Raw genomic sequence first — 55,986 nt, 5'->3', positions numbered from 1 at the left:
CGTTGTGCGCGGGTCAGACAGACTCAGGCCAGCATCGCGCGCAGCATCCACGCGGTCTTTTCGTGCGTCTGCATGCGCTGGGTCAGCAGGTCAGCCGAGGGCTCGTCGCCCGCCGCATCGATGGCCGGGAACAGCGAGCGCGCAGTGCGCACCACGGCTTCCTGGCCTTCCACCAGCTTGCGGATCATCTCGGTCGCGTCGGGCACGCCTTCTTCCTCGGCGATCGACGACAGCTTCGCGTACTCCTTGTACGTGCCCGGTGCCGGGTAGCCCAGCGCGCGGATCCGCTCGGCGATGGCGTCCACGGCCAGTGCCAGCTCGGTGTACTGCGTCTCGAACATCGTATGCAGCGTGTTGAACATCGGCCCCGTCACATTCCAGTGGAAGTTGTGGGTCTTGAGGTAGAGGGTGTAGGTGTCCGCCAGCAACTTGGACAGGCCTTCCGCGATCTTCTTGCGGTCCTTGTCGGACATGCCGATGTTCACGCTCATCTCATTTTTCTTTGCCATGGTCGTTCAGCTCCGTTTGTCGCCACGAGGAATCCAAGCCCACACCATTTGCACGGTTGGGGGCAGTCGGCGGTCATTATCGCATCAGGTTTATGTGCCGAGGAAGGCAAAACCCTGTGCCGCGTGGAAGAACATCGCCATCGCGCCCAGCGCCACGATGGCCATGCCGATCTCCTTGCGCACCAGCTTGCGGCGCAGGCGGCTGCCTTCCTCGTTGCGCGGACCCTCGTCGGCAGCCGCGCGCAGTTGCCGGAATTCGGTCACGAACAGGTCGAGCATCGTCATGGTGGTTCTCCGCTTCAGTCGGTGGATACCCCGCAGGCGGGGTGTCGATGGCTGAAGTATAGGAAAATCTATCGAACTTCACATTCGATAATTTCAACCTATGAAATAGCGAACGGCTATGTGGATGCGGCGCGAACAAAAACGGCAGGGATCGCCCCTGCCGTTTTTTGTCGATATCGATGTCGATGTCGTGAGAATCCGCTCAGGCGGCGACTGCTTCCACGGACGCCGCGTCGCCAATCCGGCTCACGCCGGCCAAGTCGCACGCCGCCACGGCATTGGCCAGCGCCTCCATGGCGGGCAGGCGCGTGAAGCTCTTGCGCCACGCCAGCACCACGCGGCGATCCGGCACCGGATCGGCGAACGGCACGTAGGCCAGCATGTCGTTGCGCGGCTTCAGGTCCGGCACCGAGGTGCGCGGCAGCACGGTAATGCCCACGCCGCTGGCCACCATATGGCGAATCGTCTCAAGCGACGACCCTTCGAAGGTCTTCTGGATGCCGTCGGCCGCCTGCGAGAAGCGCGACAGCTCCGGGCACACACCCAGCACGTGGTCGCGGAAGCAGTGCCCGCTGCCCAGCAGCAGCATGGTCTGCTGCTTGAGTTCGTCCGGATCGACGCTGCGCTGCTCGGCCAGCTGATGACCGCGCGGCACGGCCACCACGAAGGGCTCGTCGTACAGCGGACGCACGGTCAGGCCCGAATCCGGGAACGGCTCGGCCATGATCGCGCAGTCGATCTCGCCCTGCTTGAGCAGCTCGATCAGCTTGTTCGTATAGTTTTCCTGCAGCATCAGCGGCATCTGCGGCACCGTGCCGATCATCTGCTTGACCAGCATCGGCAACAGGTACGGCCCGATCGTATAGATCACGCCCACGCGCAGCGGCCCGGCCAGCGGGTCCTTGCCCTGCTTGGCGATCTCGCGGATGGCCATGGTCTGCTCCAGCACGCGCTGGGCCTGGGCCACGATCTGCTCGCCAATGGCCGTCACCGACACCTCGGAGGTGCCGCGCTCGAAGATTTGCACGGTCAGCTCGTCTTCCAGCTTCTTGATGGCCACCGACAGCGTCGGCTGCGAAACGAAGCACGCCTCGGCCGCCCGGCCGAAATGGCGCTCGCGCGCCACGGCGACGATGTACTTGAGTTCGGTGAGCGTCATGACTTATCAGGTTCGGTTAGGCGATAGATTTTAACTTCGATTGCGCCGTCTGTCAGATCGGCAAAGCAATGTATCGTCTTAGGCACATATAAGACCTGTCTCACGCGCCGTCACGCCTTCAAAAAGTGCTCCCGGCCACCCAGCCAGCGCAAAAGATGCGCCTCCACGGCTTCGGGAAAGCGCGCCAGCATCAGTTCGGCGGCTTCCTGGGCATAGTCCACCAGCCAGGCATCGGTGTTGAGGTCGGCAAAGCGCAGCATGGCTTCGCCGGACTGGCGCGCGCCCAGGAATTCGCCGGGACCGCGGATCTGGAGGTCGCGCCGGGCGATTTCGAAGCCATCGGTGGTCTCGCGCATCGTGGCCAGCCGCTCGCGCGCCGTGGGCGAGAGCGGCGCCTGGTACATCAGCAGGCACACCGATTCCGCGCTGCCCCGCCCCACGCGCCCGCGCAACTGGTGCAGCTGGGCCAGGCCGAAGCGCTCGGCATGCTCGATCACCATCAGCGAGGCGTTCGGCACGTCCACCCCTACCTCGATCACCGTGGTGGCCACCAGCACCTGGAGCCGGTTGGCGCTGAAATCGCCCATGACCGCGGCCTTCTCGGCGGGCGGCAGGCGGCCGTGGACCAGCCCCACGCGCAGGTCCGGCAGCGCGGCGACCAGCGTTTCATAGGTCTCGACCGCGGTCTGGAGCTGGAGCGCCTCCGATTCCTCGATCAGCGGGCAAACCCAGTAGGCCTGGCGGCCTTCGGCGGCGGCGTGGTGCACGCGCTCGATCACCTCGTCGCGCCGCGCGTCGTTGACGAGCCGGGTCACGATCGGCGTGCGGCCCGGCGGCAGTTCGTCGATCACGGACACGTCGAGGTCGGCGTAGTAGGTCATGGCCAGCGTGCGCGGGATCGGCGTGGCCGACATCATCAGTTGATGCGGAACCTTGTCCGGCGCGGCTTTCGTCTCCGCCTCCCCGGCCTTGCCGCGCAGCGCCAGCCGCTGCGCCACGCCGAAGCGGTGCTGTTCATCGACCACGGACAGCCCGAGCCGCGCAAAGCGCACGGTGTCCTGGATCAGCGCATGGGTGCCGATGACCAGCTGCGCCTCGCCCGATTCCACACGGGCGGCGGCCTCGCGCTTCTCCTTCGCCTTGAGGCTGCCGGCCAACCAGACCACGGGCACGCCCAGCGGCTCCAGCCACGCGGAAAGCTTGCGGAAGTGTTGCTCGGCGAGGATTTCGGTGGGTGCCATCAGCGCGGCCTGGTAGCCGGCGTCGATGGCCTGGCAGGCCGCCAGCGCGGCCACGATGGTCTTGCCGCTGCCGACGTCGCCCTGGAGCAGCCGGTGCATCGGGTGGGGGCGCGTCATGTCGGCGGCGATCTCCTCCACCACGCGCTGCTGCGCCCCGGTCAGCCGGAACGGCAGCGCTGCCAGGAATCTGGTGAGCAGGCCGTCCGCGCGACGCGGCATCGACGGCGCGTTCTTCTCGCGCCGCGCGGCCTGCGAGCGCCGCAGCGAAATCTGCTGGGCCAGCAATTCGTCGAACTTGATCCGCTGCCAGGCCGGGTGCGAACGGTCCGCCAGCGCGGCCTCGCTTTCCTGTGGCGGCGGGTTGTGCAGCAGGCGCAGGCAATCGGCCAGCGGCGCCAGCTTCAGTTGGGCGAGCGGGCCCTGGAGCACGGCCTGCGGCAGGGTCTCCGGCATCGGCGTGCGGGACATCGCCCCGCCAATCGCCTTGCGCAGATAGGCTTGCGAGATGCCGGCCGTGGCCGGGTAGACCGGCGTCAGGCGGTCTGGGAGCGCCTCGCCGGGCACCACGGGGCGCACCTGCGGGTGGACCATCTCGGCGCCGAAGAAGCCCCCTCGGACCTCGCCGCGCACGCGCAGACGCACGCCTTCGGCCATCTGCTTGGTCTGGCTGCCATAGAAATTGAGAAAACGGAGCGTCAGCTCGCCGGTGTCGTCGGCGATCTTGACCACCAGCTGGCGGCGCGGCCGGAAGGTAACCTCGTTCGAGATGACCTCGCCCTCCACCTGCGCGGCCAGGCCCATGCCGGCGCGGCGGATGGCCTCGCCGATGGTTTCCAGCGCGGTCTCGTCCTCGTAGCGCATGGGCAGGTGCAGCACGAGGTCCACCGGACGGCGCAGACCCAGCTTGGCCAGGCGGGCCACGGCGGACGACGGCTTGGCCGGCGCGGCCGGCTTGCCCTTGGGGGCGCGCCCGAGAGACGTGTCGTTGGAGCCGCTGGGTTCGCTGGGTTCGCTATCGTCGCGACGGTCGAGGGAGTCGGTGGCGGTGCCTGGCATCAGCGCGGGAATATGGGCGGTAAACGGGGGACTGGCCGATGCGCGGACGTCCCAAGCCTTACAATGTCGGATTCGCCGATTGTACCCATGCCTGTGACGACGCCCTAACCCGGTGCCGCCACCCGCTTGCCGTGCCCGCTATTCTGAAGCAATGTTGACGCTATCCGACTTCGATTTTCCCCTGCCGCCCGAGCTGATCGCGCAGTCCGCCCTGCCCGACCGCAGCGCCAGCCGCCTGCTCGTGGTGGAGCGGACCGCGCCGGAAGACCGTGCCGACGCCGTGCGCTTGGTCGACCGCGCGTTCTGCGACATCCTGGACTACCTAGGCCCCAATGACCTGCTGGTCTTCAACGACACCCGCGTGATCAAGGCGCGCTTCTTCGGCCAGAAGCCGAGCGGCGGCCGGGTGGAGGTGCTGGTGGAGCGCGTGGTCGATAGCCACACGGTGCTGGCGCAGGTGCGCGCCTCGAAGACGCCCGCCGAGGGCAGTCAACTGCACTTGGCCGACAATGCCTTCGCCGTAACGGTGGGGCCGCGCGTCGACCAGTTCTTCACGCTGCGCTTTCCCGAGCCGGCGCTGGACCTGATCGAGCAATATGGCCGGCTGCCGTTGCCGCCCTACATCACGCACGATCCCGACGCCTACGACGAGACCCGCTACCAGACCGTGTATGCCCGCAACCCGGGCGCCGTGGCCGCGCCAACGGCCGGGCTCCATTTCGACGACGCGCTGTTCGCGCGGCTCGATGCAAAGGGCGTGCGCCGCGCGTTCCTGACGCTGCACGTGGGCGCCGGCACGTTCCAGCCGGTGCGGACGGAGAACCTCGCCGAGCACAAGATGCACGCGGAGTGGTATGCCATCTCGCCCGAACTGGCCGATGCCGTGCGCGAGACCCGCGCGCGCGGCGGCCGGGTGATTGCGGTGGGCACCACTTCGCTGCGCGCGCTCGAATCCGCCGCGGCGGCGGACGGCACGCTGGCCGCCCACAGCGGCGACACCGACATCTTCATCACGCCGGGGTATCGCTTCCGGCTGGTGGATGCCCTGATCACCAACTTCCACCTGCCCAAGTCCACGCTGCTGATGCTGGTCTCGGCGCTGGCCGGCGTGGAGGCCATCCGCGCCACCTACCGCCACGCCGTGGAGCAACGCTATCGCTTCTTCAGCTACGGCGACGCCATGCTGCTAACCCGCCTGGACTGACCTGAGACCCGCCAAATGCTCGATTTCGAACTGCTGACCACCGATGGCAACGCCCGCCGCGGCCGCGTCACCCTGAACCATGGCGTCGTGGAGACGCCCATCTTCATGCCCGTGGGCACCTATGGCTCGGTCAAGGCCATGTCGCCGCTCGAACTGAACGAGATCGGCGCGCAGATCATCCTCGGCAACACCTTCCACCTGTGGCTGCGCCCCGGGCTGGACGTGGTGGAGGCGCACGAGGGCCTGCACCGCTTTGTCGGCTGGGACAAGCCGATCCTGACCGATTCGGGCGGCTTTCAGGTCTTTTCGCTCGGAGAACTGCGCAAGATCACCGAAGATGGCGTCACGTTCGCGTCGCCGGTGAATGGCGACAAGCTGTTCCTGTCGCCCGAGATCTCGATGCAGATCCAACGCACGCTGAACTCGGACATCGTCATGCAGTTCGACGAGTGCACGCCTTATGAGATCGATGGCCGCCCCGCCACGCACGACGAGGCCGCCCGCTCGATGCGCATGAGCCTGCGCTGGGCCAAGCGCTCGCGCGACGAATTCGAGCGCCTGACCAACCCGAACGCGCTGTTCGGCATCGTCCAGGGCGGCATGTTCGAAGACCTGCGCGACGAGTCGCTGGCCGGGCTGTCCGAACTGGACTTCCACGGCTACGCCATCGGCGGGCTGTCCGTGGGCGAGCCCAAGGAAGACATGATGCGCGTGCTGGAGCACGTGGGCCCGCGCCTGCCGGCCAACAAGCCGCACTACCTGATGGGCGTGGGCACGCCGGAAGACCTGGTGGCCGGCGTGGCCTCGGGCGTGGACATGTTCGATTGCGTGATGCCGACCCGCAACGCCCGCAACGGCTGGCTGTTCACGCGCTTTGGCGATGTGAAGATCCGCAACGCGGCCCACCGCAACGATCCCCGCCCGCTGGACGAGACCTGCGGCTGCTACACCTGCCGCAACTTCTCGCGCGCCTATCTGCACCACCTGCACCGCGTGGGCGAAATCCTCGGTGCGCGCCTGAACACCATCCACAACCTCTATTACTACCTGGAACTGATGCGCGAGATGCGCACGGCCATCGAGGAGCATCGCTTCGAGCCGTTCCGGCGCCAGTTCGCCGAGCACCGCGCGCGCGGAACCAAGTAGGCACCGCTTGAGAATGTTCTGAAAACCAGACAACCGAATGAACTTCGGGCGATGGAATGGTCGAATGCTGGCGGGTGTCTGCAACGTCTGAAAAAGGACCTGCAAATCACCCCGAACAAACCCGCAATTCGAACCTAGAATGCTCTGGCGGGACAAACACGGGTGATAGAATGCCCGATTCCCTGATAGACCTTTGTGACGGAGAAGTAACGTGCTGATTTCGAACGCTTTTGCCCAGACTGCCAGCGCCGGTGGCGCGGCGAGTGGCCTGATGAGCTTCCTGCCCATCATCCTGATGTTTGCGGTACTGTGGTTCATCATGATCCGCCCGCAAATGAAGCGCCAGAAGGAAGCGAAGGCGATGATGGAAGCGCTGGCCAAGAATGACGAAGTCGTCACCGCCGGCGGCATCCTGGGCCGCGTAGTCAAGGTCAACGAGCAATACGTGGTGCTGGAAATCTCCGAAGGCACCGAAGTCACCGTGCAGAAGAATGCAGTGACCACGGTGCTGCCGAAGGGCTCGCTGAAGTCGCTCTGACCGGGCCCGCCGGGCGCCACGCATGCGGCGCCTGAACCCGCCTGATTTTCCCGGCATGTTCGTCAGTACGGCTGTTCATCTTGCCGTGCGCATGCCCCAGCAGCCGCCTGCACCAGCCCGCGGGTCCGCACCGGACCCGGCCAGGGCTGCCAGGCGGCTGTTTGCCAACCGGTCCGGCCGGATCGGCGCGCCCCCAGCGCGCCCGTCGGCCACGCCAACCGCAATGACTGGCCAGAGATGAATCGTTATCCGCTTTGGAAGTACATCGTGATCCTGGTGGCCCTGGCCATCGGCATCATCTACACCCTGCCGAACTTCTTCGGCGAGGCCCCGGCCGTGCAGGTCTCGTCCGCCAAGGCCACCGTCAAGGTCGACCTGTCCATGCAGAAGCGCGTGGAAGAGGTGCTGGCGCAGAGCCAGCTCCAGCCTGACGGCGTGTTCTTCGACGTGTCCGGCCAGTCCGGCTCGGTCAAGGCGCGCTTCCGCACCACCGACGACCAGCTCAAGGCCAAGGATGCGCTGAGCCGGGCGCTGAACCCGGACGCAGCCGACCCCACCTACGTGGTGGCGCTGAATCTGCTGTCCGGTTCGCCGCGCTGGCTGACCGCGATGCATGCGCTGCCGATGTACCTGGGCCTGGATTTGCGCGGTGGCGTGCACTTCCTGCTCCAGGTAGACATGAAGGGCGCGGTGGACAAGAAGCTGGACAGCCTGTCCGGCGACGCCCGCACCCTGCTCCGTGACAAGAACATCCGCCATGGCGGCATCGACCGCGACGGCGACCGCCTGATCGTGCGCTTGGGCAGTGCCGCCGACGGCGACCGCGCGCGCAGCGTGCTGGTCGAAAGCCTGCGCGAACTGTCGTTCACGATGGACGGTAACAACGTGGTCGGCACGTTCACGGACGCGGCCCGCAAGGCCGTGCAGGACGCCGCCGTCAAGCAGAACATCACCACGCTGCACAACCGCGTGAACGAACTCGGCGTGGCCGAGCCGGTGATCCAGCAACAGGGCGCGGACCGCATCGTGGTGCAGTTGCCCGGCGTGCAGGACACCGCCAAGGCCAAGGACATCATCGGCCGCACGGCCACGCTGGAGGCCCGCCTGGCCGACAACGACGCGCCGCGCAACCCGCGTGCGGGCGACCCGGTGCCGTTCGGCAGCGAGCTGTTCACCCAGGGCAACGGCGCGCCGGTGATTCTCAAGAAGCAGGTGATCTTCACCGGCGACCGCATCGAGTCCGCCTCGGCCGGCTTCGACCAGAACCAGCGCCCGTCCGTCAACATCAAGCTCGACGCCCAGGGCGGCCGCGTGCTGCGCGACGTGTCGCGCGAGAACATCGGCAAGCCGATGGGCATCGTGCTGTTCGAGAAGGGCAAGGGTGAAGTACTGACCGTGGCGACGATCCAGTCGGAACTGGGTTCGAGCTTCCAGATCACCGGCTCGTACTCGACCGAGGCAGCCAATGACCTGGCGCTGCTGCTACGCGCCGGCTCGCTGGCGGCTCCGATGGAAATCATCGAGGAACGCACGATCGGCCCGTCGCTGGGCGCGGACAACATCCAGAAGGGCTTCGACTCGGTGGCCTACGGCTTCGGCGCCATCGCCGTGTTCATGGTGCTGTACTACATGCTGTTCGGCGTGTTCTCGGTGGCCGCACTGGGCGTGAACCTGCTGCTGCTGATTGCCGTGCTGTCGATGCTGCAGGCCACGCTGACGCTGCCGGGCATCGCGGCTATCGCACTGGTGCTGGGCATGGCCATCGACGCCAACGTGCTGATCAACGAGCGTATCCGCGAGGAACTGCGCTCGGGGGCCTCGCCGCAAATGGCCATCGCGGTCGGTTTCGACCGCGCGTGGGCCACCATCCTGGACTCCAACGTGACCACCCTGATCGCCGGCCTCGCGCTGCTGGCCTTCGGTTCGGGCCCGGTGCGCGGCTTTGCGGTGGTGCACTGCCTGGGCATCCTGACCTCGATGTTCTCGGCGGTGTTCTTCAACCGCGGCCTGGTCAACCTCTGGTACGGCCGCAAGAAGAAGCTCCAGAGCGTGGCCATCGGCCAGATCTGGAAGCCGGACACCGAAACGCCGGTCGCCAAGTAAGCACGGACACATCAGGACAACATCATGGAATTTTTCCGCATCAAGCGCGACATTCCGTTCATGAAGCACGCGTTGGTCTTCAACGTGATTTCCTTCCTGACGTTTGCCGCAGCTGTCTTCTTCCTCTGGCAGAAGGGCCTGCACCTGTCGATCGAGTTCACCGGCGGCACGGTGATGGAGGTGACCTACTCGCAGGCGGCCGACCTTGAGAAGATTCGCGGCCAGGTCGGCAAGCTTGGCTACACCGACGTGCAGGTGCAGAACTTCGGCACCTCGCGCGACATCATGATCCGCCTGCCGCTGCAGAAGGGTCCGGATGGCAAGACGGTGACCTCGGCCCAGCAGAGCGAGCAGGTAATGGGCGCGCTGCAGGCTGCCACGCCGGACGTGAAGCTCCAGCGCGTGGAGTTCGTCGGTCCGCAGGTGGGCAAGGAACTGGCAACGGACGGCCTGCTGGCGCTGCTGTGCGTGGTGGCCGGCATCGTGATCTACCTGTCGTTCCGCTTCGAGTGGAAGTTCGCGGTGGCGGGCATCATCGCCAACCTGCACGACATCGTGATCATCCTGGGCTTCTTCGCGTTCTTCCAGTGGGAATTCTCGCTGTCGGTGCTCGCGGCGGTGCTGGCGGTGCTCGGCTACTCGGTCAACGAGTCGGTCGTGATCTTCGACCGGATTCGCGAGAATTTCCGCAAATACCGCAAGATGAGCACGCACGAGGTCATCGACAACGCGATTACCAGCACGATGTCGCGGACCATCATCACGCACGGCTCGACCGAAATGATGGTGCTGTCGATGTTCTTCTTCGGCGGCCCGACGCTCCATTACTTCGCGCTGGCCCTGACGGTGGGTATCCTGTTCGGTATCTATTCGTCGGTATTCGTGGCTGCGGCGCTGGCGATGTGGCTGGGCGTGAAGCGCGAGGACCTGATCAAGGGCGAGAAGAAGCCCGGCGATACCAACGACCGCAACGACCCGAACTTCGGCGCGCAGGCCTGACGGCTGGCACGCTGGAAACGAAAAAGGCGCCCTCGGGCGCCTTTTTCTTTGCCATGGCGGGACTCAGTCCGACAGCTGCTCGATCCACACCGCGAGGCGGTCCGAGGCGAAGGTCTCGGTCCGCACGCCGGCACGTGCCGAGATGGCATCGCCCTCGCGTTGCAGCCGCAGCGCGCCACCCGCCTCCTCGATCCATAGCAGAACGGCCAGCCAGTCGGCGTGCCCGGCCGAAACCGCCTCGCCCACCGGGTTGCCGACGAACTCGCCGAGCGCCGCCGGGGCGAGCCAGGTCACGGTATCGCCGTCGCGTCGCACGGCGCCGTCGCCCAGCGTTTCGGCGAGGACGGCCACTGCGTCGGCGGCGCCCTTCCCGGTCAGTCGGCCTCGCAATTCGGCGAGCCGCGTGCCCACAGCGTGGCCGAACGTGCCGCTGCGCTGGCTTTCCGCGCCAACCAGGTCGGCGTAGTCCAGCCGCTGCCAGTCAGGCTCCGCGTTGCGCGCGCCAGCCAGCGAGGTGCCGGCCAGGTAGGTTTCCACCGGCTGGAAGCGGCCGGGGCCAATCAGGCTCGCGCACAGCGCCTGCACCATGCCGACGCGCGTGGCCACGGTCTGCTTTTGCAGCACTGACAGCTTCTCGCGCAGCAACTGGTCACGCTCCTTGCGCAGCCCGGCCAGCTCCAGCGCCTGCTTCAGTTCCATGCGCAGCGCGGTGATATCCCACGGCTTCTTGATATAGCGGTGGATCTGGCCCTGGTTCACCGCTTCCACGGTCTGGTCCAGCTCCGAATAGGCCGTGGTCAGGATGCGCACGATATGCGGGTAGCGCTCGCGCGCGTAGCGCAGCAGTTCATTGCCATACTCGCCCGGCATGCGCTGGTCCGAGACCAGCACGGCGAGGCTGCCGGCATGGGCGTCGAGCAGGGCCTTGCCCTCCTCCACCGAGCCGCCGGTCACCACCGGGGCCAGCTGGCCAATGGCGCGCTGGAAGTACTTGACGGCCGTGGCCTCGTCATCGACGAACAGAATCGCCGGGGGTGCCTGCGTAGTATTCAGTTCGCTCATCGATCACTCCTGTGCATACGATTCTTGAAATTTGGGAAGTCGAGGGTAACGGTGGTGCCGGCCCCGGTTGCCGACGCAATGCGGATGCCGCCGCCGAATGACTGCATCACGCGGTTGCAGAAGATCATGCCCATGCCGCTGCCGCCGGCCGCCGCGTGCGTCGTGACCGGGTCCACGAGCAGCCGGTCCATCACTTCCGGGGGAATGCCCGGGCCATTGTCGGCAATACGGATCTCGGGGCGCTCGCCGGCCACCACCACGAAGCGCAGCGCCGGCGTGGGCACGTCGCCCAGCGCCCGCAGCGCGTTGCTCATGACAGACGACAGCACCAGCGCCACGCAATTTGGCAGCGTTGGCACCGGGAAATCGCCATGCAGCTCAACTTGCACCCAGTCACGTTGGTTATCGGCAAAAGGATAGGTATCCAGTAGCGACGCCACCAGCGCGCCCGCGCTGACCTCCTGCCCGACACCGGGCTTGGGCGCCACCGTGCCCGCGCTACTGCGCACGGACTGCAGGAACGACGACAGCACCGCCAGGCAATACTGGGCGTTGTCATGCATCGCGCCGGCCGCATGGCCGATCTCGGCGTTGCGCTGCGGGCTGTACTCGCCTGCCACGCGCGAGCCAATGCCACGCGCGAAGTTGGCGATGGCCGCCAGCGGGGTGTTTAGTTCGTGGGCCAGGAACGCCAGCGTCTCGTCGATGGCCATCAGGCGCTGCTGACGGACCGCACGCTCCCGGTGCCGCTCGCCAGCCAGCCGCAGCACGTCGCGAATCTCGGCCACAGCCAGCGGCTTTTCCAGGATGCGGAAGACCTCGCCGCTGTTCACGGTCTTCAGCAGCATGTCCTTGTCGGCGTAGGCCGTCACGAGCAGGCGCACGATATGCGGGTATTCCTGCGACACTTGGCGCAGCAAATCGCCGCCATCGCGCCCCGGCATGCGGAAATCGGTCACCAGAATCGAAATCTGTGCATGATGCGCGTGCAGCACCGCCATGGCGCCATCGGCGCTCGTGGCCGACAGCACCTCGTATTCGTTGCCGACCGCCCGCGCGAAGTACTTGCACGCCATCTCCTCGTCATCGACGTAGAGGACGGTCGGGCGCGGCTGGCTGGTATCGCTCATCGCCCCCTCACTCCGCACGCGGCAGGTCGAAGCTGAACGCGGCCCACTGGCCCAGTTCGCTCTCGGCAAACAGCACGCCGCCGTGGCGCTCGATGACCGCGTAGCTGATCGACAGCCCGAGGCCCAAACCCTGGCCCACCTCGCGCGTGGTGAAGAATGGCTCGAACACCCGCGCAAGGTGCTCCGGCGCAATGCCAGGCCCGTTGTCGCGCACATTCACGTGCAGGCGGCCGTCGGCCCACTTCACCGTGGTGTGGATGGCCGGCTGCTGCGTGCCGGCCTTGCGCATGGCCAGCGCGGCGTTCGAGAACAGGTTGATCAGCACGCCGATAATGGCCGCTTCGTCGCCCATCACGAGCGTATCGTCGGGCAATTCGCGCGTTACCTTCACGCCGCGCAGCTCGTGCGCGGTCAGCCGGACCGATGAGTCCAGTGCCTTCTCGAACAGGAACGGGGTGCCCTCTACCTCGGCCCCCGGCTTGCGGTAAGCGAATGTCTTCAGGTCGGAGACGATATGCTGGATGCGCTGCATGCCCTGCTTGGCATCGACCAGGCACTCCTGGAGCCCCGGCTCGTTCTTGGTGACCGGTTCCTCCATGGCCACCTCGATTGCCATCAGGCAGAAGTTCACAGGATTGTTGACTTCGTGCAGCAAGCCCGCCGCCAGCGTACCGATGGCGGCCATCTTCTCCTGCTGGAGCATCTGGCCCTTGATATCGACCAGCTTGCGGTTGATGACCTCGAGTTCGGTGTTCTTGTCCGCCACTTCGGCCTTCAGGCGGAACAGCATGAAGCGCGCCCGTTCATTAAAGAACGTGTACACGCCACTGGCCGCCGCGGCAAACAGCAGGAACAGCGAATTGACGATGAAGGTGCCCATCGGCTCGACACCGCCCGAGTGCAGCAGGCAGGCTGCCGCATAGAGCAGGTACGAGAGCACGCCGAAGACAAGGTTCTGCCAGAGCCCGAACGGCAGCGCGATACCGGACGCGAAGATCGCCAGGTTCAGGCCCACGTAGTACGGCGACTCCACGCCCTCGGTCTGCGAGATCATCCACGCAATCATGATCTGCGGCAGCAGCAGCCACGACATCGTCAGCCACGGCGCGAAGCGGCGGCCGGCGTTGCTGTAGAGCGCCACGATCACCCCGGCGATCAGCAGCGACACCACGATCCGCGCCACGGCGAACGGCAGTTGCTTGTCCGGATACTGGCCGTAATCGAGCCCTACGCCCAGCAGCACCAGCACGATGGCCGTGTAGGCGCCGCCCCGGCTGAACGCCAGGCGAAAGTCGGCCAACTCGGACTGGTAGCCGGCGTACAGCTCGTTGCCACGCGCCGCCGGGGCAGACGGCGCCACCTCGGCGTCACTGGATAGCGGCTTCGGCGAAGACATTGACGCCGGTTTCATCGACATAGAGTCGGTGGGCATTCGAGTTCTCCGGCAGCAGCGAGGCCATGCCGGCCTCGTCGCGATAGATCAGGTACCACTCCAGCAGGTGCTCCATCCCGAACTTCTCGGGGTTGTCGGAGTGGACGTTGGTAACCAGCAGATGGCCGCCCGGGCGCGTGCGCGAGGCGAAATAGGTCAGCAGCCGCGAGCAGACCTTGTCCGACAGGTAGTCGAACAGCCCGGCGCAGTACACGGCGTCGAATGTGCGCGTGGTGGGGTCGTCGGGCGAGATCCGGCGCTTGAGCAGGTCATGCACCGACTGGTGGACCATTTCGACGGACACCTTGTGCCCGGCCGAAGCCGCCGAGCGCTCGATGGAATTGCGCGTGTACGCGAGTGTTTCCTCGCTGAAATCCACGAGCTGGAACGACAGCAATTCCGGATTCGGGTACTCGCGCACGAAGCGCTGGATCTCGAACGCCGGCCCGCAGCCCACGTTCAGCACGCGGAACGGCCGGCCTTCGGCACGCGCGCGCTCGGCCTGGCGAGTCAGGTAATCGACCAGCAGGTCGATCCGGTTGCGGTGCGCGGTGGCCACCGCCGCCTTCAGGAACGCCGTGTTGACGATCTGGAAGTACGTGGTCGGCCCCTGCTGCGGGTCGCTCAGGATCTGGTTGACCATCTCGTAGTCGCCGGCATAGCCAAGCGGCTTCGTAAACGTCCGATAGACGAACGGCGCACGCAGCAGCAGCGGGTGCAGGGCCGCCTGGGCATAGGTACGGTGCACGGGGGCGATCTCGGGGTCCACCTGCTGGGCCTCGCCCTCGAGCCAGTCCAGGTACACCTTGACCTTGCCCATCAGCGGCGAGGCCAGTTCGTAGAACACGTCCTCGCGCAGCCGCCCCTCGGTCTTGGGCAGCGACTCGGTCAGGTCCACCTGCTCGACCCAGCGCGACACCTCCGAGAGGTACGCGCGCATCTCGTTGACCACGATCTGGTAGTCGCGGCGGATATTGAAACGGGTGTCCCAGTCCTGCACGAACAGCTCGGCCTCCCGCGCGACCGATTTCGGTGCGTCGTTGACGTCGGTCAGCTCGCGCCATTCGTCGATCAATGTCAGGGAGACCACGGCGGTCAGGCCGGTATTCACCAGGCTCATGACCACGGCCTTGCCGAGGTAGGCGTTCTTCGCCCCCATCCGCACGCTCAGCTCACTGAGCACCTCGCTGACCTGAACGATCGAATAGGGATTGTAGATTTCCATCACCAGCGACTTGCGCTGGAGATTGATGATCGTGCCCCGCACCTGCTCGCCCTGCGAGTTGCGGAAGCTAACTACCGGATCGATTTGCGTTTTGGAGTACACGGTATCGCGCCAGGGAAATCCAGGGAACGCTGTGGGCCGGGGCGCCCAAAGGGGCCGGCCGGGTACAGCTCAGGCAAGAAGCTTGCGGCGGGGGTACCGGAATCAGGGAATGCAGCCAATACTCATAACGATGCGCGTGACCGGTTATGGGGCAGACGCACGCCGGGAGTGGCAGGCGCGGCGCCCCCGAGGGTGGGACTGCGGCGAGCCATTGTACTGTGGCTGCCGGAAACCATACAACAATGCTTCCGCGCCATGAAGAGGGGTATCGGCAGGAACGAAAAAAGGGCCGGCGTGTTGCCGGCCCTTCCCGTTTTGTAACAAACGCCTGACTTAGTCGGCCTTGACGGCTTCCACCTGGATCGCCAGCTTGACGTCCTGCTTGAAACCGTACTTCGCGCCGTAGTCGATGCCGAAGTCCGCGCGATTGAACTGGCCCACGGCATCGGCACCGCATGCCTCGCGCTTGAGCATCGGGTGCTCCATGCACTTGAACTGGCGAATTTCCAGCTTTACCGGCTTCGACACGCCGCGCAGCGTCAGCACGCCATCCACCTCGGTCGGCACGTCGCCCTTGAACTTCGAGAACTTGCCCTTGTAGGTGGCTTCCGGGAAGGCCTGCACGTCGAACATGTCCGGGCCCTTGGCGTGCTCGTTCAGCTTGGCGTTGCCGAAGTCGATCGACGACGGGTCGATCTTGATCTCGACCGTGCCGGCCTTGGCCGCGCGGTCCAGCGTGACCACGCCGGTCGACTTGTCGAACTTGCCGCGCCAGTTGGACAGGCCGCCCATGTGGTCGGCCTCGAAGCTCGGGTAGGTGTGGGTCGGGTCCACGTTGTAGGTCACGGCGTTGGCCATGGCGGCGCCGGCGGCCAACGTGGCGGAGGCAGCGGCAACGGCCGCGAACAGGGTGCGCATCTTCATGTCTGGGTCTCCCGTCAAAAGGTTGGAGAGGAAAGTCGAAATTCAGCGAAAAATCGGTGGGCGGGCACGCGGCCTGCTTCAGCCCTTCTTCGCCGGGGTCACGATATGGAACTTGATCTGCACGTCGTCGGCCACCACGGAAGTGTCCTTCCATTCGCCGTCGCCGATATTGAACACGGTGCGCTTGATCGGCAGCACACCGTCGAACACCTGCCCTGCCGCGTCCTGCTTGTAGGTGGCAGGCACCACCACGTCCAGGGTCTTGCCCTTGATGGTCAGCTTGCCGGCCACATCGTACTTCCCGGCTGCACCGGCCTTGATGGCGGTGGACTGGAACACGGCCTTGGGAAATTTTGCGGCGTCGAACCAATCCTTGCCCTTGACCTCCTTGGTGGTCTCGGCATCGCCGATCTCGAAGCTCGACACGTCGATTTCCACCTTGGCGGACGACGTGGCCAGCTTGGCCGGGTCGAAATCGACCGTGGCGTCGAACTTCTTGAACTTGCCTTCCATCGGCACGCCGATCTGCCGCGCCGTGGCGGTGACGGTGCTCTTGGCCGTGTCGATCTGCGCCCAGGCCAGGTTGGCGGCCAGGCCGGCCGTGGCCAGCGCGGCGGCTACGACGATGGCGCCGGGACGGGTCATGCGTTTCATCGGTGCACTCCTCTCAGGAAAATACGATGTCATTCAGCGCAGGAACGGAATCATCCGGGCAAGCGTGCCGTCGCGGTCGATCACCTGGTGCTTGATGGCGGCGGCTGCGTGCAGCAGCACGATGCCCGCCATCAGGTAGTTGAGCCAGGCGTGGACGGCCTGCAGGATCGGCTTGAGCGTGGTATTGGCCTCGATCAGCACCGGCATCTTCCAGAGGCCCAGGTAGACCACGGGCACGCCGGCAGAGAGGCTGTAGAAATAGCCGGTCAGCGGCACCACGAGGATCAGCAGGTAGAGCAGATGGTGCGCCGCGGCGGCGGCGCGGGCCTGCCAGGCCGGCGTGCCGGCTGCCACAGGCGGCGCGGCGTGGGTGGCGCGCCACAGCACGCGCAGCACGGCCACGGCAAAGATCGTCACGCCGAGCCATTTGTGCCACGAGAAAAGCTTGAGCTTGGTTGGCGTCAGGCCAGGAATGCCGGTCATGTACAGGCCCAGCCCGAACGCCGCGAAAATGCCGAACGCGATCAGCCAGTGCAGGCCGATGGCGGTCGCCGTGTAGCCATTGGCACCCTTGCCGCCGCGACTGTGCGCGACGCTGTGCACCCCGTATGAAGTCATGTTTGTGAATCCCTTCGATTTTTCTTTTTGCGATCGTCCGGGCCGGGCGATTCGCCAGCGGGGGCTTGTGTCGCCCTATCCTGCTGGCAGGAATTCTCGCATTATTGGCATTCGTCCAGGTGCTGTGAGATGCGGAACTTCATGAAGTCGTTCAAATGATTTGATGTGACGCATTGTCGCAGGGGCAAAAAAAGGGCCGGCGCAATGCCAGCCCTTCTTCCACATCGCTCCAGACCCTTACGGGTCCCCGGCGTCGTCAGATCTTGTTCGCCAGTTCCACGGCCTTGCCGATGTAGCTGGCCGGCGTCATGTCCAGCAGCAATTGCTTGGCATCGTCCGGAATCGCCAGGCCCGACACGAAGGTCTGCAGCGCCTCGCGCGAGATGCCCTTGCCGCGCGTCAGCTCCTTGAGCTGCTCGTACGGGTTCGGCACGCCAAAGCGGCGCATCACGGTCTGCACCGGCTCGGCCAGCACTTCCCAGCAGTTGTCGAGGTCTTCGTTCAGGCGTTCCGGATTGGTTTCCAGCTTGCCCAGGCCGCGCAGGCAGGCCTCGTAGGCCAGCAGGCTGTAGCCGAAGGCCACGCCCATGTTGCGCAGCACGGTGGAGTCCGTCAGGTCACGCTGCCAGCGCGAAACCGGCAGTTTTTCCGAGAGGTGGCGCAGCACCGCGTTGGCCAGGCCGAGGTTGCCTTCCGAGTTCTCGAAGTCGATCGGGTTGACCTTGTGCGGCATCGTCGACGAGCCGATCTCGCCAGCCTTGGTCCGCTGCTTGAAGTAGCCCAGCGAGATATAGCCCCACACGTCGCGGTTCAGGTCCAGCAGGATCGTGTTGGCGCGCGCGATAGCGTCGAACAGCTCGGCCATGTAGTCGTGCGGCTCGATCTGGATGGTATACGGGTTGAAACTCAGGCCCAGGCGCGACTCGATCACCTGCTTCGAGAACGCTTCCCAGTCGAACGTCGGGTAGGCCGACAGGTGGGCGTTGTAGTTACCCACCGCGCCATTCATCTTGCCGAGCAGTTCCACGCGCTGGATGCGCTCGATGGCGCGCGCCAGGCGGGCGGCCACGTTGGCCATTTCCTTGCCCAGCGTGGTCGGGCTGGCCGGCTGGCCGTGCGTGCGCGACAGCATCGGCTGGGTGGCATTGGCGCGTGCCAGTTCCACCAGGCGGGCCTGCACGCGCTGGAGCGTGGGCACCAGCACGCCGTCACGGGCGCCCTTGAGCATCATGCCGTGCGAGGTGTTGTTGATGTCTTCCGAGGTGCAGGCGAAATGGATGAACTCGCTCGCGGCCTCCAGCTCGGCGTTGCCCTTGACCTGCTCCTTGAGCCAGTACTCCACGGCCTTGACGTCGTGGTTGGTCACAGCCTCGATGTCCTTGATGCGGGCGGCGTCGGCTTCGGTGAAGTTCTCCACCAGCGCCTGCAGCTTCGCCTCGGAATCGGCCGAGAACTTCGGCACGTCGGGCAGGCCGGCCTGGGCCAGGGCGATCAGCCAGTTGACCTCGACCTTCACGCGGTTGCGCATGAAGGCCGCCTCGGAGAGCCACTCGCGCAGCGCGTCGGCCTTGGCGGCATAACGGCCATCGATGGGAGACAGTGCGGTGAGCGGCGAAAGGGATGGGGTGGACATGCTGGCAACCGGGAGAAAGAGGGGAAGACGGGGTTCCGCGGGGGCGCGGTAACCATGCGAAGACTGGCGAGGCGGGCGGCTTCAAGCGACCGATGCGCCGCACGGGGCGAGCCGCCGGGCGCGCCATCGGACCTGCCGCCGGCACGCCACAAAGGGCTGGCCGGCATCGCGCAACGCGGGATTTTACCATCGCCCACCGCACCTGTGCGGTGCGCCATGGGTCAGGCGACACGGAGCGTGCGAAGCGCCGCATTGACACGGCATGCGCGGGCCGGCGCGGGTATACTCGCGCTCGCCATTCCAGTAGCCTGTTATGAAGTCCATCGACATGCCGCCCGCCAGGGCGCCATGGCAGCCACAGAGCGCCGATGCACTTCATAACAAGCTCAAGGGGAGAACATGAAGCTGTATGCGTCCCACACCAGCCCGTACGCGCGCAAGGTGCGCGTGGTGCTGGCGGAAAAGAAGGTCGACTACCAGATGATCGAGGAGAACGTCTGGTCGCCCGAAACCACCATCGGCCAGTTCAACCCGCTCGGCAAGGTGCCCTGCCTGGTCATGGAGGACGGTGGCGCGGTCTTCGATTCGCGCGTGATCGCCGAATACGCCGATACGCTGTCGCCGGTTGGCCGCCTGATTCCGCAGGGCAGCCGCGAGCGGCTCGAGGTGCGCTGCTGGGAAGCCCTGGCCGATGGCCTGCTCGACGCCGCGCTGCTGGTACGCCTGGAAACCACCCAGCGCGAGGCAGGCCAGCGCAGCGAGTCATGGGTCCAGCGCCAGCGGACCAAGATCGACGCCGCACTGGCCGCGATGGCCTCGGGCCTGGGCGAGCGCCCGTGGTGCACCGGCATCCATTTCACCCTGGCCGACGTGGCCGTGGGCTGCGCCCTGGCCTACCTGGACTTCCGTTTCCCGAACATCGGCTGGCGCGAGCAATACCCGAACCTCGTCGCGTTCCAGGAAAAGATCGAGAAGCGCCAGTCGTTCATCGACACCGCCCTGCCCTCGGCAGGTTGAGCGCAGGCTCAGCGGGCTGGCGCCAGAGCGCCAGCCGTCGGTTTCACTGGATGATGCCGCCGCCCAGGCAGACGTCGCCGTCGTAGAGCACGGCGGACTGGCCCGGCGTCACCGCCCATTGCGCCTCGGCGAAGGCCAGCTTCAGCACGTCGCCATTGGCCGCTTCTACCCGGCATGCCGCATCGCTCTGGCGATAGCGCGTCTTGGCCGCCATCTCGGCGCCGGCTGCAGGTGGCTCACCCGCCACCCAGGACAGGTCAGCCGCTTCCAGCACCGGCGTCAGCAGCCACGGATGGTCGTGCCCCTGCACCACGTACAGCGTGTTGCTGGCCATGTCCTTGCGCGCCACGTACCAGGCATCGCCGCTGCCTTCGCGGCTGCCGCCCAGGCCAATGCCCTTGCGCTGGCCCAGCGTATAGAACGCCAGTCCGATGTGCTCCCCCACCACTTTGCCCTCGGGCGTCTTCATCGGCCCCGGCTTGGTCGGCAGGTAGCGATTGAGGAAGTCGCGGAACGGCCGCTCGCCGATAAAGCAGATCCCGGTCGAATCCTTCTTCTTCGCGTTCGGCAGGCCGATCTCGGCGGCGATCTCGCGCACGCGCGTCTTCGGCATCTCGCCCAGCGGGAACAGCGTGCGCGACAGCTGCGCCTGGTTCAGCCGATGCAGGAAGTAGCTCTGGTCCTTGGTGTGGTCGAACGCCTTGAGCAGCTCGAAGCGCCCGTTGTCCGCCTGCCGCACGCGCGCATAGTGGCCCGTGGCGATGGTGTCGGCGCCCAGCGACATCGCGTGGTCCAGAAACGCCTTGAACTTGATCTCGGCATTGCAGAGCACGTCCGGGTTGGGCGTGCGGCCGGCCGAGTACTCGCGCAGGAAATCGGCGAACACGCGGTCCTTGTATTCGGCGGCGAAGTTCACCGCCTCCACGTCCACGCCGATCAGGTCGGCCACGGACACCACGTCGAGCCAGTCCTCGCGCGTGGAGCAGTATTCGCTGTCGTCATCGTCCTCCCAGTTCTTCATGAACAGGCCGATGACCTCGTACCCCTGCTGCTTGAGCAGCCACGCGGTGACCGACGAATCGACCCCGCCCGACATGCCCACGACCACCCGCTTGCCGCTCACGATGCGTCTCCCGTGGTGGTCGCCACGCTCGTGGGATGCGTATAAAGCACATCCAGCGCGAAGCGCTTGCCGGCGAGGTAGTCGTCCACACAGGCCATCAGCAGCGGGGTGCGATGGCGCTCAGGGCAGGCGCGCAGTTCCTCGGCCGTCATCCACAGCGTGCGGATGATGCCGGTATCGAGCTGGCGGCCCTCATCGAGCGTGCCGAGGTCGCCGGTGAAGGCGAAGCGGATATAGGTGGTGTCGCCCTGGTCGCGCGACGACAGGCCCCGGCTCATATAGCAGCCGAGCAGCGCGCGCGGCTCGAAGGTGTGGGCGGTTTCCTCGAGGGTCTCGCGCACGACGGCGCGGATCAGGCTTTCGCCCGCTTCCAGGTGGCCGGCCGGCTGGTTCAGCCGCAGGCCGTCGCGCGTTTCCTCTTCAACCAGCAGGAAGCGGCCGCCGCGTTCGATGACAGCGGCAACCGTGACGCTGGCGTTCCATTCACGTGACATGATGCACATTTTTTAAGCAATCCGGCATTTTACCGGTTGCTGTCGGAATGTGCATGGGTGAAGGCGGAAAGGTCGGGAGGGCAGCGGGCGGCAGCAGCGCCATGGTGGCTTCCAGCCGCGCCGTCAGCGCGCGCGTGGCCGGCGTGAGCGGCTGGCGCACCTCGGCGCGGGCCAGGCCTGCCAGCGCCAGCGCGGCCTTGACCGGCGCGGGGTTCGGCTCGGCGAACATCAGGTCGATCAGCGGCGAGAGCTGGCGGAACAGCGCGCGCGCCGCTTCGTCGCGGCCGGTGCGGGCCAGTTGCAGCAGCCGGACGAACAGGTCCGGGCGGATATGGGCGGCGGCCGGCACCACGCCCGCACCGCCGGCCAGCAGGTGGTCGAGCATGGCGGCATCCTCGCCGCAGAACACGCGCAGGGCATCCTGCCCGACCAGCGCGCGCAGCCCGGCGCGGTCGCATTCCTTGATCGCCACGACCTGCGGATGGTCGGCCAGCCGCAGCGCCAGCGCGGGCGAGATTGTGGAGCCGGTGCGCTTCGGCACGTTGTAGAGCATCAGCGGGCGCGCCGTCTGGCTGGCCACGCGGCGCACGTGCCAGGCGATGCCCTCGTCCGACACGCGCAGGTAGTACGGCGGAGGAACCAGGTAGCCGGCCAGGTCGAAACGATCGAGCGTGCGCACCTGCTCGCAGACCGAGCGCGTATCCACGCCGCCCACGCCTGCCATCACAGGTATGCTGCCCTGCGCCACCTCGAGCACGGCCGCGGTGACCATCAGCCGTTCCGCTTCGGTCAGCAGGCCGCCCTCGCCCGTGGTGCCGAGCACGATCAGGCCGTCCACGCCGGCGCCGGCATAGTGCGCGGCCAGCTGCTGGGCGGCGCGCAGGTCGGGCGCGCCGTGGCGCAACGGCGTGACCAGCGGCAGCCACAGGCCATCGCCAATGACCGGGTCAGTGTGCGGCATGATCGCTCCCCAGCATCGTCGTGACGCCGAACTCGGCCGCCGGCAGCGCGCTCATGATGGCGTGCATGGCGGCATCGCGGCCGGCGCGTTCCACTTCCACATGGAGCGTGGTTTCCCCGTGCCGATGGTCCACCTCCACCACATACACACGGGCGAGCTTGCCGATGGCCCGGTGCAGCGTCTGGCGCAGCATGAAGACCTGCGCCGAGGCCACCGCCAGGCGCAGGCGAATCCAGTGGCCATCGCTGGCGGCGGAGGCTGGCAGGGCGTCACGCCCGGCGCGGCGCCGCGGGACGGTGGCAAAGGCAACGGCGAGGCTCGAGGACTGTCGCGACTGTCGCATTACGCTTGAATCCGCGCGGGGCGGATCGTCTGTGGAACATGGCTCCATGCTAGGGAGCGGCGTCTCAAATTGATGCAGCAATCGCGGCGCCCGGTATCAACAACGCATCAACGCCGCGTCGTCGAGCCGGTCAGAACGTCTTCGTGATGGACGCGAGCGCCGTCGCCTTGCCCATGTAGCGGCCGTGCGAATTCGTATAAATGCCACGCTTGGCGTTGGTGTCGAGGTAGGCCACGGCCACGCTCAGGCCCTTGCCAAAGTCCTTGGTCACGCCGATTTTCCAGTCGGTATACGAGGCATCGCTGAGGTTCTTCACGCCCTGGTAGCCCACGTGCGCGTTGACCGTCAGGTCCCATACGTTGAGCGGCACGTTGGCCGTGAGGTCGATGTAGTAGCTGTTCTTGCTGTCGGCAAACCCGAACAGGTTGGTCAGCGCGTGCGAGTATTTGAGGAACACGGGACCGTAGCCGATGCCGGCGTAGACCTCGGTGGTGTAGGGACGCGTGAAGCCACTCGGATAATCGCCAGGGTAGTAGTACTCGAGCACGCCGAGGTCATAGTTGAATTCGGCGTCGGCCAGCTTGAACGTGTTGCGGAAGCCGCCGTAGAAATCCATCTCCACCGGGGCGGAGACTTCCGCGTTGCTGTCAGAAAGCCAGCTGATGTTCGAGTTCCAGTTGCCGAGGTAGAGGCCGCTCGCGTGGGTGTAGTCGAATCCGCCCTGGATGGCCGGGCGACGGTTGGTCTGCATCAGGCCCCGGTAGCGGTATTCGCTGGCCAGCGTGACATTGGCGGTGAAGGTGTGCGGCGAGGCGTCCGCCTCCTGGGCGAGCGCGGTGGCGCACGGGGCGGCAAGGAGGACGAGAGCGGTAAGGCGGGTAGCGATCATGGATGCTGGATGCGTAACGGGTGTTTGGAGGCGCCCTTCCCAAAAAGGGGGAAAGCGGCGTACCCGTCACGATACGGAGCGGCGCATCAAATCGGCATCAAGATTGGGCACCGTGGCAACATGTTCGAATCAAGAGGGAATCCGGCCTGCATAAAACGAGTCGTTTCATGCGCCGCAAAAATGAGTCGTGGCGACCGCACAAATCGCCGACCATGCGGTCACCACCGAACGTAAGTTTCGGGTAAGCTGCGCAAAAATTGGTGCGCCGCGCCGCGGTGGACCAACGGGCCAGGACGTCTGCCCGCCCAATCAGATACGACGCCAGCTAAAGGAGAAATTGACGATGCATATCGGCATCCCGCAGGAAACGCGGGCAGGCGAGGCACGCGTCGCCGCCACCCCGGAGACCGTCAAGAAGTACGTTGCCCAAGGGCATCAGGTCACGGTGCAGGCTGGCGCAGGCGTACGCGCCAGCATTCCCGACGCGGCGTTCGAAGCCGCTGGCGCGCGCATCGGCACAGCTGCCGATGCCTTCGGCGCCGAGCTGGTGCTGAAGGTGCGTGCACCGGACGACGCCGAGCGCGCCCAGATCAAGCCGGGCGCCGTGCTGGTAGGCATGCTCAATCCCTTCGATATCGAGAACAACGCGCGCATGGCCAGTGCGGCCATCACCGCGTTCGCGCTCGAAGCCGCACCGCGCACCACGCGCGCGCAGAGCATGGACGTGCTGTCTTCGCAGGCCAACATCGCCGGCTACAAGGCCGTGCTGGTGGCCGCGCACCACTACCAGCGCTTTATGCCGATGCTGATGACGGCCGCCGGCACGGTGAAGGCCGCGCGCGTGCTGATCCTCGGCGCTGGCGTGGCCGGTCTCCAGGCGATTGCCACCGCCAAGCGGCTGGGCGCCGTGATCGAGGCCTCGGATGTGCGCCCCGCCGTTAAAGAGCAGATCGAGTCACTTGGCGCCAAATTCCTCGACGTGCCGTTCGAGACCGACGAGGAGCGCGAGATCGCCCAGGGCGTGGGCGGCTACGCCCGTCCCATGCCGGCAGACTGGATGCGCCGTCAGGCCGAACTGGTGCACCAGCGCGCCACGCAGGCCGACATCGTCATCACCACTGCGCTGATTCCGGGCCGCAAGGCCCCCGTGCTGCTGCAGGAAGACACCGTCAAGCAGATGAAGCCCGGCTCGGTGGTGGTCGACCTGGCCGCCGCCCAGGGCGGCAACTGCCCGCTTACCGTGGCCGACGAGGTCGTGGAACGCCACGGCGTGGTCCTGATCGGCTACACCAACCTGGCCGGCATGGTTGCCGCGGACGCCTCCGCGCTCTACGCGCGCAATGTGCTCGACTTCCTCAAGCTGATCGTCGACAAGGACGCGCGCTACACGCTCAACCTCGAAGACGACATCGTCGCCGCCTGCCTGATGTGCAAGGACGGCCAGCTCGTCAGGCAGGCCGCCTAGATTCCCAACCGGTGCCGCCACGCCAGGACACACCGGCGGGCGGCCCACCCAGCCTCAACCAAGGACGTATCACCCATGCAACGCAACATGCTCCGCGCCAAGCTCCACCGTGTCACCGTGACGCAGGCGGACCTCCACTACGAGGGATCGTGCGGCATCGACGAGAATCTTCTCGAAGCTGCCGACATGAAGGAGTTCGAAAAGATCGAGCTGTACAACGTACAGAACGGCGAGCGCTTCTCCACGTACATCATCAAGGGTGCACGCGGCAGCGGCGAGATCTCGCTGAACGGCGCCGCCGCGCGCCGCGCGCACCTGGGCGACCAACTGATCATCTGCACCTACGCACCGATGAGCGACGAGGAAGTGAAGACCTACAAGCCGAAGGTCATCCTCGTGGACGAGAAGAACCGCATCAAGGAAATCAAGAAGATCGACTGATCTTTCTGGATGTTTTCCGATAGCCGCGTCCGGGGCGAGCCGCCCGGCGCGGCGGCGGTGCCGGCCCTGCAGTCCCACATCGATGCGAAGCACGAAGAATTCGAAAGCAACGAGGAGAAGTCGATGGAGATGGTGAACCACACGGTGATCAACCTGATCATCTTTGTGCTGGCAATCTACGTGGGATACCACGTGGTCTGGACAGTGACGCCGGCCCTGCACACCCCGCTGATGGCCGTGACCAATGCAATCTCGGCCATCATCATCGTCGGCGCCATGCTGGCGGCCGGCCTCACGGAAGGCGGCGTGGGCCGCATCATGGGCACGCTGGCGGTGGCGCTGGCGGCGGTCAACGTGTTCGGCGGCTTCCTCGTGACCCAGCGCATGCTGGAGATGTTCAAGAAGAAGGAACCGAAGAAGCTGGCTGGCAAGGAGGGGGCACAATGACCGGACTCGTCAGCATGAACCTCGTCACGCTGCTGTACCTCGTGGCGTCGGTCTGCTTCATCCAGGCACTCAAGGGCCTGTCGCACCCCGCTTCGGCGCGCAAGGGCAACACCTTCGGCATGATCGGCATGGCCATTGCCGTGGTGACCACGCTGGCGCTGATCGTCAAGCTCAAGGAGGAGTTCCTGGCGGCGGGTACGGCCCAGTCGTCGGTCGGCACGGGCCTGGCACTGATCTTCGGTGCGCTGGTCGTGGGCGGCGGCATCGGCGCCTACGTGGCGCGCAAGGTCGAGATGACCAAGATGCCGGAACTGGTGGCGGCGATGCACTCGCTGATCGGTCTCGCGGCGGTGTTCATCGCCGTGGCCGCGGTGGCGGAGCCGGCTGCGTTCGGCATCGCGCCGGCCGGCTCGCACCTGATTCCCACCGGCAACCGGATCGAACTGTTCATCGGCTGCTTCGTGGGCGCCATCACGTTCTCGGGCTCGGTGATCGCCTTCGGCAAGCTGGCGGGGCGCTACAAGTTCCGGCTGTTCCAGGGCGCCCCGGTGGTGTTCCCGGGCCAGCACTGGCTGAACCTGCTGCTGGCCGTGGCGATGTTCGGCTTCGGCATCATCTTCTTCCTGTCGCAGGCGTGGCTGCCGTTCCTGATCATGCTGGCGCTGGCCTTCGTGCTGGGCGTGCTGATCATCATCCCGATCGGCGGCGCGGACATGCCGGTGGTGGTGTCGATGCTGAACTCGTACTCGGGCTGGGCGGCGGCGGGCATCGGCTTCTCGCTGAACAACCCGATGCTGATCATTGCCGGCTCGCTGGTCGGCTCGTCCGGTGCCATCCTCTCGTACATCATGTGCAAGGCGATGAACCGCTCGTTCTTCAACGTGATCCTGGGCGGCTTCGGTGGCGACGCGGCGGCAGCCGGCGCGGCCGGCGCGCAGGCCCAGCGCAACGTGAAGTCCGGCTCGGCGGACGACGCCGCGTTCCTGATGGGCAACGCCGAAACCGTGATCATCGTGCCCGGCTACGGCCTGGCCGTGGCCCGTGCGCAGCATGCGCTTAAAGAATTGACCGAAAAGCTGCACGACAAGGGCGTGATCGTAAAGTATGCGATCCACCCCGTGGCGGGCCGCATGCCGGGCCATATGAACGTGCTGCTGGCCGAGGCCGAGGTGCCGTACGACCAGGTCTTCGAGATGGAGGACATCAACAGCGAGTTCGGGCAGGCCGACGTGGTGCTGGTGCTGGGCGCCAACGACGTGGTCAACCCGGCCGCCAAGACCGATCCGAAGTCGCCCATCGCCGGCATGCCGATCCTGGAGGCGTACAAGGCCAAGACCATCATCGTGAACAAGCGCTCGATGGCCGCCGGCTACGCGGGCCTGGACAACGAACTGTTCTATATGGACAAGACCATGATGGTGTTTGGCGATGCCAAGAAGGTGGTCGAGGACATGTTCAAGGCTGTGGAATGACGCCGGGCGCCGCGGAACGCCAATCTGAATGGGAATCGGAATCCGACTGACAATCAGGCCGGAACCTCTGGTGATTAAAGCGGCGTGAAGACCTGAAATCAACGAAATCGAAGACATGCGGCCGGCAACCAACGCCGGCCGCTTGCTTTTGGCCTCCTTTGGTGCGGCAACATTGCGTGGGCCCATCCGCGCGCTATACTGGCTTGCCACGGCCCCCAACCCTCGCTCTTCATTCGCTGCCGGCCGCAGCCCAGATCGCACCATGACATTCAGCCCGCATGACAGGAACCTGTCGGTCTTCCATCACCCCGTCCTGACGGTGCTGGTGGACGACAGCAAATCGTTTATCGACAGCCTGGCATTCCAGATGGACGCGTCGCGCGCCGTGGTGAGCTTCACCGACCCGCGCGAGGCCCTGACATGGATCCGCGAAGCCTATGCCACCCGGCATCCGGCCTTCCTGCCCGTGCGCGTGACCCATGACGACCTGACCTTCCTGAGCGAGCGGCGCACCGTGCAGCTCGACGTGGACCGCATTCATCGCCAGATCCACGACATCCATCGTTTCATGCAGCCCGGGGTGATCGTGGTGGACTACTCGATGCCGCAGATGGATGGCCTCGAGTTCTGCCAGGCGCTGCAGGACCTGCCGTGCAAGACCATCCTGCTGACTGGCACCGCCGACGAGAGCATCGCGGTGCAGGGCTTCAACCATGGGCTGATCGACCGCTATGTGAAGAAGCACGATCCGAACATGGTGGCGCGGCTCGACCAGGAAATCGACGCCCTCCAGCAGCAATATTTCGCCTCGATCTCGCGCACGCTGCGCGACCTGCTCACGCGGCACTCGTACGCGTTCCTGTCCGATCCGGTGATGGCCGACCGCGTGCGCCAGACCGCCGCGCGCTATGGCTTCGTCGAGTACTACCTGTATCCGAATCCGGTGGGCATCCTGCTGCTGACGGCGCAGGGACATGCCACGCTGATGGTGATCGAGACGCGCGCCGGGCTGATGAGCCAGGTGGAGTCGGCCGAAGCCTACGAGGCGCCGGCCACGCTGATCGAAGGGCTGCGCGAAGGCCGCATCGTGCCATTCTTCTGGCCCGGCAACGGCATGTACACGCCGGCCTGTGCCGATTGGGAGCAATACTGCCTGCCAGCCGAGCGGTGCGAAGGGCGCGAGGAGTATTTCTACGCGCTGTTCGACCTGCCGCGCCACCTGCTCCAGGAGCCGGTGGTGAGCCTGCAGGGCTTCCTGAGCGATTTCGCCCGCAACCCCGAAGCGCTGACGGGGCGGGACAAGCAGGCATAAGCCTGCCCGAGCCGCATCCCGCTTATTCCTTCGGCGCTTCCCCGCCTTCCTTGCGGTTGCCGCCGCGCACCATGTCGAAGCGGAACAGCCGGCATTCGATATTGCCGTTGTAGAGCGGCGTGCGGCGCGATTCCTTGAGCCGCAGGCGCTTCGGGATGCTCAGGTCGCCCGTGAACACCCACGCCTGCCAGCCCGCGAAGTGCTGCTTCAAGGTGGTGGCGAAGGCGCTGGCGAACTGGTTCGCGGCGGCCTCCTCGGCCTCGTCGCGCGGGGCCTCGGGCAGTGCGCCCCGGCGCTGCTCGCCGCGCACGGCGATCCGCTCGCCATAGGGCGGATTCATCAACATCACGCCCGGCGTGGCGAACGGCGGCTGCACGAAGCGCGCATCCACCTGCTTCAGGCGCACCTCGCCCGGCAGCCCGGCGCGCTGCCAGTTGGCGTCGGCCATGGCCAGCATGTCCGTCGAAATATCCGATCCGGCGATCTCCAGCGCCGCCACGCCCTTGGCTGCCGCCTCCTTGGCGCGCTGCGCATCGGCGCGCAGGGCCTGCCAGGCCTTGTTGTCCATGCCCTTGAGCCATTCGAACGCAAACGTCCGCGCCCCGCCCGGCGGGAGGCCCAGCGCCACCTGCGCCGCCTCCACCAGGAACGTGCCGCTGCCGCACATCGGATCGAAGAACGGCCGGTCCGTCTGGCCCTGTACCCATCCCGCCAGCCGCAGGATGCCGGCGGCGAGGTTTTCCTTGAGCGGCGCCTCGCCCTTTTCCATACGCCAGCCGCGCTTGAACAGCGGTTCGCCGGTGGTGTCGAGGTACAGCGTGCAATCGAACTCGGTTAAATGCGCATAAATCCGCACATCCGGGCTGACTGTATCGACGCTGGGCCGGGCGCCGAGCGCCTCGCGCATGGCATCGCAAACACCGTCTTTTACGCGCAGCGCCGTGAAGTTCAGGCTGTGCAGCGGCGACTTGTGCGCGGTGATGTCCACCCGCAGCGACTCGTCGGGCGAGAACCACTGGTCCCAGCGCTGCTGGCGGGCCAGCGCGTAGACGTCGTCCTCATGGCGGTAACCGCGCTGCGCCACGCGCAGCAGCACGCGGCTGGCGATGCGCGAGTGCAGGTTGACGGCATAGGCGGCCGCCATCTCGCCCGAGAACGGCACGCCGCCCGGCACCTCGCGATGCACCTGGAACGGCGCGGCGGCCACCACGGCCGGGTACTGGGCGATTTCCCGCAGTTCCTCGGCAAGGGCAGATTCCAGGCCACGCGGGCAGGGAGCAAAGAAGGCTTGGGTCATGGGAAGAACATCCTGCAAACGAAAACGTCCGCCGTGGCGGACGGGAATGAGACTAGCGTAGCGGACCGCGCGGCGGACCGCTAGTCGGCCGCCAGCGCGCGGTCCAGGAACTCGAGGCGGTCCTGGCCCCAGTACGGCTGGCCGTCCAGCACGAACCATGGCGCGCCGTACACGTTGGCCGAGAGCGCGTCCTGCGTATTCTGCGCGTAGGCGGCCTGCACCGCCTGGCCCTCGCTGGCCTTGAGCAGATTGGCGCCGTCCAGGCCGGCTTCGTCGGCGATCAGCGCCAGCGTGGCCGCATCGGCGATATTGCGCTGGTCGGCCCACACACCGCGGCAGATGGCGCCGGTCAGCTCCAGCGCGCGCGCCGTGCCGTGCGCCAGTTGCGCGGCGATGATCAACCGGGCGGCGGCATCGCCAGACACCGGGAAGAACGTCGGATGCAGGTGCATCGGCAGGCCAAGGAACTTGCTCCAGCGCTCGAGTTCCACCAATCGGTATGCCTGGCGCTGCGGCGGCCGCTGCGCCAGCGGCACGCCGCCCGATACCGCAAACACCTTGCCAAGGTCCATCGGCTTCAGCAGCACCTGGGCGTTATGGCGGTTGGCGATGTCGACGAAGCGGGCGTGTCCGAGATAGGTAAACGGGGACTGCGGCGCCAGGAAGTACTCGACCTGCTTGCTCATCATGACCTCATGTAAGGCTTGGGGGGAGAACGCTGAATCGTACAACGCTTAAAACGGCTTCACGACCACGAGGATCACGATCGCCAGCAGCACCAGCACCGGCAGTTCGTTGAACCATCGATAGAACGTGTGCGAGCGCGCATTGGCGCCCCGCTCGAACTTGCGCAACAACACGCCGCAGCCGTGGTGGTAGCCGATCAGCACCACCACCAGCGCCAGCTTGGCGTGCATCCAGCCCTGCCCCGTGCCGCGCCCGATGCCATAGCCAAGGTACAGCCACAGCCCGAACACCACCGCCGGCACGGCCAGCATGGTCATGAACCGGAACAGCTTGCGCGCCATCAGCAGCAGCCGCTGCACGCCAGCCGGATCGGTCTCCATCGCCAGATTGACGAAGATGCGCGGCAGGTAGAACAGCCCCGCGAACCACGACACGACGAAGACGATATGGAGCGACTTGATCCAGAGCATTGGCGGAGGACGTTGTTTTTGAGTGTTGACGAAGCGTGGACGGGAACCCTCAGGTGCGGATTTCCCCGTGCCCGAACACGACGTATTTCAACGAGGTCAGCCCCTCCAGCCCGACCGGGCCGCGCGCGTGGAGCTTGTCGTTGGAAATGCCGATCTCCGCGCCAAGGCCATACTCGAAGCCATCGGCGAAGCGCGTCGAGGCGTTGATCATTACGCTGGCCGAATCCACCTCGCGCAGGAAACGCATGCCGGCGGTGTAGTTTTCGGTGATGATCGAATCGGTGTGGGCCGAACCATAGGTATTGATATGGTCGATGGCCGCGTCGAGCCCGTCCACGGTGCGGATGGCGAGCACCGGCGCCAGGTATTCGAGGCGCCAGTCCTCCTCGGTGGCATCGACCAGCTTGCCGAAGCCTGCCGCTTCCAGGGTGGCGCGCGTGGCCGCGCAGACGCGCAGTTCTACGCCCTTTTCCTGGTAGATGCGGGCCAGCGGCGGCAGCACGGCGGCGGCGATGTCGCGCGACACCAGCAGCGTTTCCATCGTGTTGCACGGCGCGTAGCGCTGGGTCTTGGCGTTGTCGGCCACGCGGATTGCCTTGTCCAGGTCCGCATCGGTGTCGATGTAGACGTGGCAGATACCGTCCAGGTGCTTGATCATCGGCACGCGGGCCTCTTCCATCAGGCGCGCGATCAGGCTCTTGCCACCGCGCGGCACGATCACGTCGACATATTCCGTCATCGTGATCAGCCGGCCCACGGCGGCGCGGTCGGTGGTCTCGATGACCTGCACGGCCTCCGCCGGCAGTCCGGCCGACGACAGCCCTTCCGCCACCAGCGCGGCCAGTGCCGTGTTCGACTCGATGGCCTCGGAGCCCCCGCGCAGGATCGTGGCGTTGCCGGACTTCAGGCACAGCGCCGCGGCGTCGATGGTCACGTTCGGGCGCGACTCGTAGATGATGCCGATCACGCCCAGCGGCACGCGCATCTGACCGACCTGAATGCCGGTCGGGCGGAACTTCATATTGGTGATCTCGCCGATCGGGTCTGCCAGCGCGGCAATCTGCTCCAGCCCTGCCGCCATCGTGACGATGGCCTTGTCGGACAGCGTCAGGCGGTCCACGAACGCGGCGTCCTGGCCGTTGGCGCGGGCACGCTCCACATCGCGCGCGTTCACAGCCTTGAGCTTGTCGGCATCCCGGCGGATGGCGGCGGCGATGGTCAGCAGCGCGCGGTTCTTGTCAGCCGTGGAGGCCCGCGCCATCGCGCGTGACGCCGCGCGGGCCTGCTGGCCAACGCGGTCCATGTAAGCGTTGAGATCGAACTCGGTCATGATGGTGTCCAGGCGCTCCTGGCTCGACTGCGTAGTAGTGTCTCGGGGGCCCCGGGGGCCGGTGTCGGTGCGGTATGTCAGGCGACCGGTCGATCGGAAACTCAGGCCGGGCGCGCGATCATCAGCGCCAGTTGCAGCAGGCCATCCCATGGCTCGGCCGGGAGGCTGCCGCCCGGGCCGCCTGCGCCTGGCAGGTCGGACAGGCCCTTGACCTGCCGGTCCAGCCGGGCGGCCATGGCCAGCGCGGCTTCCAGCTGTGGCAGCGACAACCGCTGCGCGGCCTGCGGCACCAACCGTTCGCGCGGGCCCCAGACGCGCAATTCGCGCATCAGCACGCCCGCAGGCTTGCCGGCCGCCAGCCCTTGCCGGACTTTGGATAATACGCGAATTTCCTCGGTCAGCGCCCACAGCACCAGCACCGTGGCCTCGCCCTCGCCGCGCAGCCCTTCGAGCATGCGCGCGAGGCGGGGCACATCGCCGCCGAGCATCGCCTCGGACAGCTTGAAGACGTCGTAGCGGGCCACGTTGAGCACCGCATCGTGCACCTGGTCGAAGGTAAGCACGCCGGGCGGGTACAGCAGGCCGAGCTTCTGGATTTCCTGGTGCGCAGCGAGCAGGTTGCCTTCCACCTTGTCGGCGATGAACTGGAGCGCGCGGCGCCCGGCCTCGCCCGGTTCCACGCGCTGCTGCTGCAAGCCCAGCCGCTCGCCAACCCAGGCCGGCAGCCGCGTACGATCCACCGCATCGACCTTGATCGACACGCCGGCGGACTCCAGCGCCTGGAACCACGCCGACTTGGACGTCGCGAAATCAAGCCGGGGCAGCGTGACGAGCATCACCACATCTGGCGACGGCTGGGCCGCCACGGCGCGCAGCGCCTCGCCGCCATCCTTGCCGGGCTTGCCGGTCGGGATGCGCAATTCCACGATTTTCCGGTCGCCGAACAGCGACATCGACTGCTGGGCCTCCACCAGCTGGCTCCAGTGGAAGCCGCGCTCGGCCACAAGCACGTCCCGCTCGGAAAAGCCGGCCTCGCGCGCGGTGCGGCGCAGCCGGTCCACTGCCTCGAGCACCAGCAGGTGTTCGTCGCCATGCACGACGTACAGCGGCGCCATGCCCTTGGCCTGGGCCTGCTTCAGGTGCGCATCGAGTCCGTCGAGCTTCAGTTGCATCGCGGTGCGGGGCGGGGTCGAGCCGCCCTCAGATAGCCTTGACCGAGGCCAGGCGGCGCATCAGCTGCTGGACGATATCGCGCTGCATGTCGCGATAGAGCTGCTGCTCCTCGTAGTCCTTGGCCAGCGTGTTGGCTTCGTTGTAGGTCAGGTCGCGGGTCAGGACCAGTTGCGACGGCGGAATCAGTTCCTTGCCGGCCTGGTCGCGCAGGCGGAAGCTGAACCGCTGCGTCAGGCGGTATTCACGCACCACGCCCTCGGTCGTGATCGACAGGATCGACTTGGCGCGGGTGTCACCCAGCACATCGAGAATCGCGTCGGCTTCCTTCATATCGCCGACGATCTGCGTGTCCGAGCCATTGCGGATGTTGCGGCGCAGGTCCGACCCCATCAGCGAATTGGCCGGAAGCCCGATATAGAGCCGCTTGAACGCGAAGTCGGCGTTGCCGCGCATGCGAAAGCCGCAGCCGGCCAGCAAGCCGGCTGCCGCCATCGCGGCCAGCACCCTGCGACGTCCTGTGTTGATTCCGTCCATGCTTCGCAATTCCCTTGTTTCCGGGCGCCTCAGAGCACCACGTTGACGAGTCGGCCCGGCACGACCACGATCTTCTTCGGCGCGGCGCCGGCGGCGAACTTCGCCACGATCTCGCTCGCGGCGGCCGTGGCCTCGATGGCGGCGCGGTCGGCATCGGCCGGCACCGTCAGGCTGCCACGGACCTTGCCGTTCACCTGGAGCACCAGTTCGATCTCGCTACGCACCAGCGCGGCCTCATCCACCTGCGGCCAGGCAGCGTCCAGCAGGTCACCGCCCTGCTCGGCATAACCCAGTTCCTGCCACAGCGCGTGCGTGACGTGCGGCACCACCGGGTACAGCACACGCAGCAGGATGCCGAAGCCCTCGCGGCGCGCGGCCGGCGAGGCGCCCTTGGCGTCTTCCAGCGCGTTCAGCATCTTCATCGTGGCCGAGACCACGGTGTTGTACTGGATGCGCTGGTAATCGTAATTCGCTTGCTTCAGCACGCCGTGGAGGTCGCGGCGCAGCGCGGCGTCATCGGCCGTGAACGCCGTGCCGGCACCGTCGCGAATCGCCTGGGCGTTGGCATGGGCGAAGTTCCACACGCGGCGTAGGAAGCGCGACGCGCCCTCCACGCCCGAACCGCTCCACTCGAGCTGCTGCTCGGGCGGCGCGGCGAACATCACGAACAGGCGTGCCGTATCGGCGCCGTACTGGTCGATCAGCGCCTGCGGATCGATGCCGTTGTTCTTCGACTTCGACATCTTCTCCACGCCGCCGATCACCACCGGCTGGCCGTCCGCCTTCAGCGTGGCGCCCAGCGGGCGGCCGCGCTCGTCGGTCTGCACGTCCACCTCGGCCGGGTTGTACCAGTGCTTCTTGCCCGAGGCGTCCTCGCGGTAATAGGTCTCGTTGAGCACCATGCCCTGCGTGAGCAGGTTCGTGAACGGCTCGCTGAACTTGACCAGGCCCATGTCGCGCATGACCTTGGTCCAGAAGCGGGCGTACAGCAAATGCAGGATCGCGTGCTCGATGCCGCCGATGTACTGGTCCATCGGCATCCAGTAGTCGTTGCGGGCGTCGACCATCGTCGGGGCGTCCGGGCACGTGTAGCGCATGTAGTACCAGCACGAGTCGATGAACGTATCCATCGTGTCGGTCTCGCGGCGCGCGGGCTTGCCGCACGAGGGGCACGTGCAGTTCAGGAAGCGCGGATCCTTGTTCAGCGGGTTGCCGGTGCCGTCCGGCACGAGGTCTTCCGGCAGCACCACGGGCAGGTCCTGCTCGGGCACGGGCACCACGCCGCAGGCGTCGCAATGGATCAGCGGGATCGGCGTGCCCCAGTAGCGCTGGCGCGAGATACCCCAGTCGCGCAGGCGCCAGGTCACCTTCTTCTCGCCCAGGCCCTTGGCGGCGAGGTCGGCCGCGATGGCGTCCACGGCAGCCTGATAGCCCAGGCCATCGTACTTGCCGCTGTGAACCAGCGTGCCGGCTTCCTTGTCGCCGTACCATTCCTGCCACGCTTCGCTGGAGAACGGCTGGCCCTTTACATCCACCACCTGCCGGATCGGCAGCTGGTACTTGTTCGCGAACGCGAAATCGCGCTCGTCGTGCGCCGGCACGCCCATCACGGCGCCGTCGCCGTAGCTCATCAGCACGTAGTTGCCGACCCAGACGTCCACCGGCTCGCCGGTCAGCGGGTGCTCGACCTGCAGTCCGGTCGGCATGCCCTTCTTCTCCATGGTCGCCATGTCGGCTTCCATGACCGAACCGTGCTTGCATTCGTCGATGAACGCGGCCAGCGCCGGGTTGTTCGCCGCCGCCAGCGTGGCCAGCGGGTGCTCGGCGGCCACGGCGCAGAACGTCACGCCCATGATCGTGTCGGCGCGGGTCGTGAACACGTACAGCTTGCCGTCGTTGACGAGCATGCCGTCCGCGCCCGCGATCTTGTGCGGGAATGCAAAACGTACGCCGGTGCTCTTGCCGATCCAGTTCTGCTGCATGACCTTGACGCGCTCGGGCCAGCCCAGCGCATCCAGGTCACCGAGCAACTCGTCCGCATAATCGGTGATCCGCAGGTAATACATCGGAATTTCGCGCTTTTCCACCACCGCGCCCGAGCGCCAGCCGCGCCCGTCGATGACCTGCTCGTTGGCCAGCACGGTCTGGTCCACGGGGTCCCAGTTGACCGTACCGGTCTTGCGGTAGGCGATGCCCTTTTCCAGCATCTTCAGGAACAGCCACTGGTTCCAGCGGTAGTAATCCGGGCTGCACGTTGCCACCTCGCGCGACCAGTCGATCGCCAGGCCCATCGACTGCATCTGCTTCTTCATGTAAGCGATGTTGTCGTAGGTCCAGGCAGCAGGTGCCACGTGGTTGTTCAGTGCGGCGTTCTCGGCCGGCATGCCGAACGCGTCCCAGCCCATCGGCATCAGCACGTTGTGGCCGTTCATGCGCAGGTAGCGCGCCATCACGTCGTTGATCGTGTAGTTCCGCACGTGACCCATGTGCAGCTTGCCCGAGGGGTACGGCAGCATCGAGCAGGCGTAGAACTTCGACTTCTCCTTCCCGTCGGGGCCCACAGCGTGCTCGGTCACCTTGTAGGCTTCGGTGGCCTGCCAGTGCTGCCGGGCGGCTTGTTCAACGGCGGAAGGAAGATATTTGTCTTGCATGTTTGGTGCGACGGATCAGGGCGTCGGATCGGGGACGGCGTTCCGCGCGCGCACCTGGGGTGCCGGGCGGACCGATTTGCGAAAGAGCCGATTATAACCGTGGCGGACACCCGCCACGGACGGCGAAAAATCTGAAAATGGCCACGCGGCGGGCCATTTTCGGCAATGACTGGCGCGTGCCGGCTTACTTCAGGCCCAGCACGTCCTGCATGTCGAACAGGCCGGCCGACTTGTCGGCCAGGAAGCGCGCCGCGCGCACTGCGCCATCGGCGTACGACTGGCGGCTCGACGACTTGTGGCTGATCTCGATGCGCTCGCCAATACCAGCGAACATCACGGTGTGATCGCCGACGATGTCGCCGCCGCGCACGGTGGCAAAGCCGATGCTGTTGGCGTCGCGCGGGCCGGTATGGCCTTCGCGGGCGTAGACGGCGCAATCGTCCAGGCTGCGGCCCAGCGCGCCGGCAACCACCTCGCCCATGGCCAGCGCCGTGCCCGATGGAGCGTCCACCTTGTGGCGATGGTGGGCTTCGATGATCTCGATGTCATAGCCGGTCGAAAGTAGCTTTGCCGCCACTTCCAGCAGTTTGAAGGTGGCGTTCACCCCCACGCTCATGTTGGCGGCGAAGACGATGGCGATCGACTTGGCGGCATCGGCCAGCGCCTGCTTGCCGGCGGCGTCGAAACCCGTGGTGCCGATCACCATCTTCTTGCCGAGCCGTCGCGCCGCCGCCACGTGGGCCAGTGTGCCTTCGGGGCGCGTGAAGTCGATCAGGCAGTCGGCGGCGCCGAGCACGGCGTCCAGGTCGGACGAAATCGTCACACCGGTGGTACGGCCCAGGAACAGCCCGGCGTCCTGGCCCAGCGCGGCGGCGCCTGGCACGTCGAGCGCGCCGGTCAGCGTCACGCCATCGGTATTCAGCACGTGTTCAATGAGCATGCGGCCCATGCGGCCGGAAGCGCCTGCGATTGCGATATTCATGGTGATTGTGCGATGTCGGGGAAGAGGCGCCGCCTGGCCGGGGCGGCAAGGCGGCATGGCATCCAGGCGCGGCCCGCAACGGGCCCCGTGCCGGTCAGCTTGCCGGTTTGGCGGACGTGTCGGGCGCGGGCGTGGCGGGCGGGGTGCCCGGAGCCGGGGCGGCTTCGGGGGCCGGCGCGGCAGTCGGCGGCACGGGCGCGGCGCCATCGGCAGCGCCTGCCGGTGCGGCCGGTGCCGGCGTGGCCGGGGCGTCAGCCGGCGCGCTGCTCGAACTCGTCACAATCTTGCCCGGCGTCTGGTTGCGCTGCGCAGCCTTCATCCCGTCAATTTCGGCGATCAGTTCATATTCGGACGGCAATTCGTCGCCGCCAAACTTCACCAGCTTGTCGCCATCGAAGAACACGGTGTAACGGCGCTGCTGCACGACCGGCGTGCTGCCGCGGCGGAACGAGAACACGTAGTCCCAGCGATTGGCGTGGAAAACATCGGTCAGCAGCGGCGTACCGAGCAGGAAGCGGACCTGATCGCGCGTCATGCCTTCGCGCAATTGCGACGCTGCCTCGCGCGAGACGAAATTGCCCTGTACGATATTGATACGATACGGCGTGATGGCGTCGGCCACCTTGCGCGACGTGCTGTCATAGGCCGAGCAGGCGCCGGCCAGCACGGCGGCCGCCAGCAGGGAAGACACCAGCGGCAGGCGCATGGCGGTCGTACGGAATGAACGCATGGATCTCGCTTTCAGACGGGAAAGGATAGTGCCGGGTCCGGTACAGGCCGTGGCACCGGGGCGACTTTTGTCGCCAAAACCCTTATGATTCAACTATCCAGACATTGTACTCTAGGGAGTCACGCCTATGCCGAGTCCGGCGGACCTCAAAAACATCGGCCTGAAGGCGACCGTCCCCCGCCTCAAGATCCTCGAGATCTTCCAGACCAGTGAACAGCGCCACCTGAGCGCCGAAGACGTGTACCGCATCCTGCTCAACGAGCACATGGATATCGGTCTCGCCACGGTATATCGCGTCCTGACCCAATTCGAGCAGGCCGGTCTGCTGTCGCGCAACAACTTCGAATCGGGCAAGGCGATTTTCGAACTCAACGAAGGCAAGCACCACGATCACCTGGTGTGCCTCGATTGCGGCCGGGTCGAGGAATTCTTCGACTCCGACATCGAGCAACGCCAGCAAAGCATTGCGCGCGAGCGCGGCTTCGCACTGCAGGAACACGCATTGTCGCTGTACGGCAACTGCACCAAGAACGACTGTCCCCACAGACCCAAACGATAAGCCGCCGCGGGCCACGGCCCAGCGAGCAGGCAACGAAAACCGGCGCCGAGGTGCCGGTTTTTTTCATCGCTCACACGCCTTCATCATCGTACATACCGGCAAATGGGTCGTGCCATCCGTTGCTCGGGTAGAAGACGATCGTGCGTCCTTTTATACTCCACACAACCTCCGCCAGCCCGCTGGAGCTTACAGACCAAGCGGCGCTATTACCATCAGAGAACTCCACAGTGCCTGTTGCATAACAGGGCGAATAGAATTTTTTCGGTCGCCAATAATGGTCGACAGGGTACGCGCGGGAAAAATACCTGCGCAATTGCGCCATGGTTGGCCTGAAGCTCTCGCACACATGGCTCGTGTTATTGATTTCACTAAGACCTGTAGCGTCGATGACGATTTTTTTCACCGATCTGGCGTGTACGGGTAGTGCCATAAGACACGCTGCGAGACACACGACGATGGACGCCGCAGGTCTTACCATTTTGCAGACTCCGCTTCCGATTCCATTTTTCGCGCGACTACTGGATGCCGGTAGATCCCTCGTACATGCCTCGAAATGGATCGCGCCATCCATTTTTGGCGCGGTAAAGGACGACTTGTCCATTTAAGTTCCACGTCAATTCTGCGACACCGCTGGACGTCAGAATCCATTGCCCCGCATTCCCGTCGAAAAACTCCACTACGCCTTTCGCATGACACGGAGAATAGAACTTGTTGGTCGACCAAAAGCCATCAACAGGATAGGCGTATGTGAAGTATTCTCTAATCTGCAACGTAGTTGGCTTGAACGCTTTGCAAGCCTCCTTTGCGGTCCCTTCTATATCGCTCAGACCCACGCTTTCCACGACAACGGTCTTTACACCCCGGGTGTGAGCGTGCCCTGATTACGCACACAAGATGCATAGGACCACTGCCGCGCCTGTCAATCTTTCCATTTCGCCGACCTCGCTTCCGATGGCATATTAGTCGCCCTCGCTGCGCCCATGCCAGCGCCAGTTCTTTTGGTTAAATCGAATCATCGTACCCGTCCCTGAATGGGTCGGCCCAGCCGTTCGTCTTGTGGTAAAGGATCACGTCACCGGAATGACTCCATTGAAGGTATGCCACGCCACCGGAATTCAGGCGCCATTTACCACGATTTCCATCCGAGAATTCAACAGTTCCCTCCGCCCAGCAGGGAGACCAGATTTTCTTGGAATAATAAATAGCGTCGACGGGATAGGCTCGTGAGAAAAAGCGTTTGATTTGCGCTGCCGAGGGCCGGAATTTCCGGCACGGCTCGGCCATCTCTTCCAATCGACTCAAACCGACGGCTTCTATCGCGACGGCTTTTACCTCACGCGCATCTACCGTCGGCGAGCCCAGAACCAGCAACAAGGACGCGAGCGCAGAGCGCCAAGTCTTTACCATTTTGCCGTACTCGCTTCCGAGTCAGTTTTTCTAGAAAGCTCCGGGTGCCGGTACACCCGCCCATGGAGACGTTCACCGCGATGCCGCTGAGGTTCAAGAAAATGTCCTGCGCCATGCATTGCTCCCTGCCTTGGTTGCGGATTGCCACGCTCTCGTTGACCCCTCGCCTCCCTCCGAAACCGCGTTAGTCTTCTGGCCCTTCGTACATGCCTCGAAACGGATCGCTCCATCCATTTCTGGCGCGGTAAAGCACCACCCGCCCGTTTAGGTTCCATGTCAACTCGGCGATGCCACTGGACGTCAGGATCCACTGCCCCGCATTTCCGTCGGAAAACTCCACAGAGCCTTTGGCATGGCAGGGAGAATAGAATTTATTGGTCGACCAGAATCCGTCAACTGGGTAAGCTCTTGAGAAATACGTCCGGATCTGAGAAGCGGTTGGCTTAAATACTTTGCACGCCTCCTCGGCAACCCCCTTTATATCGCTCAGGGCCACGCTCTCCACGACAACCTTCTTAACATCTCTAGCGTAAGAATGCATTGCTGGCGCACTCAAAATACATAGTGCTAGCGCGGCGTTTCTCAGTCCTGCCATTTCGCCGACCTCGCTTCCGACGGTTTTTTGTAGGATATTTCGGGGTGTCTGTGAACTTCGCGCATCGACACCCCTAAGGTTTCGACCAGCTCCCTGACTAGCCAGCGTAACGATCCATTCTGTGCTTCATTGACTGTTTCATACCCTTCGACTTTACCGATTTCCCGGCCGACTATTTCAATCCCGATTGAATCGTTGTTGCCGGGATATCGCACCAGTGGCTCTTTCTTGTACTCATGTGCGGAAAGCTTCTTGATCCCCTTGATTTTCTGCGCATCCCGAAATTCGGCGGGCGCACACTTCCTGGTTTCCAGGCAGCGCGATTTAAGCCAACCAACATGGTTGGTGCGCTTATACACGGAAGCCGTCTGGTATATCGTCCCATCCTTGTCGATCAGGAAATGCGCCCCATGCGCTCCCGCGCTCTGATAATGCGCGAATGTACTGCCCGATGTGGAGGAGTTCGTTTGATGAACCACTATCCCGTTGACTTTGAGCATTGGGGTTCGCTCCAATCCAGGAAAGATCTTCACCTTGATCCGCTCAGCATCAACGATACCGGCCTTCGATACAAGCAACATGATTTATCCTCAAATCACCGCATTGGCCTTGACGTCATACCCCACCGCTACCGTGCCCGCACTGCCGCCACTCGCGTTCTGCACGACATACTCCTGCCGGAATCGCGAAAACGACAGCGCCACGCGCTCCCTCGGCACGCGCATGGTGTCGTAGTAGACGGGAGTCACTTGCGTGACCAGCACGTCCTCCATCGTCATCTTCAGATATTCGAGTGGTGATCCGCCCGCCTTTCTCATGACGAGGGTGGCGCTGGCGATGTGTTTGCCGGTGAGGCAATACTGGATGAGATTGGGCGAGGCCCGATCGGTATAGTGGTCAAACGTCAGATCCTCGACGGTGCACTTGCCGGCGCCGCCTCCGCTACCAGCGTGCAGGTTTGCCGGCTGCCTGACCGACCATGCCCATTCGAGGACTTCGATGTCACCGGAGTGCACCGCGTCGATGGACTCGCCCGCGATGCCGCTGAGGTTCAAGAAAATGTCCTGCGCCATTCTTTGCTCCCTGCGTTGGTTGCGAATGGCGACGCTAGCAGCGCTTCACCTGGCCGGATATGAGACGTGTCCGAAATTGACCGCGCTTTGCGATGGGACAATGAAAAACGACTCGGACGCACAGGGCGCCCGAGTCGTTTCAACTGCTTGCTGCAGCGTTCGATTACGGCTGCGGAATATCCTGATCCTGCTCTTCCACCACGCGCAGGCCGCGCGGGGTGACGGCCGGGAGGCCGACGAACTCGGCCACCACTTGCCGGAACAGGCCGCGCGCCCACACCAGCATCGGGTGGGTGTTGCGGCTGCGGTGCCAGAACATGTTCAGGCCCAGCATCGTGTTGAGTTCGGCCGGCAGCGGGAAGGCATTGAGGCCGTAGGTCTCGCAGGCCATGTCCTTGGTCAGCGCGTTGACCGTGAAGATCATGTCAGTCTGGGCTGCCAGTTCGGCCTGGGCGCGCCAGGAATGTACCGTCAGCGTGGCATTGCGCTTGAGGCCGCGCTGCTGCAGGGCGTAGTCGAGCGGAATCAGCGACGGAGCCGGACGGCCGGCGCCGCCCGAGTGCGCCATGAAGATATGGCTGCAATCGAGGTATTGCTCGAGCGTCAAATCGTTCTTGAGCAGCGGATGGTCCTTGCGCGCGCAAACCCAGAGGTTCAGCGACGTCACCATCTCCTCGACGATCTCCGGATGCCGGGTCGGGAATGGCGAAAATGCGAGGTCCAGCTCGTTGGCACGCATCGAAGCGACGTCCGATTCCCATGAATGGGATTCGACCAGCCGGATATGCAACTCCGGCGCCATCTGCTTGATGCGGAGGATAAAGCGATTGAAAACCGTGTCGCCCAGTTCGGCGGCAAAGCCGATATTCAGCGTGCCGGTGGCGATGGCCGGGTCGAAGTCGTCGACTTCGCCCTCATTGATGGACGACCAGAGATCCAGCATGTCGCGGATCTTGGGGCCCAGCTCCAGCGCGCGCGGCGTTGGCGTGAGGCCGTGCGGCACGCGGATGAAAAGAGGATCGTCGAAGATCTCGCGCAGACGACCCAGCGAATGCGAGACCGCAGGTGCGGTCATATGCATCTTTTCCGCCACGTAAGTGGCATTTCGCTTGCTCAGCAGCTCGGTGAAAATCACCAGCAGCTTGGTATCCACGTTCACCATGATCAGGCCCGGTTGTTATGCGCACGCTTAGATGGCCCCACCACTTTCACTGGCTGCACATCAGAGTTCAACGGATTCTTCCGAGTGTAAGAGAAAAAAACTACCGGGAAAAGCAAATTCATCATTTCTCGCACTACGAGGGCTCGGATTGCGCGGGATTTGACGGGATAGCGACAGATAATGTCAAAAGACGCCCCGGAAGCCTTTGCGCGGACGGCGTATAGTGAACGGACGCCCGCATCTTTCACTCAGAATCGTCCGATTTCGCCCCATGACGTCCCATCGCCTTCCCGTCGAACTCGCCAAAGCCTACCGGCTCCTCAACCACGGCCCGACTGTACTGGTGAGCGCCGCGCACGGCGGCCAGCGCAACATCATGGCGGCGGCCTGGGCCATGCCGCTGGACTTCGCGCCGCCGAAGGTGGCCGTAGTGCTCGACAAGGCCACGTGGACGCGGCAACTGCTGGAAGCCAGCGGTGAGTTTGCGCTGCACGTGCCCACGGTGAGCCAGGTGGACGTGACGCAGGCGCTCGGCTCAAGCTCCGGCCTGGCCATTTCCGAGCAGCAGGGCATCGACAAGTTCGCAGCCTACGGGCTGCAGACCTTCCAGGGCGATGTCGTTGGCGCGCCGTTGCTCGAGGGCTGTGCCGCGTGGCTGGAATGCCGGCTGCTGCCGGAACCGGCCATCCAGGCCGGCTATGACCTGTTCCTCGGCGAAGTGGTGGCCGCCCATGCCGATAGCCGTGTGTTCAGCGAGGGCCGCTGGCACTTTGCCGGCCACGATGCGCTGCGCACCATTCACCATGTGGCCGGCGGCCATTTCATTGTCGATGGCGACGGGGTCGACGCCCGGCCGCTGCCGCCACTCGCCTCGCAGCCATAAAAAAACGCGCCCGAAGGCGCGTTTTATCGTAATACGTCCAGTCTGCGACGATTACTTGGCCACCACACGTGCCATTTCCAGGCACTTGTTCGAATAGCCCCACTCGTTGTCGTACCAGCTCACGACCTTGATGAAGGTGCCGTCCAGCGCGATGCCGGCTTCGGCGTCGAAGATCGAGGTGCGCGCGTCGCCACGGAAGTCCGTCGCCACGACCTTGTCTTCGGTGTAGCCCAGCACGCCCTTCAGCGCGCCCTGGCTCTGGGCCTTCATTTCGGCACAGATTTCATCGTAAGTTGCCGACTTTTCGAGTTCGACGGTCAGGTCGACCACGGACACATCCGAGGTCGGCACGCGGAACGACATGCCGGTCAGCTTCTTGTTCAGCTGCGGAATCACCACGCCCACGGCCTTGGCGGCGCCGGTCGACGACGGGATGATGTTTTCCAGGATGCCGCGGCCACCGCGCCAGTCCTTGTTCGACGGGCCGTCGACGGTCTTCTGCGTCGCCGTGGCGGCGTGCACCGTGGTCATCAGGCCGCGCTTGATGCCCCACTTGTCGTTCAGCACCTTGGCCACCGGGGCCAGGCAGTTGGTCGTGCAACTGGCGTTCGAGATGATCGCCTCGCCCTTGTACGAGGCGTGGTTCACGCCATACACGAACATCGGGGTGTCATCCTTGGACGGGGCCGACATGATCACCTTCTTCGCGCCCGCGTCGATGTGCTTCTGCGCGCCTTCCTTGGTCAGGAAGATGCCGGTCGATTCGATGACCACGTCCGCGCCCACCTCGCCCCACTTCAACTCGGCCGGGTCCTTCACGGCGGTCAGGCGGATCTTCTTGCCGTTCACGACCAGCGTGTTGCCGTCCACGGCCACTTCGCCGTCAAAGCGGCCATGCACCGAGTCGTACTTGAGCATGTAGGCCAGGTAGTCGGGCTCGAGCAGGTCGTTGATGGCGACCACTTCAACGTCCTTGAAGTTGGCCACGGCGGCACGGAACACCATGCGCCCGATGCGGCCGAAGCCGTTGATGCCGATCTTGATGGTCATGTCTATCTCCTAGAGTGCGATCGATGAAAGCGGGGCCGGCGCCGCAACCGGCGCGTCGCACCGGCTGCCGCGCGGGCGGGAATTACTGGGCAAGCGTGGCGCGCACGGTATCGGCGACGTTTTCCACCGTGAAGCCGAAGTGCTTGAACAGCACGCCGGCCGGGGCGGATTCGCCGAAAGTGTCGATGCCGACCACGGCCTGGACCTGGTACTTCCACCAGAAATCGCTGACGCCGGCCTCCACCGCCACGCGCGGCACGCCGGCCGGCAGCACGCTGGCCTTGTAGGCAGCGTCCTGCTTGTCGAACACGGTCGTCGCGGGCACCGAGACCACGCGCACATGCACGCCATCGGCAGCCAGCTGCTCGGCGGCGCCCACCGCCAGGCCCACTTCGGAGCCCGTGGCGAGGATCACTGCGTCCGGACGCCTGGTGCGCGGGTTGGTGCCATCGCGCAGCACGTAGCCGCCGCGCGCAATATTGGCGCGCGTGGCGTCATCGCGGCGCTGGAACGGCAGGTTCTGGCGGCTGAAGATCAGGCAGCTCGGGCCGTTCTCGCGGCGGATCGCCTCGGCCCAGGCCACGGCGGTCTCGGTGGTGTCGGCGGTGCGCCAGACATCCATGTTCGGAATCAGGCGCAGGCTGGCCACGTGCTCGATCGACTGGTGCGTCGGGCCGTCTTCGCCCAGGCCGATGGAGTCGTGCGTGAACACGAACAGCGAGCGGATTTTCATCAGCGCGGCCATGCGCAGCGCGTTGCGGCTGTAGTCCGAGAAGGTCAGGAAGGTGGCGCCGTAGGGGATGTAGCCGCCATGCAGCGTGATGCCGTTCATGATGGCGCTCATGCCGAATTCACGCACACCGTAGTTGATGTGGTTGCCCCAGGCGTCCACGCGCACGGCCTGGCTGCCCGACCAGTTGGTCAGGTTCGAGCCGGTCAGGTCGGCCGAGCCGCCCAGGAACTCGGGCAACACCGGGCCGAAGGCCTCGATGGTGTTCTGGCTGGCCTTGCGCGTGGCGATCGTCTCGGCCTTTTCCTCGCACTTGGCGATGAAGGCGTCCACGGCGGCGTCGAACGCGCCCGGCAGCTCGCCGCGCATGCGGCGCGTGAATTCGCCGGCTTCATACGGATGCACTTCGGCGTACGACGCGAACAGCGCGTTCCAGGCGCGCTCCAGCGCGTTGCCGTTGGTCTTGGCGTCCCAGGCGGTGTAGGCGTCCTGCGGGAGTTCGAACGGGGCGTGGGTCCAGCCCAGCGCCTCGCGCGTGGCCAGCACTTCGGCGCCGCCCAGCGGGGCGCCGTGCACATCGTGGCCGCCTTGCTTGTTCGGGGCGCCCTTGCCGATGATCGTGCGGCAGCAGATCAGGGTCGGCTTGTCGCTGGCCTTGGCCTGCGCGATGGCGTTGTCCACAGCCACCACGTCATGGCCGTCCACGCCGCGGATCACGTTCCAGCCGTAGGCTTCGAAACGCTTCGGGGTGTCGTCGGCGAACCAGTGCACCACGTCGCCGTCGATCGAGATGCCGTTGTCATCCCACAGCGCGATCAGCTTGTTCAGCTTGAGCGTGCCGGCCAGCGAGCAGGCTTCGTGGCTGATGCCTTCCATCAGGCAGCCATCGCCCAGGAACACATAGGTGTGATGGTTGACGATGTCGTAGCCGGGGCGGTTGAATTCCTCGCCCAGCAGGCGCTCGGCCAGCGCCATGCCCACCGCGTTGGTGATGCCCTGGCCCAGCGGGCCGGTGGTGGTTTCCACGCCCGGCGTGATGCCGTACTCGGGGTGGCCGGCGGTCTTGCTGTGCAGCTGGCGGAAGTTGCGCAGTTCCTCGATCGGCAGGTCGTAGCCGGTCAGGTGCAGCAGCGCGTAGATCAGCATCGAACCGTGGCCGTTGGACAGCACGAAGCGGTCGCGGTCGGGCCAGTGCGGGTTCGTGGGGTTATGCTTCAGGTGCCGGCCCCAGAGCGCCACGGCGATATCCGCCATGCCCATCGGTGCACCGGGGTGACCGGAATTGGCTTGCTGGACGGCGTCCATGGCAAGCACGCGGATGGCGTCAGCCATCAATTTGGCGGGCTGCGAGGCGAAAGGGCTGGTGGCGGGATGGGCGAGGGCAGACATGCGGCGAGAACCTGAGCGCGGGAAAACCGCAATTTTAGCAGAAGCAGAGGGTATTTCCGGACGCCTGGGCACGGCCCGAAGGGGTCGTCAAAGCTGGACCGAATGGCTGGCACCCTGCGTGGGCACCACATTGGGCGATGTCCATGTGATCGCAGCGTCATGTTCGGCATATCAACAGATCGAAATTGGCGAAAGCGCCCAATTTGGCCGCATCTTCCGGCTCGATGGCCGCGTGATGAGCACCGAAGCGGACGCCTGGATCCAGCACGAACTGATGGTCCACCCGATGGCGGCGGCGCACGGCAGCCCGCGCAGCGCGCTGGTGGTGGGCGGCGGCGACGGCGGCTCGGCCTTCGAACTGCTGCGCATTCCCACGATCCGTGAGGTGGTGGTGGCCGAACTGGACGCCGAGGTCGTCCGCCTGGCGCGCGAATGGCTGCCGGGCATCCACCAGGGCGCCTTGAGCGCGCCCGGCAAACCCGACGACCCGCGCCTGCACATCGCCATCGGCGACGCGCTCGGGCTGATGGAAGCCTTCGGCCGTGCCGGCCGGCGCTTCGACCTGATCGTCTTCGACCTGACCGAAGCCGACGATGGCAGCCCTGCCACTGCCCTCTTCTCCCTCCACGGCCTGCAGGCCGCACGTCGCTGCCTGGCGCCGGGCGGGGCGATGTCGATCCACCTCGGCCCGCCGCTGCACCGGCCCGACACGACCCGGCTGCTGCTGGCGCGCCTGCGCGAACTGTTCGCCCATGTGGCACCGCTCGCCACGTTCATCCCGGCCTACGGCGCGCTGTGGGGGATTGCGCTGGCCAGCGACGCGCTGGACATCGCCGCCTGCCCCGCGAGCCAGATCGCCACGCGCCTGCGCCAGTGGCAGCTGACTTCCGCGCTGCGCTGCTATCACGCCGATCTTCATCCGGCGCTGTTCACGCACCCGCGCCATCTGCAGGCGATCTTCGACAGCGCCGGCGGCTCCAAGTAACATGCACAGGAAACGCCTGCCCATCCGGAGACCATCATGCCCAGACCGTCCAACACGCCCTGGCTGACCCCGTACCTCACGGTGGCCAGTGGTCGCGCCGCGCTCGACTTCTACAGCCGCGCCTTCGGCTTCACCGCCGGCCATGTGCTCGACGAAAACGGCGTGCCCACCCACGCGGAGATGCACTACCAGGGCGAACTCGTGGTCATGTTCGCGCCGGAAGGCGCCTGGGGCAGCACGGCGCGCACGCCGCGCTCGCTCGGCGTGGAGGCCCCGCAGACCTTCTACGTCTACTGCGGCGACGTGGACGCCATCTACGCCCAGGCCATCGCCGCCGGCGCCATCAGCGTCATGCCGCCCGCCGACCAGTTCTGGGGCGACCGCTACTGCATGGTCGAAGACCCGGATGGCTACCGCTGGGGCTTCGCCACCCGCCTCGACCCGGCCAAGGCGCCCGCCAACTCCTGACTGACTGATGCCCCCTCGCTTTTTCATTGACTCGGCATTGACTGCCGATGCCGTGCTCGACTTGCCCGACGCCGTGGTGCGTCACATCCAGGTGCTGCGCCTCGCCCCGGGCGACGCCATCACGCTGTTCGACGGCCGCGGCGGCAGCCACGCGGCCACGCTGGCGGACCTCGGCAAGCGGCACGCCACCGCGCAGGTGGCCGGGCACGATCCGGCCGAAGCCGAACTGCCCTACCGCGTGACGCTGGCGCAGGGGTTGGCCGGCGGCGACAAGATGGACTGGCTGATCGAGAAAGCCGTCGAACTCGGCGTGACCGAGATCCAGCCGTTGCAGGCCGCGCGCTCGGTCGTGCGGCTGTCCGGCGACCGCGCCGCGCGCCGCCAGGCGCACTGGCAGGCCCTTGTGCAGGCCGCGTGCGAGCAATGCGGACGGAACCGCTTGCCGGACGTGGCGCCGCTGGCTACCTTGGAAGCATGGCTGGCGGCATCGGCCCCATCGGCCCCATCGGCCCAGAAAGCCGGGTCCGCACCCCGGCTGCTGCTCTCGCCACGCGCGGCGGCGTCGCTGCCCGAATTGGCCGCCACGCACCGCGATGCCTGGCGCGAACAGGGTGTAACGCTGCTGATCGGCCCCGAGGGCGGGCTATCTCCCGAGGAAGAAGCGGCGGCGATCCGCGCCGGATTCACGGGCGTGTCGCTGGGGCCGCGCATCCTTCGTACCGAAACCGCCGGGCTTACCTGCCTGGCGGCCCTGAACGCCGTACTTGGCGGATTCTGACCTTCCAAACTCCAAAGGAGTCGATGATGGGACTACTCGATAGCGTGCTGGGCGGCGTGCTCGGCCAACTGGGCGGGCAGCGCGAGGATGGCCAACCCGGCGGGGGCGGCATGAATCCGAAGCTGATGATCGCGCTCGGCCTGCTGGCCATGATGGCGATGCGCAACAAGACACAGGGCGCCGATGGCAGCATGGCACCGGCTGAAGCGGGTGATCCGGGCGCGGCGGATGGCTTGGGTGGGCTGGGCGGGTTGGGTGGACTCGGGGGCCTGGGCGGAATGCTAGGGGGGATGCTCGGCGGCGGCAGCGCGCCGGCGCCCGGCGGCATGGACCTCGGCTCGTTGCTCGGCGGCCTGCTGGGCGGCCAGGGCGAAGCCACCGGCAGCGCGCAGGCGATGGGTGCCGCCACGGGCGGCATCGGCGCGCTGCGCGACATGCTCTCTCAGGCCGGTCTTGGCCAGCAGGTGGATTCGTGGATCGGCGCCGGCGCCAACGAGCCGGTCAGCCCGGCGGACCTGAGTGGCGCGCTGGGCGGCAGCGGCGCGCTGCAATCGCTGGCGGAAACCACAGGGATGTCGCCCGACGACGTGGCGGCCAGCCTCAGCGAAGGCCTGCCCGAACTGATCGACCGGCTCACGCCGAACGGCCAGTTGCCGCCATCGGCCTGACCCGCAAAACAAAATGCCCGCTGCAACAGCGGGCATTTCTTATTCAGCAGGCAGATTCAGGCGAACGAGTAGAACACCCGGAACTGGACCTTGCGCTCGGCCCAGAATTCGGCCGCGTCGCGGAAGACGTCGAGCAGCACCTCGCGCCCTTCCTTGTCGAATTTCTGCGCAATCGGCAGCCCTTCCAGCACGATCACGAAGCCCGGCTGCGGGCCGGCCTTGTAGATCATGTCAGTCAGGCAATCAGACAGCGCATCGAAATTCTTGCCGAAATGCTTCGGGAAAGTGAATTCCGTGGCTATCGTCTCGAGGATTTCCGCCTTGCTCGCGCAATGGGCGCAATTGGCGTACAGGAAATGCTGGTTCAGCGCGGCGGCCGCGTGGGCCAGCTCAGGCACGCGGAACGCGCGAATCGACTGGACGATGTTCGGACGCACCGTCTTGAACAGGTTCATGGCTCCCTCGCTGGTGCCGTCGTCGGCCCAGGTCACCATGGCGGGCGCGCATGCGGGCGGAAGTCTGTGCGTGAGCTCCTGGCGGGGCATCATGAGCACGTTGTCATAAAGGTTCTGGGCCTGATGGTGGGCCCGTTGCCAGCCATCTCCGGCGCCGCGCTCCTCGCGGGCGGCAAGGGCGTCGCCCAATCCGAAAATGTCAGTCATCATTTGGTTATCCGTTTGAAACTGTTGTAGTGGTCTTCCGTGTAATAGCAGTCGTTGGCGGCGCGCTGATCCCCACCACAAACGATCCGCCTGGCTCCCCGATTCCGGCTTTTGCTGTTGCTGTTCTTGACGGTGTATTCGCGGTAATACCCGCGCGGCTGCTGCGGCAGGATGCGTTCGTAATTGCCGAACCGCGAACCATCCTTGTCGAACGGGAACGGCCCGCCGGACTCGATGCGCTCCAACGTCTGGCGCGCATCGTTGGGCAACTGCTGCGTGGCGATGGTTCCCGCCATGCCGTCGATGCTGGCGCCCAGATCCTGCGTCGCCTGCCGTGCCACCGCAACCTGCGCACCGGTGGCGATGGCCACCGACAGCACCGCGCCCGCCAACACATGGCCCAGGCGTCGTGCCAGGCTCAGGGACTGCCAAAGTGACTGCCGCTGCGTCTGGTTCGGGGAAATCCTGGATCCCACGTTATCGAAATATTGGTTGGACGGTCATTCCGGCGCGCGAAACCTGCTCGCGGGCACCGGCGCGCCCGGGACGAGCGCCTGCATTCAAAGGCGTAAGGTTACGCGCATGTCCACCAATAATCAATCCCTGCGCGCCGTCGCGCCGGAAATCCTCAATTGTTTCAATATGTTATTTGGATGTGTGCGCATACTAACCTTGCATGCGACGCCCCGAACGGGCGCATGAAAAAAGCCGGGCGAGCCCGGCTTTCCGCATACCACGTGGCAAATACCCGACTTCAGCGCTTGGCCGCCGCGTCCACCACGACCAGCGAGGTCATGTTGACGATACGTCGCACCGTGGCCGACGGCGTCAGGATGTGCACCGGCGCCTTCACGCCCAGCAGGATCGGGCCGATGGCCACATTGTTGCCCGCCGCCACCTTGAGCAGGTTGTACGAGATGTTGGCCGCGTCGATGTTCGGACACACCAGCAGGTTGGCCTCGCCCACCAGTGCGCCATCCGGCACCAGCGAATCACGCAGCTTCTGGTCGAGCGCGCTGTCGCCGTGCATCTCGCCATCCACCTCGAGCTCCGGCGCGCGTTCGCGCAGGATGGCGAGCGTCTCGCGCATCTTGCGGGCCGAAGGCGCCTCGGACGTACCGAAGTTCGAATGCGACAGCAGGCCCACCTTCGGCTCGATGCCGAAGCGCTTGAGCTCCTCAGCCGCCATCATCGTGATCTCGGCCAGCTCGTCGGCGGTCGGGTCGATGTTGACGTGGGTGTCCACCAGGAAGATCTGGCGGCCCGGCAGGACCAGCCCGTTCATGGCCGCGTAGACCTTGTTCGTGCCACCCAGCACCTGGTCGATGTAGCGCAGGTGCGCGGCCGTGGTGCTGACCGTGCCGCAGATCATGCCATCGGCCTCGCCCTTCTTGACCAGCATGGCGCCGATCAGCGTCGTACGGCGGCGCATCTCCAGCTTGGCGTACTGCTGGGTGATGCCCTCGCGCGCCATCATCTTGTAATAGCTTTCCGAATAATCCCGGAAACGCTCGTCGTGCTCGGGGTTGACCACGGTGAAGTCCACGCCCATGCGCAGGCGCAGGCCGAAACGCTCGATGCGGTGCGTCAGCACAGCCGGACGGCCGATCAGGATCGGGTTGGCCAGCTTTTCGTCGACGATGACCTGCACCGCGCGCAGCACGCGCTCTTCCTCGCCCTCGGCGAAGACGATGCGCTTCTTCTCCATCTCCACCTTGCGCGCCGCCGCGTAGATCGGCTTCATCAGCGTGCCCGAGTGGTAGACGAACTGCTGGAGCTGGAGGCGGTAGGCGTCCATGTCCTCGATCGGGCGCGCGGCCACGCCGGACTTGGCGGCGGCCTCGGCCACGGCCGGGGCGATCTTGACGATCAGGCGCGGATCGAACGGCTTCGGGATCAGGTATTCCGGACCGAAGGACAGGTCCTGGATGCCGTAGGCCGTTGCCACGATGTCGCTCTGCTCCTGGCGTGCCAGTTCGGCCACGGCGTGGGCGGCGGCCACTTCCATTTCACGCGTGATCGTCGTGGCGCCGCAATCGAGCGCGCCACGGAAGATGAACGGGAAGCAGAGGACGTTGTTGACCTGGTTCGGATAGTCGGTACGGCCCGTGGCGATCACGGCGTCCGGACGCACTTCCTTGACCAGTTCCGGCATGATTTCCGGGTTCGGATTGGCGAGTGCCAGCACCAGCGGCTTGTCGGCCATGCGCTGGACCATGTCCTGCTTCAGCACGCCGGCGGCGGACAGGCCCAGGAAGATGTCGGCGCCATCGATGACCTCCGCCAGCTTGCGCTTGTCGGTCTTCTGCGAGAAACGCGCCTTCTCCGGGTCCATCAGCTCGGTACGGCCTTCATAGACCACGCCGACCAGATCGGTCACCCAGATGTTCTCGATGGGCAGGCCCAGGTCCACCAACAGGTCCAGGCAGGCCAGCGCGGCCGCGCCGGCGCCCGAGGCGACCAGCTTGACCTCGGAGATGTCCTTGCCTACCACCTTCAGGCCATTGATGACCGCCGCGCCCACCACGATGGCGGTGCCGTGCTGGTCATCGTGGAAGACGGGAATCTTCATCCGCTCGCGCAGCGTGCGCTCCACGTAGAAGCATTCCGGCGCCTTGATGTCCTCGAGGTTGATGCCGCCGAAGGTCGGCTCGAGCGAGGCGATGATGTCGACCAGCTTCTGGGGGTCTTTTTCGTCGATTTCGATGTCAAACACATCGATCCCGGCGAATTTCTTGAACAGGCCGGCCTTGCCTTCCATGACCGGCTTCGAGGCTGCGGCGCCGATGTCGCCCAGGCCCAGCACGGCCGTGCCGTTGGTAATCACGGCAACGAGGTTGCCACGCGCGGTGTAGCGGAAGGAATTGGCCGGATCGGCAACGATCTCCTCGCAAGCGGCGGCAACGCCCGGCGAATAGGCCAGGGCCAGGTCGCGCTGGTTCGAGAGCGGCTTGGTCGGGGTGACGGAAATCTTGCCCGGGGTCGGAAACTCGTGATATTCGAGCGCGGCCTTGCGCAGCGCCTCACGCTGCTGTTGTTTCAGATCGTCTTGGGACGGGGACTGCTGAGGACTGGTCATCTGCGCATCTTCCGATCGGTGGAGCCGCACTGAAATTCGCGGAAAACCGAGCGGGCCGGCTCCACGTACCCGCTGTCTCTGCTTTTTGAACTGCGCATTTTATATTGTGAAATATTATTTCACAATAAGCGTTTTGCGCGGGGCAGCTTTGCGTTTCGGTACAATATGCCGCATGCCGAAGGGCTTGACCACCGGTAATCTCCTCGGCTTTTTCGCCAAACGCCCATCCCCCATGCCGGACCCCGCCAGCGCCCCGCTTTCCGAATTCGACCTGATTCGCCAGTTCTTCACCCGGCCAGTGCACAAGGCCGCGTTGGGCGTGGGCGACGATTGCGCGCTGATCGACGGCCGTCCGGGCCATCAGCTGGCCATCAGCACCGACATGCTGGTCAGCGGTCGCCATTTCTTCCCCGATGTGCCTCCGCGTGCGCTCGGCCATAAGGCATTGGCGGTCAATCTCTCCGATCTCGCCGCGATGGGCGCCGAACCACGCGCCTTCACGCTCGCGCTGGCCTTGCCCGAGGCGGACCCCGCCTGGCTGGCCGAACTGGCCGCCGGCATGCTGGTGCTGGCCGATGCCCACGGCTGCGAACTGATCGGCGGCGATACGACCAAGGGGCCGCTCACGCTGTCCATCACCGTGTTCGGCGATGTGCCCGGCCGTCAGGCGCTGCGCCGCGACGCCGCGCGGCCCGGCGACGATATCTGGATCTCCGGCACCCTCGGCGATGCCCGCCTTGCGCTGGGCGACTGCCGCGGTGAATGGCTGCTGCCCGAGCCGGATTTCACAATCATCCGGCCGCGCATGGACACCCCCACTCCGCGCGTGGCGCTGGGCATGGCGCTGCGTGGCATCGCCCATGCCGCGCTCGATATTTCGGACGGGCTGATCGGCGACCTCGGCCATATCCTCACGCGCTCGGCAGTGGGCGCGATCATCGACGTGGACGCGTTGCCGCGCTCCGAAGTGCTCGGCGCCCAGCCGCTGGCGCGCCAGCGCGAATGCGTGCTGGCCGGCGGCGATGACTACGAGCTGTGCTTCACGGCGCCCGCCGGCGCGCGCGAAGCCATCGCCGGCATCTCCCGGCAACTCGGCCTGCCGCTTACGCGTGCCGGCAACATCACTCCGGAGCCAGGCCTGCGCCTGGTGGACCGCGACGGCAACCCCTACACCTTCGGCGGCGCCGCGTTCGACCACTTCGCTTCCTGACACTTCGCCCGTGACCCATGTCATGATGCCGCCATGCGCACGGCGGGAGCCACCGCCGCGCGCCACATTACAAAAGCAAGACAGACGAGCCAACTCCTGATGTCCGCCTATCCTCCCGGGGCCGCGCCGCGCGACCCTGTTCCCCCCGTCACGCTGGAAGCGGGACAAACCGCGCGCGTCACGCGCCCCACCGCCCGCTTCATGCTCGGCCATCCCGCGCGCGCCATCGCGCTCGGCTTCGGCTCGGGGCTGTCGCCGGTCAGCCCGGGCACGGTCGGCACGTTGTACGGCTGGCTGTCGTTCGTCGTGATTTCGATGTGGATCGAACCGTCCACGTGGCTCTGGATCATCGCCGGCGGTTTCCTCGTCGGCATCTGGGCGTGCATGCGCACCGCGCGCGACATGGGCGTGTACGACCATGGCAGCATGGTCTGGGACGAAATCGTGGCG

General features: G+C 65.5%; 55 protein-coding genes (1 of these 55 cut by a window edge). 19 read left to right on the top strand and 36 right to left on the bottom strand.

The features are described 5' to 3' along the window. Positions 1-23: 23 nt before the first annotated feature. The 4 genes from SB751_RS04930 to recG all read right to left on the bottom strand — a co-directional run bounded on the left by SB751_RS04930 (position 24) and on the right by recG (position 4,250). Entirely contained in the window at positions 24-509 is a 486-nt protein-coding gene (locus SB751_RS04930) for a Dps family protein (RefSeq protein ID WP_092298875.1), read from the bottom strand. 90 nt (positions 510-599) lie between these two features. Beyond that, positions 600-794: a hypothetical protein gene (locus SB751_RS04925; RefSeq protein ID WP_144202492.1), complete on the bottom strand. Its 195-nt coding sequence runs from the start codon at positions 792-794 to the stop codon at positions 600-602. Positions 795-996: 202 nt separating this feature from the next. Next, positions 997-1,953 carry a LysR substrate-binding domain-containing protein gene (locus SB751_RS04920; RefSeq protein ID WP_092298869.1) on the bottom strand — a complete coding sequence of 319 codons (957 nt, stop codon included), beginning with the start codon at positions 1,951-1,953 and terminating at the stop codon, positions 997-999. Between the two features lie 110 nt (positions 1,954-2,063). Continuing rightward, positions 2,064-4,250, bottom strand: a complete 2,187-nt coding sequence (gene recG, locus SB751_RS04915) for an ATP-dependent DNA helicase RecG (RefSeq protein WP_144202494.1) — start codon at positions 4,248-4,250, stop codon at positions 2,064-2,066. Between the two features lie 151 nt (positions 4,251-4,401). Here recG and queA point away from each other — a divergent pair, with 151 nt between their 5' ends. From queA to secF, 5 genes are all read left to right on the top strand, one after another. Further along, positions 4,402-5,454: a tRNA preQ1(34) S-adenosylmethionine ribosyltransferase-isomerase QueA gene (queA, locus tag SB751_RS04910; protein WP_410747834.1), complete on the top strand. Its 1,053-nt coding sequence runs from the start codon at positions 4,402-4,404 to the stop codon at positions 5,452-5,454. A gap of 15 nt (positions 5,455-5,469) precedes the next feature. After that, positions 5,470-6,600 carry a tRNA guanosine(34) transglycosylase Tgt gene (gene tgt, locus SB751_RS04905; protein ID WP_144202498.1) on the top strand — a complete coding sequence of 377 codons (1,131 nt, stop codon included), beginning with the start codon at positions 5,470-5,472 and terminating at the stop codon, positions 6,598-6,600. 211 nt (positions 6,601-6,811) lie between these two features. Next, on the top strand, positions 6,812-7,138 hold the full coding sequence (gene yajC, locus SB751_RS04900) for a preprotein translocase subunit YajC (RefSeq protein ID WP_144202500.1): 327 nt from the start codon (positions 6,812-6,814) through the stop codon (positions 7,136-7,138). A gap of 237 nt (positions 7,139-7,375) precedes the next feature. Then, entirely contained in the window at positions 7,376-9,241 is a 1,866-nt protein-coding gene (secD, locus tag SB751_RS04895; RefSeq protein WP_144202502.1) for a protein translocase subunit SecD, read from the top strand. Positions 9,242-9,265: 24 nt separating this feature from the next. Further along, positions 9,266-10,240 (top strand): protein translocase subunit SecF, encoded by a 975-nt coding sequence (gene secF, locus SB751_RS04890; protein ID WP_144202504.1) that lies wholly within the window; start codon positions 9,266-9,268, stop codon positions 10,238-10,240. A 63-nt stretch (positions 10,241-10,303) separates the two neighbouring features. Here the strand turns inward: secF and SB751_RS04885 are convergent, their stop codons facing one another. From SB751_RS04885 to purB, 8 genes are all read right to left on the bottom strand, one after another. After that, on the bottom strand, positions 10,304-11,302 hold the full coding sequence (locus SB751_RS04885) for a response regulator (protein WP_144202506.1): 999 nt from the start codon (positions 11,300-11,302) through the stop codon (positions 10,304-10,306). Beyond that, positions 11,299-12,432 (bottom strand): hybrid sensor histidine kinase/response regulator, encoded by a 1,134-nt coding sequence (locus tag SB751_RS04880; RefSeq protein WP_144202508.1) that lies wholly within the window; start codon positions 12,430-12,432, stop codon positions 11,299-11,301. Before SB751_RS04880 ends, SB751_RS04885 begins: the two co-directional genes overlap by 4 nt. Positions 12,433-12,439: 7 nt before the next feature. Then, positions 12,440-13,828, bottom strand: a complete 1,389-nt coding sequence (locus SB751_RS04875) for a sensor histidine kinase (RefSeq protein WP_244844951.1) — start codon at positions 13,826-13,828, stop codon at positions 12,440-12,442. Further along, the gene (locus tag SB751_RS04870; protein WP_144202510.1) at positions 13,800-15,191 is read right to left on the bottom strand and encodes a class I SAM-dependent methyltransferase; all 1,392 of its coding nucleotides are present in this window, start codon (positions 15,189-15,191) and stop codon (positions 13,800-13,802) included. The genes SB751_RS04875 and SB751_RS04870 overlap by 29 nt, the downstream gene beginning before the upstream one ends. A gap of 333 nt (positions 15,192-15,524) precedes the next feature. Continuing rightward, positions 15,525-16,115 (bottom strand): YceI family protein, encoded by a 591-nt coding sequence (locus SB751_RS04865; protein WP_144201457.1) that lies wholly within the window; start codon positions 16,113-16,115, stop codon positions 15,525-15,527. Between the two features lie 78 nt (positions 16,116-16,193). Next, positions 16,194-16,769: a YceI family protein gene (locus SB751_RS04860; protein WP_144201455.1), complete on the bottom strand. Its 576-nt coding sequence runs from the start codon at positions 16,767-16,769 to the stop codon at positions 16,194-16,196. Between the two features lie 33 nt (positions 16,770-16,802). Continuing rightward, positions 16,803-17,387 (bottom strand): cytochrome b, encoded by a 585-nt coding sequence (locus tag SB751_RS04855; RefSeq protein ID WP_144201453.1) that lies wholly within the window; start codon positions 17,385-17,387, stop codon positions 16,803-16,805. A 256-nt stretch (positions 17,388-17,643) separates the two neighbouring features. After that, entirely contained in the window at positions 17,644-19,020 is a 1,377-nt protein-coding gene (purB, locus tag SB751_RS04850) for an adenylosuccinate lyase (protein WP_144201451.1), read from the bottom strand. Positions 19,021-19,419: 399 nt separating this feature from the next. Between purB and SB751_RS04845 the strand changes: the two genes are divergently transcribed. Next, positions 19,420-20,037 carry a glutathione S-transferase C-terminal domain-containing protein gene (locus SB751_RS04845; protein WP_144201449.1) on the top strand — a complete coding sequence of 206 codons (618 nt, stop codon included), beginning with the start codon at positions 19,420-19,422 and terminating at the stop codon, positions 20,035-20,037. 43 nt (positions 20,038-20,080) lie between these two features. On the opposite strand, the gene mnmA is transcribed toward SB751_RS04845, so the two are convergent. The 5 genes from mnmA to SB751_RS04820 form a co-directional block, all read right to left on the bottom strand. Then, on the bottom strand, positions 20,081-21,160 hold the full coding sequence (gene mnmA / locus SB751_RS04840; protein WP_144201447.1) for a tRNA 2-thiouridine(34) synthase MnmA: 1,080 nt from the start codon (positions 21,158-21,160) through the stop codon (positions 20,081-20,083). Beyond that, entirely contained in the window at positions 21,157-21,663 is a 507-nt protein-coding gene (locus tag SB751_RS04835) for an NUDIX hydrolase (protein ID WP_149137425.1), read from the bottom strand. Before SB751_RS04835 ends, mnmA begins: the two co-directional genes overlap by 4 nt. After that, entirely contained in the window at positions 21,644-22,615 is a 972-nt protein-coding gene (gene dapA / locus SB751_RS04830) for a 4-hydroxy-tetrahydrodipicolinate synthase (RefSeq protein WP_313819288.1), read from the bottom strand. Before dapA ends, SB751_RS04835 begins: the two co-directional genes overlap by 20 nt. Then, the gene (locus SB751_RS04825) at positions 22,602-22,958 is read right to left on the bottom strand and encodes a hypothetical protein (RefSeq protein WP_144201441.1); all 357 of its coding nucleotides are present in this window, start codon (positions 22,956-22,958) and stop codon (positions 22,602-22,604) included. Before SB751_RS04825 ends, dapA begins: the two co-directional genes overlap by 14 nt. Before the next feature lie 130 nt (positions 22,959-23,088). Continuing rightward, positions 23,089-23,847, bottom strand: a complete 759-nt coding sequence (locus SB751_RS04820; protein ID WP_144201439.1) for a TorF family putative porin — start codon at positions 23,845-23,847, stop codon at positions 23,089-23,091. A gap of 343 nt (positions 23,848-24,190) precedes the next feature. Here SB751_RS04820 and SB751_RS04815 point away from each other — a divergent pair, with 343 nt between their 5' ends. From SB751_RS04815 to SB751_RS04795, 5 genes are all read left to right on the top strand, one after another. Continuing rightward, on the top strand, positions 24,191-25,312 hold the full coding sequence (locus SB751_RS04815) for a Re/Si-specific NAD(P)(+) transhydrogenase subunit alpha (RefSeq protein ID WP_144201437.1): 1,122 nt from the start codon (positions 24,191-24,193) through the stop codon (positions 25,310-25,312). 75 nt (positions 25,313-25,387) lie between these two features. Further along, positions 25,388-25,753 (top strand): aspartate 1-decarboxylase, encoded by a 366-nt coding sequence (gene panD / locus SB751_RS04810; protein ID WP_144201435.1) that lies wholly within the window; start codon positions 25,388-25,390, stop codon positions 25,751-25,753. 123 nt (positions 25,754-25,876) lie between these two features. Next, the gene (locus tag SB751_RS04805) at positions 25,877-26,200 is read left to right on the top strand and encodes an NAD(P) transhydrogenase subunit alpha (protein ID WP_144201482.1); all 324 of its coding nucleotides are present in this window, start codon (positions 25,877-25,879) and stop codon (positions 26,198-26,200) included. After that, positions 26,197-27,672, top strand: coding sequence for an NAD(P)(+) transhydrogenase (Re/Si-specific) subunit beta (locus tag SB751_RS04800; RefSeq protein ID WP_144201433.1), 1,476 nt, complete (start codon positions 26,197-26,199; stop codon positions 27,670-27,672). Before SB751_RS04805 ends, SB751_RS04800 begins: the two co-directional genes overlap by 4 nt. A gap of 262 nt (positions 27,673-27,934) precedes the next feature. Further along, complete coding sequence (locus SB751_RS04795) at positions 27,935-28,984, top strand: two-component system response regulator (RefSeq protein WP_144201431.1); 1,050 nt, start codon at positions 27,935-27,937, stop codon at positions 28,982-28,984. Between the two features lie 22 nt (positions 28,985-29,006). Here the strand turns inward: SB751_RS04795 and SB751_RS04790 are convergent, their stop codons facing one another. From SB751_RS04790 to SB751_RS04750, 9 genes are all read right to left on the bottom strand, one after another. Next, positions 29,007-30,281 (bottom strand): class I SAM-dependent RNA methyltransferase, encoded by a 1,275-nt coding sequence (locus SB751_RS04790; protein WP_144201429.1) that lies wholly within the window; start codon positions 30,279-30,281, stop codon positions 29,007-29,009. Positions 30,282-30,361: 80 nt separating this feature from the next. After that, positions 30,362-30,967 (bottom strand): 2-hydroxychromene-2-carboxylate isomerase, encoded by a 606-nt coding sequence (locus tag SB751_RS04785; RefSeq protein ID WP_144201480.1) that lies wholly within the window; start codon positions 30,965-30,967, stop codon positions 30,362-30,364. 48 nt (positions 30,968-31,015) lie between these two features. Next, positions 31,016-31,438, bottom strand: coding sequence for a CopD family protein (locus SB751_RS04780; RefSeq protein WP_211944161.1), 423 nt, complete (start codon positions 31,436-31,438; stop codon positions 31,016-31,018). Between the two features lie 49 nt (positions 31,439-31,487). Then, a complete protein-coding gene (locus SB751_RS04775) occupies positions 31,488-32,768 on the bottom strand; it encodes a glutamate-5-semialdehyde dehydrogenase (RefSeq protein ID WP_144201425.1) in 1,281 nt (426 codons plus the stop codon). A gap of 101 nt (positions 32,769-32,869) precedes the next feature. Next, positions 32,870-33,940: a DNA polymerase III subunit delta gene (gene holA, locus SB751_RS04770; protein WP_144201423.1), complete on the bottom strand. Its 1,071-nt coding sequence runs from the start codon at positions 33,938-33,940 to the stop codon at positions 32,870-32,872. A gap of 28 nt (positions 33,941-33,968) precedes the next feature. Then, a complete protein-coding gene (gene lptE / locus SB751_RS04765; protein WP_410747833.1) occupies positions 33,969-34,475 on the bottom strand; it encodes an LPS assembly lipoprotein LptE in 507 nt (168 codons plus the stop codon). Positions 34,476-34,504: 29 nt separating this feature from the next. Next, a complete protein-coding gene (gene leuS / locus SB751_RS04760) occupies positions 34,505-37,126 on the bottom strand; it encodes a leucine--tRNA ligase (protein ID WP_211944162.1) in 2,622 nt (873 codons plus the stop codon). A gap of 184 nt (positions 37,127-37,310) precedes the next feature. Further along, a complete protein-coding gene (dapB, locus tag SB751_RS04755; protein ID WP_144201416.1) occupies positions 37,311-38,108 on the bottom strand; it encodes a 4-hydroxy-tetrahydrodipicolinate reductase in 798 nt (265 codons plus the stop codon). Between the two features lie 94 nt (positions 38,109-38,202). Further along, the gene (locus SB751_RS04750; RefSeq protein ID WP_144201414.1) at positions 38,203-38,838 is read right to left on the bottom strand and encodes an outer membrane protein assembly factor BamE; all 636 of its coding nucleotides are present in this window, start codon (positions 38,836-38,838) and stop codon (positions 38,203-38,205) included. A gap of 127 nt (positions 38,839-38,965) precedes the next feature. Between SB751_RS04750 and fur the strand changes: the two genes are divergently transcribed. Then, positions 38,966-39,397 carry a ferric iron uptake transcriptional regulator gene (gene fur / locus SB751_RS04745; protein ID WP_092298769.1) on the top strand — a complete coding sequence of 144 codons (432 nt, stop codon included), beginning with the start codon at positions 38,966-38,968 and terminating at the stop codon, positions 39,395-39,397. A 70-nt stretch (positions 39,398-39,467) separates the two neighbouring features. Here the strand turns inward: fur and SB751_RS04740 are convergent, their stop codons facing one another. From SB751_RS04740 to SB751_RS04720, 5 genes are all read right to left on the bottom strand, one after another. Beyond that, positions 39,468-39,800, bottom strand: coding sequence for a hypothetical protein (locus SB751_RS04740; RefSeq protein WP_186296950.1), 333 nt, complete (start codon positions 39,798-39,800; stop codon positions 39,468-39,470). Between the two features lie 599 nt (positions 39,801-40,399). Next, positions 40,400-40,804 carry a hypothetical protein gene (locus tag SB751_RS04735; RefSeq protein WP_211943643.1) on the bottom strand — a complete coding sequence of 135 codons (405 nt, stop codon included), beginning with the start codon at positions 40,802-40,804 and terminating at the stop codon, positions 40,400-40,402. Between the two features lie 582 nt (positions 40,805-41,386). Continuing rightward, a complete protein-coding gene (locus SB751_RS04730; protein WP_144201408.1) occupies positions 41,387-41,980 on the bottom strand; it encodes an N-acetylmuramoyl-L-alanine amidase in 594 nt (197 codons plus the stop codon). A gap of 9 nt (positions 41,981-41,989) precedes the next feature. Beyond that, positions 41,990-42,472 (bottom strand): Hcp family type VI secretion system effector, encoded by a 483-nt coding sequence (locus SB751_RS04725; protein ID WP_144201406.1) that lies wholly within the window; start codon positions 42,470-42,472, stop codon positions 41,990-41,992. Between the two features lie 163 nt (positions 42,473-42,635). Continuing rightward, positions 42,636-43,634 carry a LysR family transcriptional regulator gene (locus tag SB751_RS04720; protein WP_211943644.1) on the bottom strand — a complete coding sequence of 333 codons (999 nt, stop codon included), beginning with the start codon at positions 43,632-43,634 and terminating at the stop codon, positions 42,636-42,638. Positions 43,635-43,905: 271 nt separating this feature from the next. Between SB751_RS04720 and SB751_RS04715 the strand changes: the two genes are divergently transcribed. After that, complete coding sequence (locus SB751_RS04715) at positions 43,906-44,517, top strand: flavin reductase family protein (RefSeq protein ID WP_144201402.1); 612 nt, start codon at positions 43,906-43,908, stop codon at positions 44,515-44,517. A 51-nt stretch (positions 44,518-44,568) separates the two neighbouring features. On the opposite strand, the gene gap is transcribed toward SB751_RS04715, so the two are convergent. Together gap and tkt are read right to left on the bottom strand one after the other, a co-directional pair. After that, complete coding sequence (gene gap, locus SB751_RS04710) at positions 44,569-45,567, bottom strand: type I glyceraldehyde-3-phosphate dehydrogenase (protein ID WP_092298755.1); 999 nt, start codon at positions 45,565-45,567, stop codon at positions 44,569-44,571. Positions 45,568-45,649: 82 nt separating this feature from the next. After that, a complete protein-coding gene (tkt, locus tag SB751_RS04705) occupies positions 45,650-47,686 on the bottom strand; it encodes a transketolase (protein WP_186296949.1) in 2,037 nt (678 codons plus the stop codon). A gap of 118 nt (positions 47,687-47,804) precedes the next feature. Between tkt and SB751_RS04700 the strand changes: the two genes are divergently transcribed. Genes SB751_RS04700 through SB751_RS04685 form a run of 4 tightly spaced genes read left to right on the top strand, consistent with a single transcriptional unit; the run spans position 47,805 to position 50,585 of the window. Beyond that, positions 47,805-48,671, top strand: coding sequence for a spermidine synthase (locus tag SB751_RS04700; protein ID WP_244844890.1), 867 nt, complete (start codon positions 47,805-47,807; stop codon positions 48,669-48,671). A 36-nt stretch (positions 48,672-48,707) separates the two neighbouring features. Then, positions 48,708-49,139, top strand: a complete 432-nt coding sequence (locus SB751_RS04695; RefSeq protein WP_144201400.1) for a VOC family protein — start codon at positions 48,708-48,710, stop codon at positions 49,137-49,139. A gap of 7 nt (positions 49,140-49,146) precedes the next feature. Next, positions 49,147-49,917, top strand: a complete 771-nt coding sequence (locus tag SB751_RS04690; protein WP_144201398.1) for a 16S rRNA (uracil(1498)-N(3))-methyltransferase — start codon at positions 49,147-49,149, stop codon at positions 49,915-49,917. Positions 49,918-49,943: 26 nt separating this feature from the next. Beyond that, positions 49,944-50,585 (top strand): YidB family protein, encoded by a 642-nt coding sequence (locus SB751_RS04685; RefSeq protein ID WP_250025367.1) that lies wholly within the window; start codon positions 49,944-49,946, stop codon positions 50,583-50,585. 56 nt (positions 50,586-50,641) lie between these two features. On the opposite strand, the gene SB751_RS04680 is transcribed toward SB751_RS04685, so the two are convergent. The 3 genes from SB751_RS04680 to SB751_RS04670 all read right to left on the bottom strand — a co-directional run bounded on the left by SB751_RS04680 (position 50,642) and on the right by SB751_RS04670 (position 54,326). Beyond that, entirely contained in the window at positions 50,642-51,250 is a 609-nt protein-coding gene (locus tag SB751_RS04680) for a barstar family protein (protein WP_144201396.1), read from the bottom strand. Further along, positions 51,247-51,642, bottom strand: a complete 396-nt coding sequence (locus SB751_RS04675; protein WP_144201472.1) for a ribonuclease domain-containing protein — start codon at positions 51,640-51,642, stop codon at positions 51,247-51,249. The genes SB751_RS04680 and SB751_RS04675 overlap by 4 nt, the downstream gene beginning before the upstream one ends. Positions 51,643-52,001: 359 nt before the next feature. Next, positions 52,002-54,326: an NADP-dependent malic enzyme gene (locus SB751_RS04670; protein WP_144201394.1), complete on the bottom strand. Its 2,325-nt coding sequence runs from the start codon at positions 54,324-54,326 to the stop codon at positions 52,002-52,004. Positions 54,327-54,558: 232 nt separating this feature from the next. Here SB751_RS04670 and thiL point away from each other — a divergent pair, with 232 nt between their 5' ends. Then, positions 54,559-55,536 carry a thiamine-phosphate kinase gene (gene thiL, locus SB751_RS04665; protein ID WP_250024789.1) on the top strand — a complete coding sequence of 326 codons (978 nt, stop codon included), beginning with the start codon at positions 54,559-54,561 and terminating at the stop codon, positions 55,534-55,536. Between the two features lie 99 nt (positions 55,537-55,635). Beyond that, positions 55,636-55,986, top strand: the 5' portion of a protein-coding gene (locus SB751_RS04660; RefSeq protein ID WP_144201390.1) for a phosphatidylglycerophosphatase A. It continues 222 nt past the right edge of the window; only the first 351 of its 573 coding nucleotides appear in the window; the start codon lies at positions 55,636-55,638; the stop codon falls past the right edge of the window.

The organism is Cupriavidus sp. SIMBA_020, assembly GCF_046535395.1.
GTDB lineage: Bacteria > Pseudomonadota > Gammaproteobacteria > Burkholderiales > Burkholderiaceae > Cupriavidus > Cupriavidus campinensis.
This window is presented reverse-complemented; position numbering and strand designations above follow the sequence as displayed.

Bases quoted from the DNA above. Each gene is read 5' to 3' on its own strand.
- SB751_RS04930 (WP_092298875.1), bottom strand. From the start codon at position 509: ATGGCAAAGAAAAATGAGATGAGCGTGAACATCGGCATGTCCGACAAG.
- SB751_RS04925 (WP_144202492.1), bottom strand. From the start codon at position 794: ATGACGATGCTCGACCTGTTCGTGACCGAATTCCGGCAACTGCGCGCG.
- SB751_RS04920 (WP_092298869.1), bottom strand. From the start codon at position 1,953: ATGACGCTCACCGAACTCAAGTACATCGTCGCCGTGGCGCGCGAGCGC.
- recG (WP_144202494.1), bottom strand. From the start codon at position 4,250: ATGCCAGGCACCGCCACCGACTCCCTCGACCGTCGCGACGATAGCGAA.
- queA (WP_410747834.1), top strand. From the start codon at position 4,402: ATGTTGACGCTATCCGACTTCGATTTTCCCCTGCCGCCCGAGCTGATC.
- tgt (WP_144202498.1), top strand. From the start codon at position 5,470: ATGCTCGATTTCGAACTGCTGACCACCGATGGCAACGCCCGCCGCGGC.
- secD (WP_144202502.1), top strand. From the start codon at position 7,376: ATGAATCGTTATCCGCTTTGGAAGTACATCGTGATCCTGGTGGCCCTG.
- secF (WP_144202504.1), top strand. From the start codon at position 9,266: ATGGAATTTTTCCGCATCAAGCGCGACATTCCGTTCATGAAGCACGCG.
- SB751_RS04885 (WP_144202506.1), bottom strand. From the start codon at position 11,302: ATGAGCGAACTGAATACTACGCAGGCACCCCCGGCGATTCTGTTCGTC.
- SB751_RS04880 (WP_144202508.1), bottom strand. From the start codon at position 12,432: ATGAGCGATACCAGCCAGCCGCGCCCGACCGTCCTCTACGTCGATGAC.
- SB751_RS04875 (WP_244844951.1), bottom strand. From the start codon at position 13,828: ATGTCTTCGCCGAAGCCGCTATCCAGTGACGCCGAGGTGGCGCCGTCT.
- SB751_RS04865 (WP_144201457.1), bottom strand. From the start codon at position 16,115: ATGAAGATGCGCACCCTGTTCGCGGCCGTTGCCGCTGCCTCCGCCACG.
- SB751_RS04860 (WP_144201455.1), bottom strand. From the start codon at position 16,769: ATGAAACGCATGACCCGTCCCGGCGCCATCGTCGTAGCCGCCGCGCTG.
- SB751_RS04855 (WP_144201453.1), bottom strand. From the start codon at position 17,387: ATGACTTCATACGGGGTGCACAGCGTCGCGCACAGTCGCGGCGGCAAG.
- purB (WP_144201451.1), bottom strand. From the start codon at position 19,020: ATGTCCACCCCATCCCTTTCGCCGCTCACCGCACTGTCTCCCATCGAT.
- SB751_RS04845 (WP_144201449.1), top strand. From the start codon at position 19,420: ATGAAGCTGTATGCGTCCCACACCAGCCCGTACGCGCGCAAGGTGCGC.
- SB751_RS04835 (WP_149137425.1), bottom strand. From the start codon at position 21,663: ATGTGCATCATGTCACGTGAATGGAACGCCAGCGTCACGGTTGCCGCT.
- dapA (WP_313819288.1), bottom strand. From the start codon at position 22,615: ATGCCGCACACTGACCCGGTCATTGGCGATGGCCTGTGGCTGCCGCTG.
- SB751_RS04825 (WP_144201441.1), bottom strand. From the start codon at position 22,958: ATGCGACAGTCGCGACAGTCCTCGAGCCTCGCCGTTGCCTTTGCCACC.
- SB751_RS04820 (WP_144201439.1), bottom strand. From the start codon at position 23,847: ATGATCGCTACCCGCCTTACCGCTCTCGTCCTCCTTGCCGCCCCGTGC.
- SB751_RS04815 (WP_144201437.1), top strand. From the start codon at position 24,191: ATGCATATCGGCATCCCGCAGGAAACGCGGGCAGGCGAGGCACGCGTC.
- panD (WP_144201435.1), top strand. From the start codon at position 25,388: ATGCAACGCAACATGCTCCGCGCCAAGCTCCACCGTGTCACCGTGACG.
- SB751_RS04805 (WP_144201482.1), top strand. From the start codon at position 25,877: ATGGAGATGGTGAACCACACGGTGATCAACCTGATCATCTTTGTGCTG.
- SB751_RS04800 (WP_144201433.1), top strand. From the start codon at position 26,197: ATGACCGGACTCGTCAGCATGAACCTCGTCACGCTGCTGTACCTCGTG.
- SB751_RS04795 (WP_144201431.1), top strand. From the start codon at position 27,935: ATGACATTCAGCCCGCATGACAGGAACCTGTCGGTCTTCCATCACCCC.
- SB751_RS04790 (WP_144201429.1), bottom strand. From the start codon at position 30,281: ATGACCCAAGCCTTCTTTGCTCCCTGCCCGCGTGGCCTGGAATCTGCC.
- SB751_RS04785 (WP_144201480.1), bottom strand. From the start codon at position 30,967: ATGAGCAAGCAGGTCGAGTACTTCCTGGCGCCGCAGTCCCCGTTTACC.
- SB751_RS04780 (WP_211944161.1), bottom strand. From the start codon at position 31,438: ATGCTCTGGATCAAGTCGCTCCATATCGTCTTCGTCGTGTCGTGGTTC.
- SB751_RS04775 (WP_144201425.1), bottom strand. From the start codon at position 32,768: ATGACCGAGTTCGATCTCAACGCTTACATGGACCGCGTTGGCCAGCAG.
- holA (WP_144201423.1), bottom strand. From the start codon at position 33,940: ATGCAACTGAAGCTCGACGGACTCGATGCGCACCTGAAGCAGGCCCAG.
- lptE (WP_410747833.1), bottom strand. From the start codon at position 34,475: ATGGACGGAATCAACACAGGACGTCGCAGGGTGCTGGCCGCGATGGCG.
- leuS (WP_211944162.1), bottom strand. From the start codon at position 37,126: ATGCAAGACAAATATCTTCCTTCCGCCGTTGAACAAGCCGCCCGGCAG.
- dapB (WP_144201416.1), bottom strand. From the start codon at position 38,108: ATGAATATCGCAATCGCAGGCGCTTCCGGCCGCATGGGCCGCATGCTC.
- SB751_RS04750 (WP_144201414.1), bottom strand. From the start codon at position 38,838: ATGCGTTCATTCCGTACGACCGCCATGCGCCTGCCGCTGGTGTCTTCC.
- fur (WP_092298769.1), top strand. From the start codon at position 38,966: ATGCCGAGTCCGGCGGACCTCAAAAACATCGGCCTGAAGGCGACCGTC.
- SB751_RS04735 (WP_211943643.1), bottom strand. From the start codon at position 40,804: ATGGTAAAGACTTGGCGCTCTGCGCTCGCGTCCTTGTTGCTGGTTCTG.
- SB751_RS04730 (WP_144201408.1), bottom strand. From the start codon at position 41,980: ATGTTGCTTGTATCGAAGGCCGGTATCGTTGATGCTGAGCGGATCAAG.
- SB751_RS04725 (WP_144201406.1), bottom strand. From the start codon at position 42,472: ATGGCGCAGGACATTTTCTTGAACCTCAGCGGCATCGCGGGCGAGTCC.
- SB751_RS04720 (WP_211943644.1), bottom strand. From the start codon at position 43,634: ATGGTGAACGTGGATACCAAGCTGCTGGTGATTTTCACCGAGCTGCTG.
- SB751_RS04715 (WP_144201402.1), top strand. From the start codon at position 43,906: ATGACGTCCCATCGCCTTCCCGTCGAACTCGCCAAAGCCTACCGGCTC.
- gap (WP_092298755.1), bottom strand. From the start codon at position 45,567: ATGACCATCAAGATCGGCATCAACGGCTTCGGCCGCATCGGGCGCATG.
- tkt (WP_186296949.1), bottom strand. From the start codon at position 47,686: ATGTCTGCCCTCGCCCATCCCGCCACCAGCCCTTTCGCCTCGCAGCCC.
- SB751_RS04695 (WP_144201400.1), top strand. From the start codon at position 48,708: ATGCCCAGACCGTCCAACACGCCCTGGCTGACCCCGTACCTCACGGTG.
- SB751_RS04690 (WP_144201398.1), top strand. From the start codon at position 49,147: ATGCCCCCTCGCTTTTTCATTGACTCGGCATTGACTGCCGATGCCGTG.
- SB751_RS04685 (WP_250025367.1), top strand. From the start codon at position 49,944: ATGGGACTACTCGATAGCGTGCTGGGCGGCGTGCTCGGCCAACTGGGC.
- SB751_RS04680 (WP_144201396.1), bottom strand. From the start codon at position 51,250: ATGATGACTGACATTTTCGGATTGGGCGACGCCCTTGCCGCCCGCGAG.
- SB751_RS04670 (WP_144201394.1), bottom strand. From the start codon at position 54,326: ATGACCAGTCCTCAGCAGTCCCCGTCCCAAGACGATCTGAAACAACAG.
- thiL (WP_250024789.1), top strand. From the start codon at position 54,559: ATGCCGGACCCCGCCAGCGCCCCGCTTTCCGAATTCGACCTGATTCGC.